Annotated in this window: 51 protein-coding genes, 3 tRNA genes, 1 pseudogene and 1 riboswitch (2 of these 56 running past the window's edge); of the genes and pseudogenes, 4 read left to right on the plus strand and 51 right to left on the minus strand. The window is 46.3% G+C overall.

Going from position 1 to position 57,671, the window contains the following annotated elements; genetic code table 11:
• The 26 genes from tyrS to GT575_RS08710 all read right to left on the minus strand — a co-directional run.
• Positions 1–349 carry the 5' portion of a tyrosine--tRNA ligase gene (gene tyrS / locus GT575_RS08585; protein WP_022216244.1) on the minus strand. 872 nt of this gene lie to the left of the window's left edge, so 349 of the gene's 1,221 nt are visible here — the first part of the coding sequence; its start codon is at positions 347–349; its stop codon lies off the left edge, out of view.
• A gap of 146 nt (positions 350–495) precedes the next feature.
• Positions 496–2,277, minus strand: coding sequence for an O-antigen ligase family protein (locus tag GT575_RS08590; RefSeq protein WP_022216245.1), 1,782 nt, complete (start codon positions 2,275–2,277; stop codon positions 496–498).
• Positions 2,278–2,292: 15 nt separating this feature from the next.
• A complete protein-coding gene (cls, locus tag GT575_RS08595) occupies positions 2,293–3,825 on the minus strand; it encodes a cardiolipin synthase (protein ID WP_022216246.1) in 1,533 nt (510 codons plus the stop codon).
• Positions 3,826–3,838: 13 nt separating this feature from the next.
• The gene (locus tag GT575_RS08600; protein ID WP_055273351.1) at positions 3,839–6,391 is read right to left on the minus strand and encodes a heavy metal translocating P-type ATPase; all 2,553 of its coding nucleotides are present in this window, start codon (positions 6,389–6,391) and stop codon (positions 3,839–3,841) included.
• 65 nt (positions 6,392–6,456) lie between these two features.
• Positions 6,457–6,792, minus strand: a complete 336-nt coding sequence (locus GT575_RS08605) for a metal-sensing transcriptional repressor (protein ID WP_022216248.1) — start codon at positions 6,790–6,792, stop codon at positions 6,457–6,459.
• Between the two features lie 323 nt (positions 6,793–7,115).
• On the minus strand, positions 7,116–8,690 hold the full coding sequence (locus GT575_RS08610) for a hypothetical protein (protein ID WP_161171877.1): 1,575 nt from the start codon (positions 8,688–8,690) through the stop codon (positions 7,116–7,118).
• Positions 8,691–8,766: 76 nt separating this feature from the next.
• Positions 8,767–9,885: an ABC transporter ATP-binding protein gene (locus GT575_RS08615; protein ID WP_308936782.1), complete on the minus strand. Its 1,119-nt coding sequence runs from the start codon at positions 9,883–9,885 to the stop codon at positions 8,767–8,769.
• A complete protein-coding gene (locus GT575_RS08620; protein ID WP_015533878.1) occupies positions 9,875–10,555 on the minus strand; it encodes an ABC transporter ATP-binding protein in 681 nt (226 codons plus the stop codon). The genes GT575_RS08615 and GT575_RS08620 overlap by 11 nt, the downstream gene beginning before the upstream one ends.
• Before the next feature lie 3 nt (positions 10,556–10,558).
• Positions 10,559–13,390, minus strand: a complete 2,832-nt coding sequence (locus tag GT575_RS08625; protein ID WP_161171878.1) for an ABC transporter permease — start codon at positions 13,388–13,390, stop codon at positions 10,559–10,561.
• 15 nt (positions 13,391–13,405) lie between these two features.
• Positions 13,406–15,856 carry a biotin/lipoyl-binding protein gene (locus tag GT575_RS08630; protein WP_161171879.1) on the minus strand — a complete coding sequence of 817 codons (2,451 nt, stop codon included), beginning with the start codon at positions 15,854–15,856 and terminating at the stop codon, positions 13,406–13,408.
• Entirely contained in the window at positions 15,856–16,887 is a 1,032-nt protein-coding gene (locus tag GT575_RS08635; protein WP_022216253.1) for an efflux RND transporter periplasmic adaptor subunit, read from the minus strand. The genes GT575_RS08630 and GT575_RS08635 overlap by 1 nt, the downstream gene beginning before the upstream one ends.
• Before the next feature lie 138 nt (positions 16,888–17,025).
• Positions 17,026–17,109 (minus strand) — tRNA-Leu (locus GT575_RS08640).
• Positions 17,110–17,180: 71 nt separating this feature from the next.
• Positions 17,181–17,264, minus strand: a tRNA-Leu gene (locus tag GT575_RS08645).
• Between the two features lie 71 nt (positions 17,265–17,335).
• Positions 17,336–17,419 (minus strand) — tRNA-Leu (locus tag GT575_RS08650).
• 83 nt (positions 17,420–17,502) lie between these two features.
• Positions 17,503–17,808: a hypothetical protein gene (locus GT575_RS08655; RefSeq protein ID WP_015533881.1), complete on the minus strand. Its 306-nt coding sequence runs from the start codon at positions 17,806–17,808 to the stop codon at positions 17,503–17,505.
• Between the two features lie 172 nt (positions 17,809–17,980).
• The gene (gene rplT / locus GT575_RS08660; RefSeq protein ID WP_004849136.1) at positions 17,981–18,337 is read right to left on the minus strand and encodes a 50S ribosomal protein L20; all 357 of its coding nucleotides are present in this window, start codon (positions 18,335–18,337) and stop codon (positions 17,981–17,983) included.
• Positions 18,338–18,359: 22 nt separating this feature from the next.
• A complete protein-coding gene (gene rpmI / locus GT575_RS08665) occupies positions 18,360–18,557 on the minus strand; it encodes a 50S ribosomal protein L35 (RefSeq protein ID WP_004849138.1) in 198 nt (65 codons plus the stop codon).
• A gap of 39 nt (positions 18,558–18,596) precedes the next feature.
• A complete protein-coding gene (gene infC / locus GT575_RS08670; RefSeq protein ID WP_015533882.1) occupies positions 18,597–19,091 on the minus strand; it encodes a translation initiation factor IF-3 in 495 nt (164 codons plus the stop codon).
• Positions 19,092–19,387: 296 nt separating this feature from the next.
• The gene (locus tag GT575_RS08675) at positions 19,388–21,508 is read right to left on the minus strand and encodes an RNA degradosome polyphosphate kinase (RefSeq protein WP_015533883.1); all 2,121 of its coding nucleotides are present in this window, start codon (positions 21,506–21,508) and stop codon (positions 19,388–19,390) included.
• 3 nt (positions 21,509–21,511) lie between these two features.
• Positions 21,512–23,044, minus strand: a complete 1,533-nt coding sequence (locus GT575_RS08680) for a Ppx/GppA phosphatase family protein (protein WP_055146896.1) — start codon at positions 23,042–23,044, stop codon at positions 21,512–21,514.
• Positions 23,045–23,070: 26 nt separating this feature from the next.
• Complete coding sequence (locus tag GT575_RS08685; protein WP_238051341.1) at positions 23,071–24,129, minus strand: prephenate dehydratase; 1,059 nt, start codon at positions 24,127–24,129, stop codon at positions 23,071–23,073.
• Positions 24,083–24,901: a 2-amino-4-hydroxy-6-hydroxymethyldihydropteridine diphosphokinase gene (gene folK, locus GT575_RS08690; RefSeq protein WP_161171880.1), complete on the minus strand. Its 819-nt coding sequence runs from the start codon at positions 24,899–24,901 to the stop codon at positions 24,083–24,085. The genes GT575_RS08685 and folK overlap by 47 nt, the downstream gene beginning before the upstream one ends.
• 19 nt (positions 24,902–24,920) lie before the next feature.
• On the minus strand, positions 24,921–25,730 hold the full coding sequence (gene folP, locus GT575_RS08695) for a dihydropteroate synthase (RefSeq protein ID WP_015533887.1): 810 nt from the start codon (positions 25,728–25,730) through the stop codon (positions 24,921–24,923).
• 59 nt (positions 25,731–25,789) lie between these two features.
• Positions 25,790–26,281 (minus strand): HD domain-containing protein, encoded by a 492-nt coding sequence (locus tag GT575_RS08700; RefSeq protein ID WP_118758299.1) that lies wholly within the window; start codon positions 26,279–26,281, stop codon positions 25,790–25,792.
• Positions 26,281–27,585, minus strand: coding sequence for a bifunctional folylpolyglutamate synthase/dihydrofolate synthase (locus GT575_RS08705; RefSeq protein ID WP_243147865.1), 1,305 nt, complete (start codon positions 27,583–27,585; stop codon positions 26,281–26,283). The genes GT575_RS08700 and GT575_RS08705 overlap by 1 nt, the downstream gene beginning before the upstream one ends.
• A gap of 19 nt (positions 27,586–27,604) precedes the next feature.
• The gene (locus tag GT575_RS08710; RefSeq protein ID WP_243106225.1) at positions 27,605–28,486 is read right to left on the minus strand and encodes a polysaccharide deacetylase family protein; all 882 of its coding nucleotides are present in this window, start codon (positions 28,484–28,486) and stop codon (positions 27,605–27,607) included.
• A 139-nt stretch (positions 28,487–28,625) separates the two neighbouring features.
• Here GT575_RS08710 and GT575_RS08715 point away from each other — a divergent pair, with 139 nt between their 5' ends.
• Positions 28,626–29,174, plus strand: coding sequence for a hypothetical protein (locus GT575_RS08715; RefSeq protein ID WP_161171882.1), 549 nt, complete (start codon positions 28,626–28,628; stop codon positions 29,172–29,174).
• A 74-nt stretch (positions 29,175–29,248) separates the two neighbouring features.
• Here GT575_RS08715 and GT575_RS08720 read toward each other — a convergent pair whose 3' ends face one another.
• The 9 genes from GT575_RS08720 to clpX all read right to left on the minus strand — a co-directional run bounded on the left by GT575_RS08720 (position 29,249) and on the right by clpX (position 37,697).
• Positions 29,249–29,578, minus strand: coding sequence for a hypothetical protein (locus GT575_RS08720; protein ID WP_055273341.1), 330 nt, complete (start codon positions 29,576–29,578; stop codon positions 29,249–29,251).
• Positions 29,579–29,602: 24 nt separating this feature from the next.
• Positions 29,603–29,956 (minus strand): hypothetical protein, encoded by a 354-nt coding sequence (locus GT575_RS08725; protein ID WP_055273339.1) that lies wholly within the window; start codon positions 29,954–29,956, stop codon positions 29,603–29,605.
• Positions 29,957–29,997: 41 nt separating this feature from the next.
• Complete coding sequence (locus tag GT575_RS08730) at positions 29,998–30,492, minus strand: hypothetical protein (RefSeq protein ID WP_015533893.1); 495 nt, start codon at positions 30,490–30,492, stop codon at positions 29,998–30,000.
• A gap of 14 nt (positions 30,493–30,506) precedes the next feature.
• A complete protein-coding gene (thrH, locus tag GT575_RS08735; protein ID WP_015533894.1) occupies positions 30,507–31,109 on the minus strand; it encodes a bifunctional phosphoserine phosphatase/homoserine phosphotransferase ThrH in 603 nt (200 codons plus the stop codon).
• 101 nt (positions 31,110–31,210) lie between these two features.
• The gene (locus GT575_RS08740; protein WP_015533895.1) at positions 31,211–31,621 is read right to left on the minus strand and encodes a hypothetical protein; all 411 of its coding nucleotides are present in this window, start codon (positions 31,619–31,621) and stop codon (positions 31,211–31,213) included.
• A 9-nt stretch (positions 31,622–31,630) separates the two neighbouring features.
• A complete protein-coding gene (locus GT575_RS08745) occupies positions 31,631–33,292 on the minus strand; it encodes a S8 family peptidase (RefSeq protein ID WP_161171883.1) in 1,662 nt (553 codons plus the stop codon).
• A gap of 138 nt (positions 33,293–33,430) precedes the next feature.
• Positions 33,431–35,269 carry a DUF885 domain-containing protein gene (locus tag GT575_RS08750; protein WP_015533896.1) on the minus strand — a complete coding sequence of 613 codons (1,839 nt, stop codon included), beginning with the start codon at positions 35,267–35,269 and terminating at the stop codon, positions 33,431–33,433.
• 97 nt (positions 35,270–35,366) lie between these two features.
• Entirely contained in the window at positions 35,367–35,933 is a 567-nt protein-coding gene (locus GT575_RS08755) for a manganese efflux pump MntP (RefSeq protein ID WP_015533897.1), read from the minus strand.
• A gap of 276 nt (positions 35,934–36,209) precedes the next feature.
• Positions 36,210–37,697, minus strand: a complete 1,488-nt coding sequence (gene clpX / locus GT575_RS08760; RefSeq protein WP_015533898.1) for an ATP-dependent Clp protease ATP-binding subunit ClpX — start codon at positions 37,695–37,697, stop codon at positions 36,210–36,212.
• Positions 37,698–38,000: 303 nt separating this feature from the next.
• On the opposite strand from clpX, the gene GT575_RS08765 reads away from it, so the two are divergent.
• Positions 38,001–38,339, plus strand: coding sequence for a P-II family nitrogen regulator (locus GT575_RS08765; protein ID WP_015533899.1), 339 nt, complete (start codon positions 38,001–38,003; stop codon positions 38,337–38,339).
• Positions 38,340–38,410: 71 nt separating this feature from the next.
• Here the strand turns inward: GT575_RS08765 and GT575_RS08770 are convergent, their stop codons facing one another.
• Positions 38,411–39,169: a helix-turn-helix transcriptional regulator gene (locus tag GT575_RS08770; RefSeq protein ID WP_055223321.1), complete on the minus strand. Its 759-nt coding sequence runs from the start codon at positions 39,167–39,169 to the stop codon at positions 38,411–38,413.
• 312 nt (positions 39,170–39,481) lie between these two features.
• Between GT575_RS08770 and GT575_RS08775 the strand changes: the two are divergent.
• Positions 39,482–40,738, plus strand: a pseudogene (locus GT575_RS08775) (ammonium transporter); the annotation flags it as partial.
• Positions 40,739–41,050: 312 nt separating this feature from the next.
• Here the strand turns inward: GT575_RS08775 and GT575_RS08780 are convergent.
• From GT575_RS08780 to GT575_RS08845, 14 genes are all read right to left on the minus strand, one after another.
• Positions 41,051–41,503 (minus strand): DUF6465 family protein, encoded by a 453-nt coding sequence (locus tag GT575_RS08780; RefSeq protein WP_022215918.1) that lies wholly within the window; start codon positions 41,501–41,503, stop codon positions 41,051–41,053.
• Between the two features lie 230 nt (positions 41,504–41,733).
• Positions 41,734–43,101 (minus strand): UDP-N-acetylmuramoyl-tripeptide--D-alanyl-D-alanine ligase, encoded by a 1,368-nt coding sequence (locus GT575_RS08785; RefSeq protein ID WP_117875017.1) that lies wholly within the window; start codon positions 43,099–43,101, stop codon positions 41,734–41,736.
• A gap of 105 nt (positions 43,102–43,206) precedes the next feature.
• Complete coding sequence (locus tag GT575_RS08790) at positions 43,207–45,675, minus strand: ATP-dependent DNA helicase (protein ID WP_015533904.1); 2,469 nt, start codon at positions 45,673–45,675, stop codon at positions 43,207–43,209.
• Positions 45,675–46,220, minus strand: coding sequence for a DJ-1 family glyoxalase III (locus GT575_RS08795; RefSeq protein WP_015533905.1), 546 nt, complete (start codon positions 46,218–46,220; stop codon positions 45,675–45,677). Before GT575_RS08795 ends, GT575_RS08790 begins: the two co-directional genes overlap by 1 nt.
• Entirely contained in the window at positions 46,220–46,750 is a 531-nt protein-coding gene (locus tag GT575_RS08800) for a CYTH domain-containing protein (RefSeq protein WP_161171884.1), read from the minus strand. Before GT575_RS08800 ends, GT575_RS08795 begins: the two co-directional genes overlap by 1 nt.
• Before the next feature lie 37 nt (positions 46,751–46,787).
• Positions 46,788–47,609, minus strand: coding sequence for a DUF1189 domain-containing protein (locus GT575_RS08805; protein ID WP_015533907.1), 822 nt, complete (start codon positions 47,607–47,609; stop codon positions 46,788–46,790).
• A 45-nt stretch (positions 47,610–47,654) separates the two neighbouring features.
• Positions 47,655–48,473 (minus strand): HAD family hydrolase, encoded by an 819-nt coding sequence (locus tag GT575_RS08810; protein ID WP_161171885.1) that lies wholly within the window; start codon positions 48,471–48,473, stop codon positions 47,655–47,657.
• Positions 48,474–48,617: 144 nt separating this feature from the next.
• The gene (ribH, locus tag GT575_RS08815; protein WP_015533909.1) at positions 48,618–49,079 is read right to left on the minus strand and encodes a 6,7-dimethyl-8-ribityllumazine synthase; all 462 of its coding nucleotides are present in this window, start codon (positions 49,077–49,079) and stop codon (positions 48,618–48,620) included.
• 56 nt (positions 49,080–49,135) lie between these two features.
• Positions 49,136–50,341: a bifunctional 3,4-dihydroxy-2-butanone-4-phosphate synthase/GTP cyclohydrolase II gene (locus tag GT575_RS08820; protein ID WP_022215912.1), complete on the minus strand. Its 1,206-nt coding sequence runs from the start codon at positions 50,339–50,341 to the stop codon at positions 49,136–49,138.
• A 25-nt stretch (positions 50,342–50,366) separates the two neighbouring features.
• A complete protein-coding gene (locus GT575_RS08825) occupies positions 50,367–51,050 on the minus strand; it encodes a riboflavin synthase (protein ID WP_015533911.1) in 684 nt (227 codons plus the stop codon).
• Between the two features lie 24 nt (positions 51,051–51,074).
• Positions 51,075–52,223 (minus strand): bifunctional diaminohydroxyphosphoribosylaminopyrimidine deaminase/5-amino-6-(5-phosphoribosylamino)uracil reductase RibD, encoded by a 1,149-nt coding sequence (gene ribD, locus GT575_RS08830; protein ID WP_015533912.1) that lies wholly within the window; start codon positions 52,221–52,223, stop codon positions 51,075–51,077.
• A gap of 186 nt (positions 52,224–52,409) precedes the next feature.
• Positions 52,410–52,537: riboswitch (FMN riboswitch) on the minus strand.
• Positions 52,538–52,631: 94 nt separating this feature from the next.
• Positions 52,632–54,281 carry a vWA domain-containing protein gene (locus GT575_RS08835; protein WP_055146937.1) on the minus strand — a complete coding sequence of 550 codons (1,650 nt, stop codon included), beginning with the start codon at positions 54,279–54,281 and terminating at the stop codon, positions 52,632–52,634.
• 12 nt (positions 54,282–54,293) lie between these two features.
• Complete coding sequence (locus GT575_RS08840; RefSeq protein WP_117875027.1) at positions 54,294–54,872, minus strand: hypothetical protein; 579 nt, start codon at positions 54,870–54,872, stop codon at positions 54,294–54,296.
• Between the two features lie 27 nt (positions 54,873–54,899).
• Entirely contained in the window at positions 54,900–56,072 is a 1,173-nt protein-coding gene (locus GT575_RS08845) for a hypothetical protein (RefSeq protein WP_161171886.1), read from the minus strand.
• A 282-nt stretch (positions 56,073–56,354) separates the two neighbouring features.
• Between GT575_RS08845 and GT575_RS08850 the strand changes: the two genes are divergently transcribed.
• Positions 56,355–56,861, plus strand: coding sequence for a YqeG family HAD IIIA-type phosphatase (locus GT575_RS08850; RefSeq protein ID WP_161171887.1), 507 nt, complete (start codon positions 56,355–56,357; stop codon positions 56,859–56,861).
• A 140-nt stretch (positions 56,862–57,001) separates the two neighbouring features.
• Here the strand turns inward: GT575_RS08850 and hisS are convergent, their stop codons facing one another.
• Positions 57,002–57,671: the 3' portion of a histidine--tRNA ligase gene (gene hisS, locus GT575_RS08855; RefSeq protein ID WP_161171888.1), read on the minus strand. It continues 596 nt past the right edge of the window; 670 of the gene's 1,266 nt are visible here — the last part of the coding sequence; the start codon falls outside the window, past its right edge; the stop codon is at positions 57,002–57,004.

Raw genomic sequence — 57,671 nt, forward strand, 5'->3', positions numbered from 1 at the left:
GCGCCTTGTCCTCTGAGAAGTCTATGAACTTGCTCATCTGCTTCTTGAAGCAGTCAACGTTGTGCTGGATAGTCTCCTTTGTCATCATCTGTCTCATATCTGTACGGCCTGATGGATCACCGATCATGGCTGTACCTCCACCTATCAGCGCGATAGGCTTGTTGCCTGCCATCTGAAGTCTCTTCATCAGACAGAGCGCCATGAAGTGGCCTACATGCAGGCTGTCAGCAGTCGGATCAAAGCCAATATAGAATACTGCCTTACCATTATTTACTAAATCTCTAATTTCATCTTCATCTGTTGTCTGCGCTATAAGCCCTCTGGCTACAAGCTCGTCATAAATCTGCATGTCCCTCTAGACCTCCTGTATTTATTTATTCAATGTGCGGTTCACTAGCACCACACAGGCAAATATTATAACATTTTGCTATGCACTGTGGCAAGTATATACACACAATTCCCTGTATTATTTTCTTATAAATCATATTTCACACATCATTTTCTGCCGCCGATTTCTGATCGACACCTGTATCTGCGGCACAGTCCTCCTGCAATGGCTATGAGCAGGAATATGTATGGCGTTGTGAGCGACTGGTTAAGATTGACAAATGCCTGAACGGCATACCCGGTTATCCCGAGCAGAACAGCTATCATACTGCCCTCATCCTCAGCATATCCAAGCAGGCACTCCAAGCCAGTCCCTGTCTTTGAACCTCTTACAGTTCTTGAATCTCTCGATGTCTTCTTCTCCTTCGATCTTTTTCCTGCAGATTGTCCGCTTGCGTTTTCATTCTCATTCATCACAGCTCCTGATACCGCAGTTCTCACAAGCGCACCACCTGTGGTAACCAGCAGTCCTACGTAACTCACTGCACCGAATATTCCTGTGGTTATCAGATACTGCAGATACTCATTGTGAGCATTATCATATATAACACCCACCGTATTCATCATATCGTCATAGTACCTGTCAGTCATGATCGCCTTCACTGATTCATTTCCATAACCGAACAGCCTCTGTGGAACACTGAAATCCCTGTACGCCTCCATGAGCCTTCTCCACACGAACCCCCTGTAATTCCCCCAGGAATCCTCAAATGAAAATATACCCATGTGGTTGTGCACCGCATATATCACTGCAGCCACTATGCCTGCAAGCGATACGCCGACCGATACAGCAAGTGCTGCCTTTCCGCGGAACTTCACAGTCCACTTTGAAGCCAGCCTTATGGCCGCCCATACAACGAGAACGACCACGGACACTATCCACACCATCCGGCTGTCACTCACAAAGTAGCTCAGTCCGTCAAGCTCCGAATATCCACTGTCCGTCTGTCCCAGAATAATACTGATCGCCAGGACTCCGCACGCCATGACCAGGCATACATCCGCAAATTCTTTTATCTTTCCTCGGTATGACGCCCATATCCACGCAGCTATCATGGCACCGCCCACACCTGCGTATGCAAGGTTTGCATTGGATATGATCACCGCACCTGTTCCTGTGAGCACAGCGATGACTGCTGTTATCCGTATCACTATGCTCTCTTTTCCCTCCGAGCTGATATACGCCCCGGCTGCCACCGGAACCAGCACGCACAGGAAGCTTGCAAATATGTCGATATTGCCCAATGTGGATATGTATACATTTCTTATGCTCTGCATCAGCCCTTCCCTGAGTCCAAGGAAATCATATCCCATGAACTGGCATATGCCGACAATTCCCACAAATGAGCCCGCAAGCATGAATATGACCACCACATACCGCCTTATCCTGCAATATCTCGCCATACACACATACAGGAAAAAGGCCAGCAGCACGAACTGAAGTCCGCACCTTCTGCCCTCCTCGCCTGTATATGCTGCTGCCTTATTCCCTGACATAAAGAATGCCAGAACATTTGCCAGAACAAATCCTGCCATGAATATATCCATGGTCATGATATTATGCATATCCATAAAATGTCTCAGGCGTCCAATAAACCTGCTGCCATGTGCCGCCCCTGCTGAAGCATCTACATTCCCGCCTGAGCTCTGCGACCCATGCCCTGTGCTGACATTCCGTCCCAGCACATCCACCAGCACCGCCAGCACCATGAGCACCGCATATATGCACAGCGCAATATAGAACGCCCTGTACTTGGTTACTGTTATATCAAAATATTTGTCATGCATTATCAGGGGATATGCAGCCCCCATATATATAAGAAATAATGTGGTTATTCCGTTCTGAAGTTCCCGCCTGCCGTCTCCTGCAATGTTGTCTTTTCTGCCCATACGGCTATACTCCTTTTATAAAAGCGGTGACAATAATCTGAGTATCGCACCAAGTATATTCACCCTGCTTATGTTATTTCTGCACCACGGAATATCTATCTCCTCCGACTCGGCAAATGTATCCATCATATCCTTCTTCACATCTTCTATGGCCTTGCAGTCATACAGGAGAGTTCCACACTCAAAGTGGTGATAGAAGCTCCTGTTATCCAGATTGATGGATCCCACAGATGCAAGCTTGCCATCCATGAGCAAAGTCTTTGAATGTATAAATCCAGGCGTGTACTGATATATCTTCACACCCGCCAGAAGCAGCTCCTTGTAGCTGAACTGGGTCATCTTGTATATATATTTCTTGTCCGGAATGGCCGGCGTAACAATACGCACATCCACGCCCCTCTTGGCTGCCAGCTTCAGTGCCAGCATGAGCTCGTTACACACGATAAGATATGGGGTAAATATATAAATGTACTCCCGTGCATCATTTATCATCTGCATGTACAGATTCTCACCCACATTCTCTCCGCTCAGAGGACTGGACTTGTACGGCTGAACATATCCGTCACTTACGCCACTATAGTCGATCTCCACCGGTCTATAGTTGTTGTAGCTTCCCTCTGAATATCTGAAGCTGTTCCACATCTGAAGGAACATAACAGTGAAGCTCCAGGCGCCCTCGCCCTCAAGTCTCACTCCACTGTCCTTCCATTTGCCGTACTTCTCTATCTTGTTGATATACTCGTCAGCCATGTTGTAACCGCCGGTGTGAGCTATCTTGCCATCAATAACAGTGATCTTCCTGTGATCCCTGTTATTGAAGATAGTGGCAAAGAATGGAACCACCTGATTGAACGCCATACATTTGATACCGTAGGATTCAAGTTCCTTCCAGTAATACTTCGGCACATTGAACACAGATCCGATGTCATCATACATGAACCTGACATCAAGTCCCTCCGCAGCCTTGCGCTTCAATATCTCAAGTATGGTATCCCACATATAACCCTTGTCCACGATGAAATATTCCATGAATATATACTTCTCCGCACTCTCCAGGTCTCTGATGAGATCATCCATCACATCATCGCCTATGGCATAATACTTTACACTGGTATGCTTGTACAGAGGCGCCTCAGCCACATTCTCCATATAATTACATATCCTGTATGTAGGCTCCGACTTTAAATTCTCCGCTGGGACCCAGTTGTCCCCCTTGACGTTCTCATATACCTCCTGCTGGAGAACCCGCAGAAAATTCTTTCTGAGTTTTTTAGGTATCAGCACATGTCCATAGAGCACATACATGAGACCTCCCAGCACCGGGAATATGAGTATCGGCACCATCCATGCCATCTTTACCATAGGGTTAGTATCCTTTGTTATAAGATACATTACAACTATTACGCTGAGCAGCTTGAGAGCACCCGATATATAGATATATCTGTCCTGAAGAAAAACAACCCCCAGTATCATGATCGCCAACTGGACGACCACAAGAAAGCACGTTATTACCATTCTGCTTAGCAATCTGTTAAGTATCTTCTTCATATATTTCCTGCCTTTACTGAATTGATGTCACCTTATAATCCTGATCCTCTACTGTCTTCTTGAGCACGCTGTCATCAACGTCTGCCTTGAGAGTGACAACCGCTGTTCCTGTCTCATGGCTGACTACAGCCTCCTGCACCTGGTCAAGGGCCTCAAGACTCTTCTTGACTCTGGCTTCACAATGTCCACACATCATACCTTCGATCTTCATTGTCTTTGTCATAACTTTGTCCTCCTTGATTCTATACCTTTTATTTTTATCATAAATGTCTGTCAAATTCAACCTCAGCGCATTTGTAACAACACAAAAACTTGACAGGCTCATGGCAAACGCTCCGAACATAGGATTGAGCGTCCAGCCAAATATCGGGATCCACACGCCGGCGGCAAGTGGTATTCCAATTATATTATATATAAATGCCCAGAAAAGATTCTCTTTTATGTTCTTAACTGTTGCCCTGCTGAGTCTTATGGCCGCCGGAACATCTGTGAGCTCACTCTTCATGAGAACAACATCCGCAGCATCTATGGCTATATCCGTGCCTGCACCTATGGCTATTCCTATATTTGCCCTTGTGAGTGCAGGGGCATCATTTATTCCATCACCAACCATGATCACATGCCCCTTCTGCATGAGATCTCGCACAACGCTCTCCTTGCCGTCCGGACGCACGCCCGCTATTACTCTGTCTACGCCGACCTGCTCTCCTATGGCTTTGGCGGTTCTCTCATTATCACCGGTTAACATAACTACTGAAAGTCCCATCGACTGAAGCTGGCATATGGCCTCAGCGCTGTCCTCCTTCACAGTATCCGCCACGCCTATTATTCCGAGGACTCTGTAATCTCCGTCAGTCTCCTCGGCAAAGAACATAGGTGTCTTTCCCTGCTGTGATACCTTCTCTGCGTTATCCTTCATCGCCTCAGGTACATCCGCATAGCCCTTTATATAATCCATATTTCCTCCGATGATCTTTCTGCCGTTCAGACTTCCCATCAGACCGTTGCCCGCAACAGCCTTGAAATCGGATACCTCATAATTTTTATCCTTCTGTGCATCACCTGTCTGGTAATTCTCACTGTAATATCCAACCACAGCCCTTGCCAGAGGATGCTCTGACAGCTTCTCCAGAGCCGCAGCCTTCTGCATCAGCTCGTCATCACTTACTCCATCTGCCGCCAGTATATCCGTCACTACCGTCTCTCCCTTTGTGATCGTTCCTGTCTTGTCCATGACCACTATGCTGCCCTTTCCTGTCTCCTCAAGGGCGGTCGCCGTCTTGAACAATATTCCATGCTTGGCACCTATTCCATTTCCCACCATGATCGCAACAGGTGTGGCAAGCCCAAGGGCACATGGGCAGCTTATAACAAGCACTGATATTCCTCTCGCCAACACATAACCGGCATCCTTGCCCACTATTATCCACACTATCATCGTGATAAATGCTATCAGTATGACAACAGGTACAAACACTCCCGAAACCTTATCAGCAAGCTTTGCTATTGGAGCTTTGGTAGCCGCCGCATCACTTACCATATCTATTATCTTGGACAGTGCGGTATCCGCACCTACCTGTGTAGCACGGCATTTCAGATAACCCGACTGGTTGATCGTCGCCGCAGACACACGGCTTCCTGCAGTTTTGTCCACAGGTATGCTCTCACCCGAGAGAGCTGACTCGTCCACGGCGGAATCCCCCTCAAGGACTACTCCGTCCACAGGAACGCTCTCACCCGGTCTAACGGCAAATATATCTCCAACCGCAACTTCGTCTATATCCACGGTGACCTCCTCACCATCCCTGATGAGAACGGCTGTCTTCGGGGCAAGATCCATCAGACCTTTGAGTGCGTCCGTGGTTCTTCCCTTTGAATATGCTTCAAGCGTCTTGCCGACTGTTATAAGCGCCAGTATCATGGCCGCAGATTCAAAATAAAAATCATGCATGAGCGTCATGACACGCTCACCGTCACCTGCTGTCTGCGCCGCTGTCATGGCATAGAGCACGTACACGCTGTATATGAATGAGGCACCTGAGCCCATGGCCACCAGCGTATCCATATTAGGTGAACCGTGTATAGCGCCCTTAAATCCACTCACAAAGAATCTCTGATTTATCACCATCACGATTATGGTTAGCAGCATCTGCGTGAGTCCCATCGCCACATGATTGCCGTCAAAGAAGCTTGGCAGCGGCCAGTTCCACATCATATGTCCCATTGATATATACATGAGGGGAATAAGAATTATAACTGATGCCACCAGTCTCTTCTTCATTTTTCCAAATTCTTTGTCCGCCTCACTCTCACCGGAACCGCTGCTCTTCCCACCTGAATGTGAAGTATTTCCGCCAGCGGATCTTCCACCCGCCAGACTCGCACCGTATCCTGCCTTCTCAACTGCAGCCACTATAGTTCCGCTGTCGGCTGTTCCATCCACCATCATGGAGTTGGTCAGGAGATTCACCTGACACGAGGTAACTCCCTCAACATTGGATACGGCCTTCTCGACTCTTGCACTGCATGCACTGCATGTCATTCCTGTCACATTGTACTTGTCCATATATTTCACCTTCCTTTATCAAGCATCAGTCAGTTCGTAACCGCACTTGCCAATAACTGACATACCTATTTCATAAGTCTGGTAACCGTATTTACCAGATCCTCTATAGTATCATCCTTGCCATTTCTTATATCGTCTGCAACACAGGTCCTGATATGTTCGGCAAGGAGCTGTCTGTTGAAGCTGTTGAGTGCCGCATTGATCGCCGACACTTGGAGCACGATGTCTGTGCAATAGGCATCATTTTCCAGCATACTCTTCACGCCTCTTATCTGCCCCTCTATCCTGTTCAGTCTGTTGAGAAGCTTCTTATACTCCTCGTCTGTCCTTGTCCTCACCCTGGCTTCCACATCGCTTATCTCTCCGCCATGATGACAGCAGCATTTCTTCTGTTCTTCCATATATCTTTCCTCCATCCTTATTGAACTCCAGCCATGCAAAATTTGCCTTCGGCAAATGGCTGGAGCTACATGTCAAGTTTTCATAGAAAACTTGACACATCCCTTGTACATCAGCCATTTCTGTTCACATTTCAAATGACGCTGCATATATGCCATCTATTTATTATCTGCACATTACGGCTGTTAAATTCTCTTTTCATCCACGGATTATATACCCCCTAGGGGTATGTGTCAACAATAAAAAATCCTCATAGACCAATATTTATACCACTTTATCAGTCTATGAGGGTTTTTCTCCTTTAACCTATATGTCTGAGTTTTATTTACTCTGTTGTATCCTGATCGCCCATGTCGATATCAGCATCTCCGATATCAATCGCATCTGCGCTTGACTCATCACTGCTGTCTGCATCGTCAGTATCAGTTATATCAGTCTCATCAATGAGGCTGTCGTCACTTATATCAAAATCTGAATCACTGTCAATAACAGAATCAACTACAGATGAATCATATGTCTGCTGGTTCAGGACATCCTTAAGATCTATCATATCTCCTGTGGTAGCATCTAACATGATGAGCTGTATTGGATAATCCTTATCGAGGCTTCCATCCTCCATCTTGTCGCACTGTGCAAATACCCATACAGGGCTGTATGTGTACTTATCTCCATCCTTGAGCTTGTAGTATGTAAGTCTTACATCGTTGAACTCAATGGTGCTGTACTGTGTCTTGTTGTCTGTGTAATACTTATTTACAGCCTCCGGAAGCTTCTTGAGTGCATCATCCCAGCTTATAAGATCAACATTGTCCTTCTTGTCTCCTGTTGCTCTGAAGGAATCAAGGCAATATGCTGAGATAAGTCCATTGTCATCAATACCGAGCTGGAATGTCTCATCCATGGTGTCATAATATACTGAGTCATCCCCTGTCGAAAGGGAATCAAGGCCGTATACATTAGGTGTATATGGAGCCACACCGTCCACAGAACGCTTATATGTTACCATGTAACCATTCTTCTCTGCGGCAACTGTGCTGTTTGATGCATCGCTGTAATCCCACAGCAGATCAAAATTACTTGTTTCTATGACATCTGAGATTCCACATGATGCAAGGAAATCTGTTCCCTTCTGCTCAGCATCTGCCGCACTGATAGAAGCTGTGTTTGTGGAAGCCTCCTCGTCAGAATATTCACTGCTGTAGCAGTATACACTTGTTGCGCCATCCTTAGGTCTGTACTGTATAAGCTGATCCGATGGATAGTAATCCAGTGAGAATCCGCCGCCTGTGGACATGTCATCGCCACTTCCATAGAATGTTACCATGAACTCGTTGTCCCCTACAGATCCGATGAATGTGTCTCCACTGTAATCTCCGGCTCCCTCTCTCGTATCAGACGCTGTCTTGAGTTGATCCTTAAGTGACTTCATGTAATCCTCATAATAGCTCTTATCATCATCCGATGTTGCCTGATCCATCATGGACTGAAGTGAATCTATCTCTCTCTGTATATCCTCCTTGTACGGCTTATCCCAGTTATATACATATACACCTGCGCTCACGTCAAATATATTCTCGCACACACGCTTCTTGTAGTCATTGTCTACATTGTTAAGCTCGTAATACAGCACAGACATCTTATCTGTGTCAGGCACCTCTATCTCTGTCGCATTTATCGATACATCAGTGAGACCGGTATCTGCATTGATACCCTCAAGCTTGCCATTGTATGACTCCGGTACATCGAGTCTTGATGCCAGCTTACCGCCGCCACCGCCGTTCTCGTCGTCTCCCATGTTGTAATCCACCTTCTTCTTGCCACATCCTGTGAGCGCAGTTCCTGCCACAAGTGATGTCACCAAAAGCAGCGCCGCCGCTTTTTTGTAACCCGCTTTTCTCATATAAAATACCAACCTTTCCTTACTTAATTGAAGTAATTATAATATATTTTCCCCGCTGACACAACACCATCTGCTATCACTCTTTTGTGATGATGACCTTGCCGTCAACAACCTGAACCTTGACCTTATTGCTGTCGATTCCGGCAGCCGCCAGCATATCAGGGCTTATCTGTACACGATTTGCCTTATCGAGTATCGAGAACTCCTCATGTGAATCATCAGATGAGAAGCCGTCTGTCGTCAGCTCGTTCATTCTGTCCTTGTAAGATTCCTTCATGATCTTCTCTGTGCTAATCTTGCCGTCCGCAATCATAACCACACGTCCCACCTTATTTGCAAGGCTTATATCATGTGTAACTATGATTATCGTTATCCCGAGCTCTTCGTTCAGCTTTCTGAACAGATCCTGTATCATGTTGGATGTCTTGCTGTCCACGGCTCCCGTTGGCTCATCCGCAAGAAGTATCTTCGGATTATTTGCCAGGGCTATGGCTATGGCAACTCTCTGCTGCTCACCACCTGACATCTGAGATGGATATGAATTTATCTTGTCCTCAAGTCCCACTCTGCAGAGCAGATCATGGGCTCTTGCATACTTGTCTTCCTTGTTACTCTTGTCGAAGTACATAGGTACCTGAACATTCTCTATGGCTGTCATATATGGCAGAAGGTTTCTGGAGTTTTTCTGCCACACAAATCCTACAGTGTGCTTTCTGTACTCCACAAGCTCCTTATCCGTCATCGCAAACAGATCCTTGCCGTCGACATACAGCTTTCCGGCCGTAGGTCTCTCAAGTCCTCCGATCATATTGAGGAGTGTGGACTTTCCTGATCCCGACTTTCCGATGACCGCCATGAGCTCGCCGTATTTGATGTTGAGCTCCAGGCCCTGAAGAGCCATGACCTCCACATCGTCAGTCTTGTATATCTTGACAAGGCTGTCACACTCTATGATATTCTCCTCAGAACCAAGGCGTTCCCCGCCGGCTTCTTTATCTGTGCCAGCCTCAGGATCTGCTTCCACGGCTTTCCCGCTGTCAGTGCCCTCGTCTTCCTGAAGATCCATGCCGTACACGAACTCCTGCGTCTCCTGGCCATCCGTGTTCTCCATGTCCTGTGTCTCCACATCCGGTGCTATAGTTTCAGGCTCCACAGCATCGTTCTTCTTTTTTCTGAATAAATGCTTATCGCTCAACTATCTCACCATCCTCTATCTCATATACTACATCACCGAGCTCCATAAGCTTCGGATCATGTGTCGTCATGACTATCGTTATTCCTTCCTTGTACACCAGCTCCTGGAACAGCTTCATGACTGCAAGTCCCGAAGCCGTATCAAGGGCTCCTGTAGGCTCATCCGCAAATATTACCTTTGGCTTATGAGCCACCGCTCTGGCTATGGCAACTCTCTGCTGCTCACCACCTGACATCTGATTTGGGAAATGCGTCATTCTGGATGACAGTCCCACCAGATCGAGCACCTCTTTTATACGGGCATCCCTGTTGCCCTCATATTCCGCAAGTCTGAGTCCGAAATCGACGTTCTCATACGCACTCATAATCGGGATCAGGGCAACCGACTGGAATACAAATCCTATATTGTATCTTCTCAGCTTCTCCTTTTCCTTCTCGTTCATCTCGCTGTACACGTGGCCGCCGACTATCACTTCGCCCTCAGTAGGCTCATCCAACGCGCTCAGGATATTGAGCAGTGTCGTCTTACCCGATCCTGAACGACCTTTGAGTATAGTGAGCTTTCCAGCCGGGACTGTTATATCTATTCCCTTGAGTGCATAGAAATCTTCTCCGCTTCCAAGTCTGAAACAGCGTTTGATTCCATGTGCCTCTATCATAATTTCATCCATAGATTAATCCTCCCCCAGCTTTAATGCCTGTGTTATATTCATCTTCTTCAATATAGTTCTTATGACTACGAAACATACAACAAACATAAATACAACAACCGCTGTGAGCTTTATGATGTCGTAAGGATCCACAGCTATCGATATCGCTATGTTGTGTGATTCCGGCAGATAAACCACGGAAACCAGCTTGACGAAAAGCGCCGTAGCCGCAGCACCGACTCCGTATCCCGCCAGACTGGCAAGTACCGAGCTGAATATCTGCTCATTTATGAGCATCTTGTTGATCTCACGCATGCTCATACCCATAGCTCTGTAGATACCAAACAGAAGTTCTCTCTGTTTGATGGATGTTATCCAGTATATCAGGAATCCCACCGTACAAAGTATGATCGCTATGATAAATGACAGTGAGAACAGACCATTTGTTATGAGCACCAGAGGTGACTCCTGCATCTCTGACACATCCTTATCCACACTCTCATACTGCACTATATTGACATCCTCATCACTGAGTGCCTGAAGTACATCCTTGTAGTCCACACCATCCTTGAGATGCATCCATACCTGGTATGGTGTCTGACTGAATGCACCAACAACATATGCATAGTTGGCAACTACGAGGTATCTCTCCACCTCCTGCATCTCTCCCTCGGAATCCTTCTCATACACATACTGTTGGAATCCCGGGAATGCATCCACTATGGCACATACCGTTCCGCTAGGAGATGCGATCTCCTCCTTCTCCTTGCTTGCAATAGGACTGTATCTCGCATAGTTTATTGAATCTCCAACCTTTATATTGTACTTCTTTGCAAGGTTTGATGAAATGATGACTCCATTCGACACTGTTGCAAGATCATTCAGGTAATTGTACCAGTGCTCCTTGTTGAGTCCGCTCTGCAGTCTGGCCGTCTCACCGAACTCCTTGGTGTTGATACCCATGAGTACGCTGCCCGCCAACTCCTCGCCGCCCGCTTTTATGACGGCATTGTCGTCGTATATGACTCTTGTCACCTTGTCACACAGGCTGTCCTCGAGCTTTGTAAATCTCTCAAAATCCTGCTCTGTGTAATACCAGTGGGTCTTCTTGTCTTTGTCTATGTATGTTCCTCTAGTCCACTGCTCCTGTACCACAAGATCCGTTCCCAGATTGTAATCTATTCGCTGTGTCTTGTTCTTATTTATGGTTCTTGCCATGTTCGAGTTGAACATACCCATGGCTATTGTCATTACAAGGAACACTGATATGAATCCCTGCTTCTTGACCGTACGTGTGATCTGCAGGAATGATGCGTACACAGCCGGTGACCATCTCTTTCTTCCGATCCTGTATATCAGTCTTATCAGGTATTTGATGAGTCTGAGCACCAGAAGTCCCACTGCAAATATAAAGAGTGAGGAGTTCAGAAAGATGACCGGATCAGGTCTTGAACCCGCAAGTATATCGAGTGCTATCGTCGATTTCTGCTTGTTGTAATTGTACAGGAGGTATATTGAAAGTGTCACAAGGATGACGTCCACAAAGAACTTCTCCCAGAATGGCTTGTAATTTACCTTTCCTGTTCTGCTCTTCTGCTCTACTATGGAGTTCTTGGCGTATTTGAACACCGGAAGTGTCACAAATAATATAGCTATAACAGCGGCAGCCAGACTGTATACTATCATCCACGGATCTACTCCATAGAAATGTGTATCCTTAAATCCAAACTGCAGGAACGAATCCGTGCTTGCTGCAAGCTTACACAGAAGATATCCTATAGGGATTCCTATCACTATGGCTATCGCCGACAGTATTGCCGACTGTCCAAGGTATATTCCGAGAACCTGCTTCGTGCTGGTACCACGGCTCTTGAGCATGGCGATCTCTCCATCCTCCATCTCAAGTATCTGACTTGATACCATGTAAATGAATGCCAGAAGCAGAACCAGTATTGGGAGCTCCAGAACCCATATGATTATACCGATGGTTCTTGCATCGCCTTTATAATCTATGAGCACACTGCTGAAATTCTGCTCAAAATATTTATCTGACTTCTCAAATGACTGGAGATAATACAGCGTGTCCATGGCATTCTTGTGTGTTATCTGTGAGTAGTCAAGCATGACGTGATCCACGTAGTATATTGTGAGGAAGCCGTACTTGCCTATCATGTCGTTGAAGTCATCCTTCTTCACATATACCTCGCTGTCGAGATCTGCAAGCTGGTCATACCAGAAGCTGTCTGAGTAATCCTTCTCCTCAAATACACCTACGATCTGATACTTCATAGGATTGCCCTGTGAGTCAACGGCATCGCTGAGTCCGGTATCTATGCTGAATACCTCTCCAACGACAAGGCCGTATTTGTCAAGGTTTCTCTGTGAGATGATACAAGGATACACACCATCCTCTGTCTTGGCATCCTCGAGTGACGTTCCATATGTTATGTTCACATGATCCTCTATCTGTGGCATATATGTCATGTTGAAGCTGGTCCTGTGATTCAGGTTGCTCTGGGTGTACCCCGCCTGAAGTGACAGGCTGGTCTGCTTCTGCAGAGCATCTATCTCCATGTAGTAGTTCCACATGTCCTCATATTTGCCGATCCTGCCAAGCACTGCATCGGCATCGGCATAATCGTCTACCGCGCATGAGCCTGATCTGCCGATAGTTGCCGGATACTTGTTCTGCTCTACCATCGCCGCGTCAAACTTGGACGACATGAGCATATCCAGCGCTCCGTTTTTGAACATTGGGTTGCACGATGCAACAGCCACCAGCAATATGATTCCAAGCAGGAGACATGCATTTAACCACTTCTTGTTCAATAATTTATGTGATAAAAATTTAAACATTATATCTCCTCTCTGCTACTCTGCTGCCGCCGCATCTCCGCCAGATGAATCCGATCCGCCATCCGACTGGCTGTCTGCGCCTGACTTTGAATTATCGGAACCATCTGATGAACTCGATGAGCCACCGGTGGATGTTGCTCCTGATTCCTTAGCTATGACATCGCCCTCTGAAAGACCTGACAGTATAACCGTCTTGGTCTTGTCTGCCTCGCCGAGAGTGACATACTGCTTTATGATCTCATCATCCTTGATGAGCCATACATAGTCATACTCATTTGAATTGTTCTTGCTCGTCTCATGATAGATCATGTTGTTAGGTATCATGACCACGTTCTCATAGGACTTTGTCGGGTAGCTGACCTGATATGACTTCGGCTTCTTGTAAAAGCTTGCATCATCAACCTTTATATAATACTTCAGTTCATCACTGCCTGAACACTTGGTTACGTGAACCCCGCCCTCTGAATCAGTACTGATATATGACTTGGAGCTGTCTCCGGTGCTTCCGACACACACTCCGCTTATCTTCTTACCGCTGTTGTTCTTATTTGATATTGAAACCTTCTGGTTTACAGCAAGTTTTCCCTCTGATATGGATATCGCCAGGATCACATTGTCGTTGCTTCCGACTGTGAGTACATTTGCACCTTCCTTGACAGCCACATCAGTCTTCGCGCCAACCGAGAGGACTGTTCCCGCCTGGTCAGCGTAGACAGTTATCTTTCCGCTTCCATCATTGTTCTTGTTGAGCTTTTCTCTCTGTGCGTTTAAGCTCTTAATGGTTGCATTGTGTGTATATATCCTAAGATCCTTGTTGTATGTAACAACATTTCTCTGGCACACGAGCTGCTCCGCCATGTAGAGAGTGTTCTCTGCATCCGTCGGCGTTGCCACCTTACCCTTCTGGTATCTCGTGATCTCATTTGTAAGCTCATTTATCTGATCATCAAAATCCTTGAGATCCGAACTGTAAGTCTGGTTCTCCTCGCTGATCTGGTTATCTATATCCTTGACCGCCGCTGTTCCGCCGCCACTGTCAATGACAAACAGCACATCCCCCTTCTTAACCTTCTGGCCCTTCTTGACGTTGAGTGACGTGAAACGTCCATCGCATGGTGCAGTGTAGCTGACACTGTTGAGGTCCTCCACCGAGAACGAATCGCTCTTCACCGTTGCTGTCTTCGTATATGAATCGAGTGCCACCGTGTATTCTGTGTAATCACTAGGCATGACCGCATCTGAAGCGTAGTAGACAAGATCGCCTTCCTTGAGTCCGCTGACTACCTCTGTGTAGTTATTGTCGCTGGCACCGGTCTCTATATCCCTGCGCTCCTTCTCACTGGAATCTGTCTTGACATATACAAATTTCTGGTTGTTCTCCTCGTATATGGAATCATTTCCCACTGTGAGTACGTCCTTTGCATCGGATGTACTGAAATACAGTGACACCGTGTTGCCCACGCTGAGGATCTTATCTGCATCCTTCACACCCTTGAGCTTAAATCTTGTGTATGGAAGACTTGACTTGCTCTGTGCCACAGCTATCTCCTGATTGGTGTAGTTGTATGGCACTATGTCATACTGCTTTCCATTTATCACAGTGTACATGTTCTTATACATGCTGTATGTATTCTTCTTGAAGCTCTCACCGGTTATCTCTATATATGGATCACTGTAATCTGAAACCACGACCACGTTCTCACCGCCGCCGACAGTATTCTCACTGCCGCTTATCTTCTTGGCGTATGTTACCGTGCCCGGACGGTCTGCCTTGAGCGTTCCGCTCTGCTTGACCTTGTCCTCATCCTCGTCCTGCTGTGTGAGCTTTTTCTGCTCATACTCATATAAAAGATTATCGTACCTGTTGTTCTCCTCATTTATGGCTTTTTCTGTTCTGGCCTCTGCAGCGCCCTTTGAATCACCGATCTCTTCGCACGCCTTTATCTTCCAGTCCAGCTCAGCCTGATTCTGCTCATATATCTTCTGCTTGATCTCATGTGAATACTTCTTCACATCCTGGGAATCAGCTCCCGAGCTGTCGTCCCCATCCATCGATGTTGAAGAATCATCCACTATTGAGCCTGAATCTGTACCACTGCCATCGTCTCCCGATGCTGTGGATGCATTGCTGTCGGTCTCTGCAAGAACCGTGTCCTTCTTGACCTCATCGCCCACATTCACATACACCTTTGACAGAGTCACAGATGTGTCATAGTAATAACAATAGTCAGTTGGGACTATCGTTCCGGTCTTGATGACCTTTTTGCCTATATCTCCATATGTGACCGGTCTGTATGCCTCATTTGTACTTACAGGTTCAACGAGCTCAGGAACCTTCTCGCTGTTCTCCTTGCCACAGCCCGCCATTCCTCCTGCCATGACAAATGACATTACCAGGCATGCTATTCTGGCGGTCATATTCTTTTTTGTCCGTGTGCTGCCTTTATGCATAATATTCTGTATCATCAATTTATCACCACCTGCTCTCCGGCCTTCAGTCCTGATTTGATAACTGTATAATCATCCACCGTATCTCCAACAGTAACTTCTACCGCATTCCTGTATCCGTCCTCATTTACAGTGTACACATACTTCTTCTCACCCGAGCCGTCAAACACAGCCTTTTTATTCACATATACAACGTTCTTTACAACCGGCTTATCTATGACCATCTTGAGGGTATCCGCTTCGGTCACTCCGGTCATATCACTGACAGGCTGAAATGTAAGTTTCTGCATCTCCTCTCCGGTGGCAGAGCTTGTATACTTCTCACACTTCGTGAGCTTCAGTGTAAATGTTGCCTCCTGAAAATCAGCATCGTAGGTCTGCCCCTCCTTGAATTCGTATGAATCCGCAGTCTCTGATACATAATCAGACGAACCCGAATCCACCGTTATGAGCGTATCACCCGCTGTGACATATCCATACTGCAGATCTGAGTTGACATAAGTCACTGTTCCGTTCTTGTCTGCAATGACCTGATACTCCTTCATTCTCTCGTTCTGCTCTTTGATGTATGTATCCGCCAGATCCATATCCTCCTTCGCCGCGGATATGTCACTGGAGTAATCCTGGCTGCTGTCTATGCTCGCCAGCCTGTTGTAATGGTCTATAAGAAGCTGATCCCGCTCCTTCTGATCCGTATACTGATCTATGGTCTTCTGGATATCCTTGGCCTCAAACTGGATCATCACATCGCCTTTGGCCACCTTATCGCCCTCTTTTACCTTGACCTCCTGAACCTTGTAGTCAGACTGCTGTATCGAGTAATCATTGCTGCTGTAACCATCAGGCTTGAGCTCCAATGTTAATGAGGACTGGATATCTCCGCTCTTAACCTGATCCGTATTGAATTCCACCTTGCTATACGGCTCTATATTTATTCTGGAACTTCCTGTCTGTCCACCGGTACTGCCTCCGCAGCCAACCAGCGACACGGACATCAGACCGGCAATCGCTGCCGCCAGAACCTTCTTATTGAATATCGCTTTTGACACGCTCTATTCCTCCTGTTTTTATGAATATATTTGATTCTACCCCCTGTCAGCCCATATATCAAGGAAATCTCCCGGGAGTTAATATTAGTTAAAAAAAAGAGAAAGCTTATGTTTTAAGCTTTCTCTAGAAATAAAAAATGCGGGAGATGGGACTTGAACCCACACGCCGTTTCCAGCACTAGATCCTTAGTCTAGCCTGTCTGCCAATTCCAGCACTCCCGCATATTCTATATGTAATTGATAACCGCCCATTCTCTCACATCCGAAATTCCATAGGACTTTCAAAATAAAAATGCGGGAGATGGGACTTGAACCCACACGCCGTTTCCAGCACTAGATCCTTAGTCTAGCCTGTCTGCCAATTCCAGCACTCCCGCATATTCTATATGTAATTGATAACCGCCCATTCTCTCACATCCGAAATTCCATAGGACTTTCAAAAAAAAAATGCGGGAGATGGGACTTGAACCCACACGCCGTTTCCAGCACTAGATCCTTAGTCTAGCCTGTCTGCCAATTCCAGCACTCCCGCATATTTATGTGATGTCGACTTCTGTGCTCGTCACCAACGAATAAGATAATACCATCTATCGAATACAAAGTCAACAACTTTTTTCAGATTTTTATCATATTAGTGAGCTTTCTGTCCACATCCTTCATAAGGTACTCCTTGAACGCTGTGTAATACTCATGTGTGAACTGTGTATACAGGAACTTATTCCAAAGATTACTGCAGTATGTACTGTCAAAATCATAATATGAATCAGTATATACCAGACCATTGCTGAACCTGGTCACATCCAGATACGGTTCCTTTCCTGCATAGTTAAGTCTCATAACGAGGTTCTTCTGCTCACTACAGCAAGCAAAAGTCTCAAGAAACATCTTCATCTGATCCTTTGTTATTCTCTCTACGAACATATGTGCCTCCTACTCTGTGTCTTTACTCTCATTGGTCATCCCCCTAACCTCTATAATTATAGCATACGCCTCCGAATTATAAAACCTTTTCGCGCAACAAAAGAACCGGATGTGTAAGTTTATACCACATCCGGTTCTTTTTACTTATATATAGAAGATTCTATATTCTATATTATGATAACTGTGCCTTTGCAACCTCAACAAGCTTTGCAAATCCCTCAGCATCGCTGATAGCCATCTCTGAGAGCATCTTTCTGTTGATGTCAACACCTGCCAGCTTAAGACCATGCATAAGCTTGCTGTATGAGATGTCGTTCATTCTTGCTGCTGCGTTGATACGAGCGATCCAGAGCTGTCTGAACTGTCTCTTTCTCTGCTTTCTGCCAGCGTATGAAGATGTAAGTGCTCTCATAACTGACTGCTTTGCTACTCTATACTGCTTGCTTCTTGCTCCTCTGTAGCCCTTTGCAAGCTTTAATACCTTATTGTGCTTCTGCTTTGCGTTCATTCCGCCTTTAACTCTTGCCATTGGTTTTCTTCCTCCTGATCTATTAGATATAAGGTAATATCTTCTTCATTACCTTCTCGTTTGTTGCGTCTGTCATTGTAGCCTTTCTAAGATTTCTCTTTCTCTTAGTGGTCTTCTTTGTTAAGATATGACTCTTATAAGCTTTAGATCTCTTTAAACCGCCGTTAGCTGTTTTCTTGAAACGCTTAGCTGCTGCTCTTTTTGTCTTTAATTTAGCCATTTTACTTACTTCCTCCTTGAATTATATGTCTATAATAATTTAACGCTTTTGTGTTAAAAACATTATCATGCTTCTTCCTTCAAACTTAGCAGGCTTATCGATAACTGCTATCTCTGCAAGCTTCTCAGCAAAGTTGTCAAGAATAACCTTTGACTGCTCTACATGCGCAAGCTCTCTTCCCCTGAATCGCAGTGTAACCTTAACCTTATCGCCATGCTCAAGGAACTTTCTTGCCTGATTGATCTTGGTATTAAGGTCATTCGCATCGATGTTCGGTGAAAGTCTGACTTCCTTGACTTCCATGGTCTTCTGCTTCTTCTTGGCCTCTTTCTCTTTTCTGGCCTGCTCATAACGATACTTACCATAGTCAACTATCTTGCACACCGGTGGCTGTGCCTTAGGTGCTATCTTCACAAGATCAAGTCCTGCATCCTGAGCCATCTTGTATGCATCCCTGGATGACATTATTCCAACAAGCTGACCATCTTCTCCGATGAGTCGTACCTCTCTGTCTCTAATCTGTTCGTTGATCATTAAATCGCTAATGACTCTCTACCTCCACACTTTTAAAATTCAATTCTCTGACATAAGAAAAGTGGATAGAACCATCTATCCACTTTCTTAATACAAAGCATATTCAAACTCAGGGAAACCCTGTAAATCTTCTAAGCTAAATATTAACCCGAGTCATGTCAGACCATGCTGAGGTGAGAGTGGATACTCTGCTTCTATGTTCACTGTTTCACACAGCAATGGTAGAATACCACATCGCCAGCCGTGTGTCAACTGTTATTTTTCTTTTGTCGATATGCCTCTGTGCTGCCTTTATATCACTCATTATCGCCGTGGGATTCAACCGGGATGAACACCCTGTCATTGTCCTCTTCCTTCACCGGCTTCTGACTCTCCTGCGCAAGCTTCACAAAATACATCTGTGAATCAAGCTTTGCCTTGCCCCTGAGATCCTGCTTCGCATATGAGCCGTCAGGCTGCATGATGTGAGCCTTGAGTGTATCCTCAAGCTGTATCTTAAGGATATTCTTTATCTTCTTCTTAAGCTCCGGATCCTCTACAGGGAACGTTATCTCAACTCGCTTGTCCAGATTTCTAGGCATCCAGTCCGCACTTCCCATGTATATATCCTCAAATCCATCATTGTAGAAATAGAATATTCTCGAGTGCTCAAGATAATTTCCAACTATGGATCTTACTGATATATTATCTGAAAGTCCCGGAACTCCTGCCTTGATACAACATATTCCCCTGACGATGAGTTCGATCTTTACGCCTGCCTTTGAGGCATCGTAGAGCGCATTCATGATCACCGGATCACAGAGACTGTTCATCTTGGCAACTATCCTTGCCTTTTTGCCCTGTCTCGCATTCTCTGCCTCACGGCCTATCAGCATGAGGAATTTGTCCTTCAGCCAGATCGGGGCAACTGCAAGCTTGTTCCACTTCTTCGGCTCTGAATATCCTGACAGCATGTTGAACACCGCCGTCGCGTCCTCTCCTATGGCATCGCTGCAGGTGAGAAGTCCCATGTCAGTGTAAAGCTTTGCGGTCTGATCATTGTAATTTCCTGTTCCCAGATGCACATATCTTCTGATTCCGTCCTCCTCGCGTCTGACAACCAGTGCGATCTTGGAATGTGTCTTAAGACCCACAAGGCCATAGATAACATGACAGCCCGCCTGCTCCAGCTTCTTGGCCCACGCTATATTGTTCTCCTCGTCAAATCTTGCCTTGAGCTCGACGAGAACAGTTACCTGCTTGCCATTTTCGGCAGCCTGTGCAAGTGCCGCGATGATAGGTGAATTGCCGCTGACACGGTAAAGTGTCTGCTTGATCGCCAGGACATCAGGATCATTTGCCGCCTGTTTTATGAACTCTATGACCGGAGTGAACTCATAATATGGATGGAACAGAAGGATGTCTCCCTTCTTTATCCTGTCAAATATATGGCTGTAATCGCCCATTCCAGGTACAGGCTGCGGTTTGTACTTAGGATACTTCAGATGGTCAAAACCATCTATGCCGTTCACCTTCATGAGAAATGTGAGATCCAGAGGTCCGTTGATCTTGTATACGACCTCGTCATCGACTCCGAGATGCTTCTTGAGCTCCTTAAGGAGCTTCTTGTCCATTGCCTCGTCCACCTCAAGTCTTATGACCTCTCCCCACTGTCTCTGCTTGAGCTGCTTCTCGATCTCCTTCAGCAGATCTGCGGTCTCCTCCTCATCTATGGAGAAGTCTGCATTTCTCATGATACGGTATGGATATGCACACACTATGTCGTAGTTCAGGAACAGCTTGTCAAGGTTCTTCTCAATAACCTCCTCCAGAAGAATTATCTCGGTAACGCCCTTCTCCTCAGAAGGAAGTCTCACGATCCTTGGAAGTACAGATGGAACCTGGACGGTCGCTATATCCGTCACGTCCTTTTTCTTATCGTATATGAGTGCACCTATATTCAGTGATTTATTGCGCACCAGCGGGAATGGTCTGGACGAGTCCACCGCCATAGGTGTGAGTACCGGGTATACATCCTTCTCAAAGTATTTGTCCACGTACTTTGCCTGCTTTGGAGTGAGATCCTCATGGTGTCTCACAAGCTTCAATCCGTTCTGGGCAAGCTGAGGGATGAGGGATCTGTTCAGTGTCTGATACTGGTTCTTCATGAACTCTTTGGTGCTGGCATGGAGTGCGTCAAGCTGCTCCCGCGCCGTCATTCCGGCTATATCCTTCTTGGTGTATCCGGCATGCACCATATCCGTGAGTGATGCTATTCTTACCATGAAGAACTCATCCAGATTGGATGCCGTTATACTCAGGAACTTTATTCTCTCAAACAGAGGAATGGTCCTGTCCTTCGCCTCGGACAGACATCTCTTGTCAAATTCAAGCCAACTGAGCTCTCTGTTATAAAATATCGGATTCTTATCTGCCATCCTTTACAACCCCCTTTTCTGTTTTAACACAGGCTTCACTCCAAAGACCTTTCTGAACAGTTCAGTCTTTGTCTTGAACACCCCTGCCTCAAGCGTAATATCATTCAGTGTATCTACCGTCATCGTGAGCACGTAGTCCTTGAAGCTGAACTTCATATCACTTATCTTCTGCCTGTGGCTCTTGTCAAGGACATCCGCAAGTCTCAGTATGGATGCCAGCTTGGCGACCTTCATGTAATCCGCAGTCATCAGCGATACCTGTGCCTTTGTCTGTGAAGGGAGATAATACTCGTTGAACTTCACAATATTTGCAATCTCCTCCCTCTCCTTGTGGGACAGTCCAAGTATCTCCGTGGACATGATTATGTGATAGGACATCATGGTGCCCACGTTCATATTTACAAATTTGCCACAACTGTGGAGCATGGCTGCGATCTGGAGCTGCAGTCTCTCTCTCCTTCCGAGTCCGTGGACGCTCTTGAAGGAATCAAATATATCCAGTGCGTTCTGCGTCACATTCTGTGTGTGCTTCCTGTTGACCTTATATTTCTTGGCTATGCTGTTTGCCGATGCAATGATATCCTCGTCGAAATTCTTATTCAGCAGAAGCGTTCCGTTCTTATCCATATAATCGGCAACTATTCCGTCACAGAACGTAACATCCGGCGTGATGATATCCTCCGCCCTTGAGTTGTCGAGGAATGACTGGTAAATGATCGCCATCGGAAGCATCAGTGTCGCCCTCTCGTATGGCACACCATATTTTTCTGAAAGGACCTCCGGGGTGGTCTCAACTACCTTGTGATAAAGCACGCGGAACTGATCTCTTGTGATCTTGTCTGTGATATTCAGCTCCGGTCCGACCTTCTTCAGATTTGCGATTCCGTCTCCTATGGCTATTATGCTCTTGATGTCCTTATCGTTTATAAAGAGGTTCCTGAACTCCTCTATGAAGTTCGATACGAACTCCTCCATGATATTCTCCAGAGCCACCGTGTCTGCGCCGTATTTTGCCAGATAATCCCTTATTCTCACGGCTCCTATAGGAAGGTTCTGTGTCTGGATCAGATTCTGCTTGTCAAATATAGATATCTGGAGACTTCCCGCTCCTATGTCCAGAAGCGCCCTGTTCTTCGTGTCGGCATCCTCAAACTTCGACTTTGCCGCATACGCCTTGTAGTTCATGAATCTCTGCTCCGAGTTGCTGAGCACTGAGACGTCGATGCCTGTGTGCTGCTTTATCCTCTCAAGGACCATGACTGAATTCTCCGCCTCACGCACAGCGGACGATGCATACGCCTTGTATTCACGCACATCGTATTCCCTCATCTTCCTGCGGAATTTGTTGAGGATCTCACATACCTTCATTATGGAATCCTCGGTTATCCTGCCACTGTTGTAGGTATCACTTCCGAGCTCAACTGTGCTGTTGACGTAATCGATCTCCCTCGCCCCTTTTTTGGGAGTTATCTCATACACCTTCATTGACAGCTCGTTAGAACCTACATCGATGGCTGCAAATACCTTACTTGCCATATCTACCCCACCTTTCATGTTACTTATCAGTATGTTCCAATTATCTTGAAATCCATAGAATCCTTATTTATATGGTCCAGCGCATCTATCGTCGCCGGATCCATGAGACTTCCCTCAAGAGTTATGAAGAATGAATATTCCCATTTTCTTCCCCTGAGAGGCCTCGACTCAATGCTTGTCATATTGAGCCCGTTATGTTTTATATGTCCAAGTATACTGTAAAGGGTTCCACTCTCATGTGGCAGTGCAAAGCATACGGATATATTTCCCGCACTCTTCACATACTCCTTTTTCTTTGACAGTATGATAAATCTCGTTGTGTTGTTCTCATTGTTGACTATATCGTCCTTGAGTATCTCAAGTCCGTATATATCTGCGGCAAGAGCGCTCGCTATGGCAGCCTGGGTAATATCACCTTCATCCCTGACCTTCACCGCACCCACTGCAGTGTTCGCAACCGGGCACTGTGCGTATCCGGCTCTGTTTAGGAATTCACTGCACTGCAGAAGCCCCTGCGGATGGGAATATACAGTCTGTATATCAGAAAGCTTTGAGCCCGGAACTCCCATGAGCATATGTGCCACCTTGACCTCGTCTCCGCCCACGATGGTCAGGCCGCTGCTGCCAACCATATCATATATACCACTCACAAATCCGGCAGAGGAATTCTCTATAGGCAGGACTCCGTAATCAGCCTTGCCGCTCTTCACCGTCTCTATGACATCCTCAAATTTTGCAACATTTACATTTTTTATATCCTTGCCAAAATAGTCATGCATAGCCTGATGACTGTAAGCCCCCGGAACACCCTGGTATACAACCACCGTGTCTTTATCGACCTTCAGATGATCCACGGGCACAAACCCGCTCACCACATCAGAGCTTATATGTGCCAGCGCAATATCTCTGCCCTCAACACACGCTCTGTCGATAAGCTCATTCTTTCTGGTGATAAGCTGCTGTATCTGCTCCTCCAGACTGTTTATCTCTTCCAATGTATTCATTCTATCTATCCTTCCACTTGAAGTGTCAAATTTATCACTGTTTGTCCAGCCCGGCACGAAGCTCGGATATTGTCTTGCCAAGCAGCGGGTGCCTCTTGTATCCCGCTATCGCGGACAACGGTTCAAGTACAAACTCTCTCTTGTGCATCTCCACGTGTGGTATGTGAAGATCCTCACTGTCATACACGACATCATCATAAAGCAGGATATCGATATCCAGAGTTCTCGGTCCCCAGTGGATCAGCCTCTCTCTTCCCGCCGCTTTCTCTATTCCATTCACCAGTCTCAGCAGTTCCTCAGGAGTCCTGAGCGTCTCTATCTCCAGACAGCCGTTCAGGAAATCGTCCTGCTCAACGCCGCCATACGGCTCGGTCTCTATAAAATCTGATACTCTTGTCACCTTGGTGTATTTATCCTTGTTCAGCTCATCTATGGCCATGTCCAGATATGATTCCCTGTCGCCGATATTTGACCCAAGTCCAAGATATGCTGTGTGCTTTTTTCTGCTTATGGACACGGACACTGTATCTACATGTACCATGACCGGAGCCCACGGCTTCTTTACCGTCACATTTACCCCTCTCACATCATCGTAAGTGAGAAGTATCATGTCTGCTATCTCCTCAGCCACAGTCTCTATCAATTTATAATTTCTGTTCTTCATGACCTTCTGTATGCCCTCGCACACGCTGCCATAGTTCACAGATTTTCTTATATCATCACTTCTGCCGGCCTCCTGGGTCGACACCTGCATGGATACGTCCACCACGAACTTCTGTCCAAGGACATTCTCCTCCCTGTACACTCCGTGATGTGCAAATACCTCAAGTCCTTTTATATTGATACTGTCCATACCGCACCTCCGCTATATTTTATCTGGCACTCAGCATCGCATGCGTCATCTTGAGTGCTCTGTAGTTGCTCTTCACATCGTGTACTCTGAAGAAATCGCAGCCCTTCACAAGCCCAAGCACTGATGTGGCAACTGTTCCCTCCTCGCGCTCGGTCACCGGAAGATCAAGTGTAAGTCCTATCATCGACTTTCTCGACGTTCCGAGGAGTATCGGGAGATCCCATTTGTGGAGCAGCTCCAGATTGTTCATGAGGAGCAGATTCTGATGCAGATCCTTTGCAAATCCTATTCCCGGATCCACCATGATCTTGTCCCTGTCTATGCCTGCTGCCAGAGCCATGTTAACCGACTCATCCAGATCTGATACAACATCAGCCAGATAGTCTGTGTAATCTGTGTTCTCCCTGTTGTGCATAAGACAGCACGCCTTGTCGTACTTCGCTATGACAGCCGCCATCTTCTCATCGTACTTCAGTCCCCATATATCGTTTATGAGATCTGCACCTGCATGTATACCAGCCTCAGCCACCGCAGACTTGTATGTGTCGAGTGATACTGCCACGTCGAAATCTCTCTTTATCGCCTCTATGATCGGTGCGGTCCTCTCTATCTCCTCCTCATCCGATATCTTTGTATATCCAGGTCTTGTGGACTCACCGCCAACATCTATTATCACAGCACCCTCAGCTATCATCTTCTCTGTGGTAAACAGAGCTGTGTCCATGGTGTTATGCTGTCCTCCATCCGAAAATGAATCCGGGGTCACATTCAGTATCCCCATCACATAAGGTTCTTTTCCACTCTCAAATGTCTTGTTTCCTATTATCATCCTTTTATCCTCCAGATATTAAATATCCGCACATGACGTGCGACCCCTTGGTATTTCCCTTAATATTTTATCCCTGTATTGCGTGCACTCTCCAGCCAGTAACACTGGTCTGATGCCTCGCAGTCAAAACAGTTTCGAGACAGCTTATCCGCATTATACAACACATATGCCAGTCCTTCCCGCTCAGCACCGTCTGTATTGTGTGAGCCTATGGCATCACATATCTGCTCATTCTCCTGCGTGGAAAATCCGCACTGCTCCAGTATTCTGCCCGCATACTCAACACTCAGCTCATGATGCTTCCTGCCGGTGTCATCAGGATCTGCCCGTCCCACATCGTGAAGAAGTGCCGTGGCATATATGATCTCCCTGTCTATCGCATATCCCTGTTCGATATTCATTATATACGCTATCCTGGCAACATCCAGGCAGTGCTCAAGTCCATGCCGGCAGAATATCCTGTCGGTCTCCTTGTTCCGCACAGTCTCCATGAGACGTCTGTATTCATCGTTGTATATGATTCTGTCCACTCTGTCCATCTCTGTCTGCATCAGCTTTCTATATATCCTCCATGTTCCGCACGGTCTATGATCGGCCCAATAAATGACAGCGAGCCAAATACCATCACCACCGAATCCCGCCTGCCATCAGCCAGCGTCATCGCCTGCCTCACGGCATCGTCCACATCTTCCTGCTCATAGACTTCATCTATATATGTCCCTGCCAGCTTTTTCAGCTCATGCCTTGAAAGTGCTCTCGGGTTATCCGGCTCAACTGCTATGAACGCAGAAGCCCCCGGCATCATGATCCTGAGCATCTGCTCATAGTCTTTGTCCTTGAACACACCACATATATATATGAGGTCTCTTCCGGCAAAATACTCATCTATGTTCTGTCTAAGTGCTCTCCAGCCTCCCGGATTGTGCGCGCCGTCCACATACATTAGAGGTTTGTCCATAAGCTTCTGGAATCTTCCCTTCCAGAACGTCGCTTTAAGCCCTCTCCTTATGTCATCCTCAGTCAGCTCGTATCCAAGCCTCATGAGAACATGTGCGGTCGCAGCCGCTGTGGTACTGTTATATATCTGATATATGCCCGGAACCTGAAGTTCGTATCTCTGTCCGTCATATATATATTCACTTCCACCTACTGACTCTCCGCATATCTCTATATCCTTCTCCCTGATAAGTACCGCCGAGTCCGATATATTATTCTGCTCACATGCCATATCCCACATATCCTCAAGCTCTGAGGCAAGCGGGTACGCCACACATGGGCAGTTCTTTTTCAATATTCCAAGCTTCTGTCTGTATATATCCCTCAGGGTATTCCCGAGGAAATGCATGTGATCCATGCTTATACTTGCTATTATCGTACAGACCGGGTGGCTACACACATTTGTGGCATCCTCCAGGCCTCCCATTCCGGTCTCAAGCAACAGGAAATCGACCTTTTTGTCGCAGAAATAACAGAACGCCACCGCTGTCTCCGTCTCAAACGATGTGGGCCTTCCCCAGCCGTCCGACACCATGTCATCCGCTGCATCTTTCACCGTCTCTAGATATACGGCAAAATCCTCCTCAGACATATATTCCTTATCTATCTGAAATCTCTCAAGATATGTAAATATCGTCGGAGATATATATCTTCCCACACTGTATCCTGCACTCTCAAGTATCTCGTCCAGAAATGCGCATATCGAACCTTTGCCATTTGTTCCTGCTATATGTATAACCGGGACTGCGTCCTGCGGATCGCCCAGCCTTCTCAGCAGCTCCTTTATACTGTCAAGCCCCAGAACGCTTCCCATGGTGTCCGTATATTCTATATAACTTCTTGCCTCTTCATAAGTCATGGCATATGTCCGTCCCTTCTCATCTGTGCCTGATAAGTGGTGCATTCTCATCTATAGGCAGCAGCTCATACCCATCATCCCGGAGTCTTTCAATGAGCATCGGCAGTGATTCCACCGTGGTGTGCCTTGACTCAAGATCATGCATCAATATGACCACATCGTCGTGCTGCAATGCATCATTCATGATATTGTCGACAAGCTGCTCCGGCGTGTAGCTGCCACACACGGCATCATTGTTCAGCGCATTCCAATCATAATATATAAGCCCCTCGGCATTCACATAGTCTATCAGGGTGTTCATATCCACTCTGGATACCGTATTTGAACTGCCGCCCGGGAATCTGTAATATACACAATTTACACCTGTTACATCATACAATAAATTTCGCAATTCCTCAATATCTTCGGAGAAATCAGCAAGGCTTCCATATATTTTATCGTAATCATGGGTGTACGAATGAAGCCCCAGTGTATGTCCCCTATCCACTATATCCCGGTAGGCATCATAATAGCTCTTGTCGCGCCCCACGACAAAAAATGTTGCCTTCACATCGTATTTATCAAGGATATCCAGTATCTCCACTGTGTTCCCGGATGGCCCATCGTCAAATGTGAGATACGCCCTCTTCGTTATCTCCGGCTCCGCATCAGACTCCGTTTCGTCCTTCTCCGGCTGCATCTCCCCGGTATCATTTGCCCCATCCACCTCCGATGGTGTGCTCTCATCCGCCCCCAGGACATTTGCCTGCTGCCTGACCGGCCCTCCGGCAGTATAAAAGCCCCACCTCGACTGGCTGATTATGTAATAACAACAGAAAATTATGGCAAGAAATATGGCAACCGCCAGCATAATATACTGCCATCTGTCAGTCACCTCCTGCACATTGTCAATTTTTTTCAAATGATCCTCGCCGCCTATAGCATTTTTTCTATTATATTATTTTTTATTTTTAATTATGTGTCTATTTTTTATGCCATGAATATTTCTCAGATATACGGAGAATATAAATAGCAAATATTAAAAAAGGAGAACATGTACAATGAAAAAATACTTTTTACTTGTGACGTGTATGACACTCACCATGATCATCTTCTGTGGTTGTGGCAATTCAAACGGTGCTTCAAGCACTGGCTCATCTTCAGCAGCCAGCACCCAGACAACATCTGAGTCTCAGAATGGTAACAGCTCTGAGGGAAACAGCACCGACTCATCTGACAAAGGCGTTGTAGGCGGAGCAGCCGACGCTGTAAAGGATGTCGCTGACGGCGTGGCCGACGGTGTAAAGGATGTCGCTGACGGCGTGGGAAACACCGTGTCAGGCATCTTCGGTTCATTCGATGATGCCCAGGACTGGTTCATGGATCAGCTTCCCGCAGGTGACGGAAGATTCGAGGTTGCCAACAGTGACAAGGATCTCACAGAATTTTCCGGTGGAAAAACAGGCTACCACATCGAGCTCCACGACAACAATAAAGAGGGCGACACCAAGGTCGGTGATTTCTATATCGACTCCAGCGATGGCAAGGTGTACAGATCCGATGAGCACGGGAAGACATTTGCAGAGTATGATTTCTCTGATTATAAATAGATGAAATATCCCGCATGAAAAAACAAGCGGCACGGAGGTATCTAAAAACCTCCATGCCGCTTTATTCTATGTTCTTATTCTGCCACATCCGCTGCATCATCAGCTTCAGTAACAGTCACTTGTTCGTCTTCACCCTTCTTGTCTGAGCTCAGCATCTCTCCTGTGAGCGGATTGATCTTGACTCCCATCTCCGACGCAATGAGATTGTACATGTCAAACTCTCTGTCTCTGGCAGCCTTCTTTCTGGCCTTTACGCCCCTGGATCTGACCAGCTCCACTATTCCGAATCCGATCATCAGTATGCCGAAGAATATGAAGCCCGCCATATTTTTTGAAAAAAATGCATGAGCCACACTTATTGCGCCTATTCCGATCATCACGATACCCATAACGAAATTGAACATATATGCTTTACCGCCTTTCACCAATCATCTGTTTACAAACGCATCTATGCCCGCCTTCTCGAGCATTCTGTCGTATTGCTCATACATATACTGGACACTGTTCTCAAGAAGATGATAGTGCATTATGTATGGAACAAGCAGCACCATGAATGCAAGTGCAAGTATCAGCAGCGATATATTGGCCGTCACGACAAATGTTATACATGTTGCAACCGTCAATACGGCAAACAATACCAGCACTATGAGGTGGATAAGTCTCTCATGCATGAAAAATCCTACCTGCGTGAGATGTCTCTCTGCCTCCCGTGCAAAGTCCACATCATTCCTCTTTAAAAGCTCATCAATATATGCTATATACCGGCGTATCCTCTTTGCCATCTGCCGCATCTTCCTTTCCTGATCCCTGCCGAACCGTCAGGCTAGTTCATCACCTTGTTCATAAAGTGCTCCCACTGTGCGATCACCTTATCATAGTAAAAACTCAGAACATAGGATTCCTCATCCACATCTATTATCATCTGATAGCATTTTCTATCAGCATTCTCCGAAGACTTGAGCATCTCCTTTGGCTGGCCCGAATAAAATACAACCTTGCCCTCAAAGCTCTTCAGCACATCCTCATAGTCCGCCCTGTCCACAGGCTTATCCGGTACTGACTCCTGGAGAACATCGTTCGCATCGTAATACTTATGACCCTCGAGCAGAAGTGCCTCGATCTCAGGCTCAGTGAATCTGACCTGCATATCACTGGCATATCTGTCAGTATAGAGCTCATTTGCAGAGTTGTCCTCTCTGACTACCGCGCCGTCAAATTCAAATTCCAGGATTCCCTGCTTCTCCGAATATATACATCTGATCAGAGTCGCATCCCTGAAAGAGAGCGTCTCGATCTCATCTACACTCTTGTACTTCATATCTGTATCTCCAACTAGTCCATTGCCTTCTTGATGGCCGCAAGAAGCTCATCGTATGTCTCAAATGCCTCAAGATCAGGATTATCCGCCTTGATCTGATCTGTGCTCTTGAACAGGAAGCCTGCCTTGCTCGCATAGATCATTCCCAGATCGTTGTGGCTGTCACCGCTTGCTATAGTGTCGTAGCCGATTGACTGCAGAGCCTTGACTGTTGTGAGCTTCGACTGTGGGCATCTCATCTTGAAGCCTGTGATCTCACCGTCATCTGCAACGATCAGCTCATTACAGAATATTGTAGGGTAACCGAGCTTCTTCATGAGAGGTCCTGCAAACTGTGAAAATGTATCGCTTATGATTATCACCTGTCCTATGGATCTCAGCTCATCCAGAAACTCCTTTGCTCCAGGGATAGGATCTATCTTTGCTATAGTCTCCTGTATCTCCTTGAGTCCAAGTCCGTGCTCCTTAAGTATACCAAGTCTCCAGTTCATGAGCTTATCGTAGTCAGGCTCATCCCTTGTTGTTCTCTTAAGCTCAGGTATTCCACTTGCCTCCGCAAATGCGATCCAAATCTCAGGCACCAGTACTCCCTCTAAATCAAGACATGTTATATACATATTATATTATCCTCCGTTCTTATAAATAGTGTGAATTAATGCATGTCATACTCCTCCCGTTTCTGACCACACAGATGCATTATAGCACAGTATCACGCAGACTAACAATCACTACTTTCAGGCATTTGCCCGGACTTCTTCCATCTGTCCAGAGCGTATCCATAATCCCGGATTATCATGTCGAGCTGCACCCTTTCCGTCACTCTCATGTGGCTTCCCTTCAGGTATACTCCGTCCATGAAACCGGTCCGTATCGTCATTCCGCACTCACCTCTCATCGCAGCCGGTCTCTTCACCACACTTGCACCCGCCGCCTTCTGAAGCTCTTCGTACCTTTCATAATTCTTCTGCCATGCCCTCATATAGGTCTCAACTTTCCTTCCCGGAATATTGACCCTCACTCCACCATAGCGTCCATCCGGCCCCGGGAAGAAATACTCTATCCTGAAGTCATTCTCACTTATTATTAGCGTACCGCCGCTCGCCAGCTCTTCTCTGCATGTTCTTCCCATAACTTATCCTCACACATTCCTGAGACTTTCAAATGTATTGTAAATGTTCAGCAGGCCATATCCCCACTCGGGATTCGGATACTGCCTGATCTCCAAAAGCCCGCCCGAACTTCCCGGTCTCACCGCTCCCCTTATCAGGTAGCCCCTTATCTGGTTGCCGTTTATATTCCTTATCATCTTTCTCCCATACGACCACTCAAGCATGATGGCACTGCAGCCCGCAGTGTATGAAGCCGCCACTGAGGTGCCGCTTCTTATAACCGTCTCCCCGCTGGCTCCTTCTCTCCTTATATTCACTCCGGGAGCGAGAAGATCCGGTTTCACCCTACCGTCCGCCGTATAGCCTCTGCTGTTGTCTATATACAGATTACCATTTGAGTGATCATATGCGCAAGTGCATATCGCAGTCTCCGCCACCGCCGGGCTGGTTATGGTCACCCCCGGATCACTTGACACAAATCTCGTCCCCGGGGATACAAAGCTGCTTATGGGCAGCCACGCGTTAAAGCTGAGCTCCGTGGTTCCAACACCGTACACCCTTATCCGCCATATACCATTTGCCGGGGTTATAAATCTGAGCATGATGAGCTCCTGCCCAGCAGAATCCTCTATGAGAAAATAGTCGACATATATCATCCCACCTCCAAATATCGGACGGATGATCGAGCTCCTGTCATACCTCGGCGATATCCTCTCTATAAATTCCCCGCCGGGAATCTCTATGGCCACCGAGTAGGTATTGGTGGACTTACCCCATATCTCAAGTGTAAAGCTGTTGCGATCTGCCACATCGATCTCAACGACATCGTATGCCCCTGTGACGATCCCGGAATAATGATGTCCTGCTCTCCCCTCGTTGCCACCGGCAGCAGATACCGCAAGCCCCTGAAGCTCTCCTATGTTGTTTATATATTTGTCAAGTGCTTCCGCCCCCGTATGGCTTCCACTGTTGGTCCCAAGCGTCACGAGTATGCTCATAGGCATGCGCAGCTTTTTCTGCTGCTCAAGCAGATATGCTATCGCTGTCATTATGTCAACCTCACTGTACGCATTTGCATCCGATGGAATACCATAAAAACTGCGTAGATTCTGCTTTGCCTGCTTTAACTTCACCACCACCAGGTCTGCCGACGGAGCCACACTCACAGCCGTTCCCGCGCAGAAGCTTCCATGCCCGGTGGTATCCGTCAATATCCTTTGTCTCTCATCCACAGCAGCCTGTATCTCCTCCGTGCTATACTCCCTGCCGTAGCCGTATGATGCGTTGTCAGCCTCCTCCACAGTCTGATCCCACGCCGCAAGTATCTTTGTCTTACCCCCATCCCGCACAAATGAACTGCCAAATATATCGATCCCCGTATCGACGATGCCAAGCAGTATCCCCTTTCCGGTGAGTCCGAGTATATTTTCCTGCTGGATATTGATAACCCCTATAGCCTCAAGAGCCCCCACATCGTCCATCAGACCGTACACTTTTGGGAAAAGATTGTACTCAAGCCTTGAAAAACTCTCCATATACCCGGCCGGAAACGGCTGATATGCCACCGCATATCTGTCGTCTATTATGTTGAGCCCGTATGGCTGATACAGATCCATCAGAACTTCCCTGTCTCCGTTGTATTCTATTATATATTCCACATAATCCTCTGAGTAAACAGCATCTGATATCACCGCACATCCCTCCAGGGGCAATCTATATAGTATATGCAGCAAATTCCGAATCTTTACACAAAAATACCGCAGCACGGAAATTTCTCCGGCTGCGGTATGTCTCCATCTGTACATTATATGTACCGGCTATATTCTATTTTATTGTTTTGTATCAATATACTTCTGAACCTGCTGCTTCAGGATATTGAACTGGCATGGACCTGTCTCGAGAACGACTGTATTGAACTCCTTCAGGTCAAACTTTGATCCAAGCTGTTCCTCAGCATAATCCCTGATCTCCTGCATCTCATAGAAGCCTGTTGAATAACTCTGGTATACGGCAGGATCACCTATCATGGTAGTATACAGATCGTCGGCAGCATCGCCGTTGAATCCCTTTTCATTCAGGTAATCTTTTGCTTCCTGCAGTGACCAGCCCTCATAGTTGATTCCTATATCGATCCTTCCACTTATGAGATAATTGATCTCATCGTTTAACCTGTACAGTTTTGCAACGGTGTCCGAATCAGATGCCCCATCAAATGTGTAATAGTTTATGGCATCATAGCACGCATACATTGCCCAGCCCTCCTTGTATCCAAGGAAGCTTAATATGGTACGTACCGGTTCAGGATCTGTTGACATGTAGTATGCATTCTGCAGCATGTGTCCCGGATATCCCTCATGGGCAAGTGTGGTCCACATACCATCCGTATGTTTGCCATTTACCCTGATAAGGTTGTTGTCCTGGTCATCGATCGCAGGTGACATATAGTATGCCAGCGTATTCTCCTGAATATCCTCAAGGCTCTTATCAAGCTTCTTCGCCTGATACTTTATCTCTCCAAAGTCTGGGTAGTTCTTGGTGGCTGTATTCATGAGTATATCTATTATTTCTGAAGGCTCCTTTGAGTCACTGTCTCCAAAGAGGTCATCGTAGTGCTCCACAAAATATTCATATGAATCGTACTGTGTCATGGCTATGGAATACAGATCTGTCATGAGATCTGACAGGTTGTCATCCAGCATCTGTGCCACTTCCTCAGGTGTCTTATCAGTTCCCGCAGCGTCCTTCAAAAGGTAAGCGTAATACTCTTTACCACCTTCATAGCCACACACACCGCCCTGGTTCTTACCGGTTCCCTTGAGCGATGACAGCACATCTATAACATCCTCATATGCAGGTATAAGACTTTCCGCAACAGCCTTCTTGTTCTGTTCCTCAAAGTCCGCTATCTCGTCCGCAGTCAGGAAGTCCAGCGCCTCAATGTTATCGTTGAACACCTGTATCATGAAGTGATTGTCCTTGTCCTTGATGAAGTCTTCGCACTGCTCGATGACCTTATCGCACACGGCATCACTCATAAAATATCCCTTCTCGGACTTTGTCTTCTCAAACTCTAGATTGTCATCAAAATAATCCCTTACCATTCCAAGCACCTGGAGATATCTCTCCACATCACCCTTGTCGTCAAAACGGTAGTCTGTGAAATATGTGGATATATTCGACTGCAGTCCCTTCATAGGTGAGAACGGCTCGCTGAGGTATATGTTCAGATAACCCTCTGACTCCGTCTCCAGATACTGATTAAGTATATCGTATGTGAGCTGCTGGCTCTCCGTGAGATCGTCCCTGTCAAATGACTTGAGCTTGTCAAAGGACTCATCAAACTCAGCCTTACGTTTTTTGATTCCCTCATCGCTCATATCCGAATCGCCCAGAGATACCTCCGGCTCAGGAATACCAAGGGCATCCCCATCCTTTATCTCATAGTTGTACGAGAGTGTGTCCGATGTCACACTGTCCACATACTCATCGTGCAGATATTCCTCGAACTCCTTCTGCACCTTTGTGTAGTCGTCCGCATTATCCTTTATTGTTCCTGTGATAGTCTTCTCATCAAACATATGAGAAGTACATGCAGTCATCGACATGGCCATGGCTCCGACAACAGCAGCCACGACAAATCTTCTCATATTCTTTTTGAATCTGGTCATACATCTACTCCTTACTTAATATATTGTCCCTTCACATAACCTATCTACACATTGTATGCCATAAACCATACTATTGTCCATTTATTTTATGTTAAGGTTACAATATACCTAGTCCGTCCAGAACAACCTTTACTCCTATGAGTATAAGTATGATACCTCCGGCAAGCTCAGCCTTTGACTTGTACTTTGTTCCGAATATACTTCCGATCTTCACTCCGACCGCTGAACATATGAATGTGATACATCCGATGAACAGCACTGCAAGTATGATATACAGAGTGGACAGCTTGAGGAATGCAAATGACACTCCAACCGCCAGTGCGTCTATGCTGGTTGCAACCGCCAGAAGGAACATGACCTTAAAGCTCATATCTGCATCTACTTCCTCTTCCTCGCCAAACGACTCCTTGATCATACTTCCGCCGATGAACAGGAGGAGCACAAATGCGATCCAGTGTGACCATTTGCTTACCAGATCTGCAAAAAAGCTTCCGAGGACATATCCTACCGTCGGCATAAGTGCCTGAAATCCTCCAAACCACGCACCTGCGATAAGCATGTGCTTCACCTTGATGTTGCGCAGGGACAACCCCTTACAGATAGACACGGCAAATGCATCCATTGAAAGACCAACTGCCAACAGGAATAACTCTGCAATACTCATAATTTTTCTCCTTGATATAGATTTGACGGATGCAGTCACAGACACATATAAAAAGAGACCTCCCGGGCAGCTAAAAGCTGTCCAGAAAGTCTCATCATCTACAGTAATACCAGATTCACGCCATCATCGACCGATGGCTGCCAATCATTATGTTGATATCACAACGCAAGCTCTGCGCTGACTACTCCCTTAATGAACGGTGATATTCTAGCATATTGATAAAATATTATCAAGTAGCATTTCCCTGTTATCGCATTATTGTCATTACAGATCTGTTCAGTCCTGCTTATCGATCTGAGTTGCGCTTGCCTCCTCAAGTGCCGGTGTTCCGCGCAGTTCTATGATAGGGCTTCCCTTGCCCTTTATATAATCACCTGTGATTGTCACCCTTCCTATGGTGTCATCCCTTGGGATCTGGTACATGATATCCAGCATGAATTTCTCTATGATGGCACGTAGAGCTCTGGCTCCCGTCTTCCTCTTGATCGCCTCCTCGGCTATCGCCTCGTATGCCGAATCGTCAAATCTAAGATCCACCTCATCCAGTGCAAGGAGCTTCTTATACTGCTTTAATATCGCATTCTTAGGCTCCTTGAGTATGCTCACGTACATATTCTTATCCAACGCATCAAGTGTGAAGAGTACCGGAAGTCTTCCAAGGAACTCAGGTATCATGCCAAACTCACGGAGATCCTCGGTTGTAACCTGTCTCAGCAGATTCGGATCATCATCATATTTGTCCTTGAGTTCAGCCTTGAAGCCCATGGACGCCTGCCTGCTTATTCTCTGCTTTATAATCTCCTCTATATCAGGGAATGCTCCACCACATATAAACAGTATGTTTCTTGTATTGATGGTCGTCATGGGAACCATAGCATTCTTGCTGCCCGATCCCACAGGTACCTCAACATCCGCGCCCTCGAGGAGCTTCAGCAGTCCCTGCTGTACGGATTCACCGCTCACATCCCTGCTGTTGCTGTTCTGCTTCTTGGCGATCTTGTCTATCTCATCTATGAACACGATTCCTCTCTCTGCCTTCTCCACATCATTGTCGGCGGCGGCGAGAAGCTTTGACAGAACGCTCTCTACATCATCGCCTATATAACCGGCCTCAGTGAGAGTTGTCGCATCAGTTATTGCGAGAGGCACCTTGAGAAGTCTTGCTATGGTCTTGACTATATATGTCTTACCACAGCCTGTAGGTCCCACCATCAGCATGTTGGATTTCTCTATCTCTATATCATCCATGGAATCTGTGAGAACCCTCTTATAATGATTGTATACAGCCACGGATATAACCTTCTTGGCATATTCCTGTCCCACAACATACTCGTCCAGCATAGCCTTGATCTTATGAGGAGCCGGAATTGTCTTAAGCGTGAGTTCTTCCTCCTGCTTCTTTTCCTTTGGCGCCTTCTTCTTGACTTTCTGTGACTTTGGCACGTCATTCTGTGCCTTGAACTTGGACATATCTATATTGCCAAATGGCATATTTGTCAGATCTATGAACTGCATATTGCCAAGCCCCGGCATGTTGCCAAACCCGGAATTGTTGAAGCTGTCAAATGATCTCTGCATGCAGTCTGCACATATATTTATATCTCCAGGCATATGTATCAGCTTGCCGGCCACGCTCTCCGGTCTCCTGCACAGGTAGCAGTATTTCTCGTAATCGTCATCGTTGTCCTTATCATCCGATGCATGTCCATCGGTATCCACCGTATCCGGTGTCTTCTTATCTATATCATCATAATTCTCTGCCATATCTCATTTTCCTTTCCTGATTATACATATAGTCTCAGTCAGAAATATAATAACACACATATACCACATTTACCAACACCTGCAAATATGAAATTACTGTAAATTAACCGCTGGCACGCAGCGCCGCCCCGCTTCTGTCCTTAATATTATTAAGTCATTTGTCTGTTTTTTGTATTATTTTACCGCTGGCATCTTTCGAATCGTTTTAAAATTTCGGCATTTGCGAAGTGCTATGGAATTGGATTTTTCGCTATGCTATAATCATAAAAAATAAATCCAACGGGTAAAAGGAGGACTGTAATTATGAAGAAACTTGAAATCGTAGTTCGTTCAGAAAAGCTTGATGATGTAAAGTCAATACTTGATGAGTGTGAATCAACAGGTGCCATGGTATCAAACATCATGGGTTACGGTAATCAGAAGGGATATAAGACAACTTACAGAGGAAGCGAATATGTTGTAAACCTTATTCCAAAGGTAAAGATCGAGACCATCGCAGCAGACGATGTTGCGGACAAGATCATTTTCAAGGTTTGCGAGAGAATATCCACAGGTAAGATCGGTGATGGTAAGATCTTCGTATATGATGTGGCAGATGTCGTTCGTATCCGTACAGGCGAGCGTGGAGAGACAGCGCTCTAATAAGCACAGGTATCCAGTATCATTCCTTTTTCTAAATTGGCAGGCAGTGACATTTGTCCACTGCCTGTTTTTTATCGTTCAGCTCTGTCTCCCAGTATCTTCAGCAGACTCCCTGGGGTCATCCCTGTATACCACTTAAACTCTCTCTGGAAATGCGCCTGGTCAGAATATCCCATGTCATCCATATAATCCGTGACATGTCCGCCCGGATGCTCCAGCATTTTTCTCACAGTCTCCCTGATCCTCACGATGCGGGCAAACCTCTTGGGGCTGACCCCCAGCTCCTCCACAAATCTCCTATGCACATGTCTAACGGTGCATCCCATCTGCTCAGCAAGCTCTGATATGCTTATCTTCCCTTTTGCCGCATATATGACATCCGCCTGTTTCACGATGTCCGAATCAGCCATGCCATTCCTCTGCCACAACGATCCGCATTTCTCTATATGCTCCGTGATCTCCTCTGTCGCACTCTCTATCGGATCTTCTGCACCATTTCCTGTAAATGCATGATCAGCCGTCAGCAGTTTTTCAAGCAGACGCATATCTTGGGTATCCAGAGTCTCCCTGCCAAATCCAAGATCCTGCTCCACAGATATGAAGCTGCAGCTCTCCTCAATGCAAACAGCCGCCTCCAGTTCACCCGGATACACCCTTTTGATGTGTCCATCCATACATATCACACATATCCCAGCATTCTCCTGTGGCACTATTCTCAGCCCACCCAAGCTGTAACCAGCTCTCACATACACAGACTTCTCATTCTTTTCTATTAAATTAGTATGTACTTCACTGCAAAAATTAACATTCAATAAAATCTGACTATCCATACGCCATCTCCGCATAACTTTATTTATCTTTACCGTATCTTTGCTTTATTATATTAAGTCCGCGCAAAATATAATAAGGTTTATCGTTCCACGTCCGATTTTTTCAATATTTTACCATATCTCAATACTATACTCAACCCAAGTTAGTAATTGAGGTGTGGCACTGAGATACTTATTATCAGTCATATCTCAGTGACGTACGATCAGATATAATGTGCACAAAGATGTGTTTTGTCAGGAGCATACCTGGCGGGACGCATCTTTTTTTTATTATCTGATCACTTCCACAACTACAATGTATTAAAAGGAGGAATGATTATGGAAGACGTAAGCACAATTGTATTTGGAGTATGGTTCCTTGTCGGAGCCGCACTGGTATTCTGGATGCAGGCCGGATTTGCAATGGTTGAGGCCGGTTTCACAAGAGCCAAGAATGCCGGAAACATTATAATGAAGAATCTCATGGATTTCTGTCTCGGTACAGTTTCATTCATGATCCTCGGTTCATCACTTCTGCTCGGCAGCAGTGACTGGGCACTCGGAGGTTTCATCGGAAAACCATCATGGGATTTGTTCCTTCACTTTGAAAACTATGACTGGTCAAGCTTCGTATTCAACCTTGTGTTCTGTGCAACAGCAGCAACCATCGTGTCAGGAGCTATGGCAGAGAGAACAAAGTTCTCTGCATATTGTGTATACTCAGCTATCATCTCACTGCTGATATATCCTATTGAGGCTCACTGGATCTGGAATCCAGGTGGCTGGCTTGTAAAACTTGGCTTCCATGATTTTGCCGGTTCATGTGCCATCCATATGGTAGGTGGAATCTCAGCACTGATTGGTGCCGCATTACTTGGACCTCGTATCGGAAAGTTCAATAAGGATGAGAATGGCAAAGTAGTAAAGGTTCACACCTTCCCTGGTCATAACCTTCCACTCGGCGCACTCGGTGTATTCATCCTGTGGTTCGGCTGGTACGGATTCAACGGTGCAGCCGCAACATCTGTTGAGCAGTTAGGTTCTATCTTCCTCACTACTACTATCGCACCTGCACTTGCAACAGTTTCATGTATGATATTTACATGGCTCAAATATGGCAAGCCTGATGTGTCAATGTGTCTCAACGCTTCACTCGCTGGTCTCGTTGCCATCACAGCTCCTTGTGATACAGTCGATGCTTTCGGCGCAGCTATCATCGGTATCGTTGCCGGACTTCTCGTAGTATTCGGAGTATGGCTCTGTGACCACGCATTACATGTTGACGATCCTGTCGGTGCCGTAGCCGTACATGGTGTAAATGGTATCTGGGGAACAATCGCTGTAGGTCTCTTCTCCACAACAACTGTTCCTGGAAATGATACATTAAACGGTCTGTTCTACGGCGGTGGCATTCATCCACTCCTCATCCAGTTACTTGGATTTGCAGCAGTTGCAGCATGGACAGCAGTTACGATCACCATCGTATTCCTGATCATCAAGAAGACTATGGGACTTAGAGTATCTGAGGAGGAAGAGATCAAGGGACTTGATCCTACAGAGCATGGTCTTCCTACAGCATACGCAGATTTCCTGACAACAAAGTAATTCATAATATATAGTATTATCTGCAATCAAAAAGCCTGTGGTATGAATCAAAGTTCATATCACAGGCTTTTTAATATATTCACATCCACATGCCATGTATAAGCAGCATATGCGGATTCTTCCTGTCTCCATACTCGTGTATTGTCATCTCTTACCCCCTGTAAAAGCATTAGTTAGACTATCCTAACCTATGGCATATTATCACAGAAAGGCACTTATATACAACACAATATTGCACAAAGAAAAAAGATCCCAGTCATTACGACCGGGATCCGTCTTAAAACAAACATCTATAGATTAAAGACTGTAAGAACCTGATTCTCCATCAGCTGTATAATATACCATGCCTGTTTCTGGCTGGTAGTATACGTTCAATTCCTTAACTGTCTTATTGCCAATAACTTCCTTCACCTTAGCAACGATTGCTGCCATCTTGATCTGACCGCCAGCGAACTCAACAAATACATTCTCTGTTGTCTTAGCTGGAGCTGCCTTCTTTGCTGTAGCCTTCTTTGCAGGTGCTGCTGCCTTTGTCTCTTCCTTCTTAGCTGGTGCTGTTTTCTTTGCAGGTGCTGCCTTTGGCTCTTCCTTAACTGGAGCTGCCTTCTTTGCAGGTGCTGCCTTTGTCTCTGTAGCTGCTGTCTTCTTTGCAGCTTCCTCTTTCTTAACTGCCTCAACCTTAGCAAGTGCTGCTGCAGGTGTTGCCTTTGTTACCTTCTTTGTCTCATCTGCCTTCTTTGCTGTAGCCATGATTCTTTCCTCCCAAATAAAAAGTATCTATGTAATCTTATGTATTTATTTTCAAGCTAGGTTGATATTACTCCATTTTTTATATTTTTTCAATATAACCAAATTCTTTTCTCCCTTTTGTATCGTTTTGGGAATTGATTTACAATAAATGGCAACACTTTACACAAAAAGGCGGTCACAGATCGTTGTAAATCCGTGACCGCTTTTGTCATTTTGTACAAATACACACACTAATTCGTGAGAATATTAACCACTTCACTCAATTTCATTCCGTTTGATCCCTTCAAAAGCACTATATCCTCAGGCTTCATGAGCGCCATAAGGTATATCGCGATCTCCTCCGTGTCAGTGAATGACACAGTCTTGGCATACTTCGTATCACAGGCATCCAGAGCTTCCTTGATCTTCTGGGCATGCTCTCCGATGACTATGACCTCATCTATCTTCTTATCTCTGAGATACTCTCCGACTTCATAGTGGTACTCATCGCTCTTCTCTCCGAGCTCAAGCATATCGCCGAGCACGATATACTTCTTGCCCTCGCACTTCATGTCACAGAGGACATCGGTGCTGGCCTTCATGGAATCAGGGCTTGCATTGTATGTATCGTCTATGATCGTGTATTTGCCAGGAAGCTTGATGACCTTCTGTCTGAGGCCTCTGAAATTCTCAAATGCCTTCGACGACTTCTCATATGGAACTCCAAGCTGATGCGACACAGCCATGGCCACCAATGAATTGCGCACGTTGTGCAGTCCCATCACTCCTACCTTGACAGTTACAACGTCATCCCCATGTACCATATCGTATACAGAATATCCATCCTCCATGCGGATGTTAGTCGCTCTGAAGTCCATGCCCTCGCCGCAGCCATATGTGTATACCTTACATGGTATCTCATCCTTGACCGCATACAGCATAGGATCATCACCGTTGATATACAGTGTTCCATTCTCGCCCATGCCATTGATGATGCTGAGCTTCTCCTTGCGGGTGTTCTCCAGTGAACCCATATATTCTATATGTGCAACGCCTATGGTCGTTATAACGCATATATCCGGCTGAGCTATATCAGTGAGGATGTCCATCTCACCCGGCTCGCCGATTCCAAGCTCAAGAACAGCCGCATCGTACTCGTCTGTCATCCTTGACACCGTGATAGGCTCGCCGTACACCGAATTATAATTGCCCTCTGTGTGGAAGCACTTCATTCCAGCACTGACAGCCGCTGTGATCATCTCTCTTGTCGTGGTCTTGCCCACGCTTCCTGTAACCGCCACAACAGGCATATCGTATCTGTTCCTTATATACTTTCCAATGGCCTGCAATGCCTTAACAGTATCATCCACCCTGATATACGCCTTGTCCGACACCACAACATTGTCATGCTCCGATGTGAGTGTGGCTGCTGCAGTCTGAAGTGCTGATTCTATAAATCTGTGTCCGTCGGTTCTTGTTCCTATGATCGGCACGAACAGATCGCCCTCCTTGGCCTCCTTAGAGTTTATACAGATGTCAGTGAGAACAGTGTTCTCATCTCCGCAGAGGAGTACGCCTCCTGTAGCTTCCAGAATATTTTTTACTGTTATATCTACCATCACTATCCCCTTTTTTCATATTGATAAAATATATACAACCGGGCTTTACCGCCGCTCCGGCTTCATCAGGTGTCCATTATAGCACTGTATTATGCTTTTGTATATTTAAATCTCTTTACTTTTATAATCCCAGAACTGTTCAAGGATCCCGTCCACATTTTGCATGTTGCATATCACGCTGTCATTCCATTCCACAGGAAACAGCTCCGTGTAACGCCTGGTGGCAAATCTCTCGTCTATCAGAAGTATTATCCCCTGATCCGTCTCCGTCCTTATGACTCTTCCGGCAGCCTGAAATACCTTGTTTATTCCCGGGTACTGGTACGCATATCTGAATCCATTCCTGTCGGATGCAGCCTCTTTTTCGTCCGCCGCGGTTCTGCTGTCGAAGTAATCCATCATCAGCTTTCTCTCCGTGCACACCTGGGGAAGACCGGGTCCGACTATTATCGCTCCTATCAGCCTGTCACCAGTCAGATCGATTCCCTCGGAGAATATTCCGCCCATGATACACAGTGCCAGCACATTGTCCTTCTCCTCAAATGCCCTCAGAAAGCTCTCTCTGTCGCTCTCCGTCATGTATTGTTCCTGGGCTATAACTTCCACCCCAAGAGACTCTGGAAGCTCTTCAGTGAGCACATGCACCTTCTCCAGCATGGCATACGATGGAAAGAACACCATATAGTTGCCCGGTCTCGCACTTATCACGCGCTCTATATAGCTGTAAATGTTCCTGTACATCGCCTCATTACGGTTCGTGTATCTGGTCGTGACATCATTTGCTATCATTATCTTCCTGTTCTCCGCAGAAAATGGAGACGGGATGTATATTGCCCTGTCCTCCGGGCAGTCCGACAGCATCTCCATATAATATCTGACAGGAAGTATCGTAGCCGAGAAAAACACCGTGGCAAGCCCTTTGTCCAAGCAGTTTCTTATGTTAACTGCAGGCTTGACGCAGTACAGTCTCACCACAAATCTTCCGTCATCCCTTATCTCGTCATACACGACATAATTCTCATCCATCATCTCCGCAATGTTCAGAAATGAAGTGAGATTAAAATAAAAGTTCAGGACTTCCTTTCTCTCCGGGATCTGCCTGTGCTCCTCCAGAAAGAGCTGTATTGCTTCATGGAGGCTGAGCAATTTCAGGTGAAGAGGTGCTATGCTCGAGAGCACCCTGTATCCCTCCTCAGGAACCTCCTTCTTCATCGTAAGCAGCTCTCTGTTGCAGCTTCCTATATGTCTTGCCATACGGCCGCCATACTGGGCTGTGAGCTTCTTGAGCTCCAGAAAGTCCTCCTTCACAATCTCCGCACTGTACATGGACGAAGCCCTGTCCACAAGGTTGTGCGCCTCATCCACAAGGAATACATAATCTCCCGGCTTACCGCCCTCCGCCGCAAAGAACCTCTTGAGGCTCGCCCTCGGATCAAAGACATAGTTATAGTCACATATCACCATGTCAGCAAACAGACTCACATCAAGGCTCAACTCAAACGGACACACCCTGTGAGCCTGTGCGTACCGTATTACCACATCTCTGTCAACCACCGTCTCATGTAATACCACGTCGTACAGCGCATCATTTACCCTGTCAAAATGCCCCTCGGCATACGGACATACCGCAGGATTGCAATCCACCTGTTCCTGACAGCATATCTTCTCTTTTGCCGTGAGTATTACAGTCTTAAGCCTGAGACCTCTGTCCTCCAGCAGCTCCACCGCATTTCTCGACACAGTGTGGGCTATGGTCTTGGCTGTCAGATAGAATATTTTCGACACATGTCCCTGAACCATGGATTTTATGGACGGGTACACCGCCGCCATGGTCTTTCCGATTCCAGTTGGTGCCTGGACATACAGATGTTTTTCCTGCTCAATAGCCCTGTACACATACAGAGCCATCTCCTTCTGGCCCTTCCTGTACTCAAATGGGAACTCCATGTCCGAGATGGACTGATTTCTCATGAGCTGATGCTTTTCCACCAGATCAATCCATTTGCAAAGCTCCGCCATCATTGAGCTGAACCATTTCTCCAGATAGCCAAATGAATATCTCCGCCTGAAGAACTTCTCCTTCTCGCTGTCAAGGTTTACATAACTTATCCTTACATCTATCCAGCTATAATTATTCTCTTTTGAATATATATACGCATAGCACATCGCCTGGGCCACGTGGACGCGCTGCGGGCTCTCCATGTCATCGAGGTTCCTGTATATGCCCTTTATCTCATCTATAAGCACATCGCTGTCATGGAAGTCCACAGCATACCCCTCTGCCATGTCAAAGCCGTCGTCAATATCCCCGGACTCTTCCTGTTCGCCACCGCATCTGTCTATGATTCCATCAGCCCGGCCCTCCACAGTTATCAGATGTCCGCCAAGCTCCTCTGTATACCGGAGCGGCACCTCTGAATTATAATGAGACCCTGCCCTTTTCTGAAGCTTCCTGTGAATCCTGCTACCCGCATTCATCGCTTCTCTGGACAGAGTCCCACTACTGCTATCACTTATATCGCCACTGCGGAAGATGAATTCCACCAGGCTCCTAACTGATATTTTTATATTCATTATCTCTTATATACTATCTTCTCTGCGAGATCGTCCGCAGTCTGTCTGTCTATGAGTATCTCAACCAGCTTAAGTGCAAATTCTATGGCTGTTCCCACTCCTCTGCTGGTGATCACATTTCCGTCCACCACTACCGGCTCCGTGCTGTGGCGCTTCGCCATGAGCTGATCCTCACATCCCGGATAACATGTTGCATTCTTGTCCGCAAGCACGCCAAATGCGCCAAGTGCTGTAGGTCCCGCACAGATAGCAGCCACATAACCGCCTCTGTCATTCTGTGCCTTGACCATGGCCTGAACCTTTGAATTTGTCTTGAGGTTCGGAACCCCCGGAATACCTCCAGGAAGAACTACAAGATCGCACTGGTCATCGATCTCTGATAACTTCTCATCCATCGTGACCTCCATGCCGCGCGCTCCTGTCACTGTATCCTGATCGTCAGCCGACACCATCAGGCACTCAACTCCGGCTCTCCTCAAGAGATCCACCACCGTGAGAGCCTCTACCTCTTCATAACCTGTTGCAAATAAAACTCTTGCCTTCATCACTTTTCCTCCTTATTCGCACTCTTTACAAAACTGTCTATATCACGTCTGTCCATGCCGCTCAGGGTGCTGTTCTGATAGATACCGTCCTCAGTCACATCCCTGCCAAACCACGTTGGCGGCACAAATGTATTTGCAAATTTCTCCTCCGGGAATTCAACCTCAGCATAGGTGAGTCCGCCAAATATCCCGTCGAACACGTCCAGCTCGATCTTCAGTTCCCTGTCCACTTCACTGTCACCACAGGTTCCGTCTGTATCGGAAAGCGGTATTATATACCGGTCCTTCTCTATTATATTGCCGTCTGCCTTACATCTGAGATTCCTGTATTCATCCTCGTCCAGATCCATCTCGAATTCCTGCCTGCTGAGCAGTCCCTTGGATTTGACCGTGAGCACACGTCTGTCGTCCGTTCTCCTGATCCTTATGACCGGCTTCACGGACACATACATCTGTTCCATGTGCTTCACCTGATATTTTGTCAGATCGACAGGTATCTCATGTACAAGGTATTTTCTCTCTATCTCCATATATGCCTCCACCTATTCAAACCAAATGACCGCCTTATCAGAACACATCTCCCGGCGGTATATCTCCACTCACATAGCTTCCTATAGCTTTGTTCATAAATACCATGGACACGACAAGTGCGATGATCCATACAACAAACGAGGATAACAGATATCCAAGAGCAGTGTTGACCGACATTATGAACACCGCCAGAGTCTGTGCATAGACACATATCGTAAATACCTTGCCGTAGGACAGTCCCGTGTTGAGAATTCTTGCAAGTCTATTGCCCGCTATACTGAATATCAGCGCAAGGAGAAGCTGTCTGCCCGCCGATGCCACCATCACCGCAATGAACATGATCACCATGTACATATAAAATACCGGTGTCAGTACCGCCAGCTTGCTATTGTTGAAGCCATCCGGCAGGAACATGTATTTGAGCGGTGTCTCCATGTAATCATAGCCCTTGCCATCTGAGACCATTCCCATGACTATATTCTCACTTCCTATGGCGATGTACACTCCATCCGTTTCCATGGAGTCAAGGTTCACTGACGCATTCTCCGTGTTGATGTACAGAGTAGCATTTCCTATCTCAAGCTGCATATCATGTTCCATGTCGAGCTTATTGTCATGATATGTGAATGCCGGGATCTTATTTGTTATGAGATTCCTCAGACCTCCGACCTTGCCAACCCAGAATATGGCGTCTATTCCAAACTCTATAAATGCCAGTAAAAAGGATATGATCACCACAAACCACACAAGGCGTCCCGTCTTCAGCTTAACCAGTTGTTTGTAATTCTTCGGACTGCTGACCGCTATCGACAACTGATCGAGCAGCGTCACCTTCTTGTTCTCTTCCTGTTCTTCCATATAAATCTCCAACTCTAATAATTATTGACCGGCAAAATGAACCAGCTATTCCATCGGCTCTATGATCCCAAGCTTCACCATAGCCTTATATATTCCATCATTCTCCGCATCGTCTGTGACCATCATAACCTGTCTTTTGAGCCCCTCCGGCCCCTTCTCCATAATTATGCTGTTCGGACAATATAATAACATAGGTGCGTCATTGTTGCCATCACCAAATGCATATGCATTTTCAAGCGGAATATCAAAATAATCCAGAAGATACTGTATACCTGTCGCCTTACTGAATCCCTTGGGAACTATCTCGCAGAAATTTGAACCTCTGTCGATATAGTCAAAATGCTGTGATACATACTCGCGGAACTCAGGAACATTTTTATTGTCATCCGCGAACCAGCAGCAGAACTTGTCGAATTCAAAGTCATCCGAGTCCACATCCTCCCCAACAAATATTCCATTTGCCCGGAAGTATCTGACCATCTCTGCAAGGAGTTCATTTCCCATGTTCTGACCGTCCACGTACACCTTGTCTCTGTGCTCATACATTCCAAACATGTCATATCTGCGGCATGCATAAGCTATATCCCTGCACACATCCCTGCTGACATCATTGTGGAACAGCTCTTTGCCGTCATAGTAAATGGATGTTCCGCAGCCACACACAAAGCCATCAAAACCCGCAGCCTTGATCTCATCAGTGACATTACAGTAAACCCTGCCAGTGTTGATGAACACCAGATGTCCGTTGGCTCTCGCCTGCGCCAGCGCATGCCTTGCGCTGTCCGGGAAGTATCTCCTTCCGTCCTCGGTTATAAGCGTTCCGTCTATATCAAAGAACAATATCTTCCTGTCTGTGCTTTTCATATATTATATCCATCCTGTCATATATTTACAGGCACATGTATTATAACTACACGTGCCTGTATCTTCTGTACGCATTATATTTTCACTTGATAACCTGCGCATGCATCAGCATGCTTCATTATATCGCATTTTCTGCAGTCTGCATTACAACTGCTTCATGAGGTCGATCATCTCAAGAGCTCCCATAGCGCAGTCATAACCCTTGTTGCCGGCCTTTGTTCCTGCACGCTCGATGGCCTGCTCGATATTCTCTGTTGTAACAACTCCGAACATTACAGGTACACCTGTCTCAAGTGATACTGAGGCAACGCCCTTTGAAACCTCGTTGCACACATAATCATAGTGGCTTGTCGCACCACGGATAACAGCACCAAGACAGATAACAGCGTCATACTTGCCGCTTGCAGCCATCTTCTTTGCGATTACAGGGATCTCAAATGCACCCGGAACCCATGCAACTGTGATGTCGTCTGCATTCACATCATGACGGAGAAGCGCATCCTCTGCACCACTGACCAGCTTTGAAACTATGAACTCATTGAATCTCGCTGCTACTATACCTATCTTTGCTCCATTTGCTACTAACTTTCCTTCTACCTTATTCATCTGATTTATCCTCCTTATTCTATATCGGAGCTTACCCAGCCCCTCCTTATGAAATATTAGACTTCGTGTAACATATGACCCATTTTCTCTTTTTTTGTCTTGAGATAAAATGCGTCAAACTTGGTTGGCTCTATCTCTATAGGAACTCTCTCCACGATCTCAAGATTGTAGCCTGCAAGGCCGTATACCTTGAGTGGATTGTTGGTGAGGAGTCTGATCTGTCTGATTCCGAGATCCACAAGTATCTGTGTTCCTATGGTGTAATCCCTTGCATCATCAGGGAAACCAAGCTTGAGGTTTGCCTCAACGGTGTCAAGCCCCTGATCCTGAAGCGCATATGCCTTGATCTTGTTGATAAGGCCGATTCCTCTGCCCTCCTGTCTCATGTACAGGAGCACGCCTCTGCCTTCCTTGGCAATGGCCTTCATGGCCGCATCGAGCTGCTGTCCGCAGTCACACTTCTGTGAGCCGAAGCAATCGCCTGTGAGGCACTCGCTGTGCACACGGCAGAGAACAGGCTTGCCGTCAGCTATATCACCCATTGTGAGTGCCACGTGATGTTCACCGTTCAGCTTGTTGATATATCCACAGATCGTAAACTCACCATACTTTGTTGGAAGCTTTGCCTTGGCTACGCACTCAACGAATACTTCATGCTCTTTTCTGTACTGCACAAGCTTCTCTATGGTCGATATCTTAAGGCCATGAACCTTTGCAAATTCCACAAGGTCATCCTTTCTCGCCATGGTTCCGTCATCCTTCATGATCTCACAGCACAGTCCGCAAGGCTTAAGTCCTGCAACCTTCATAAGATCAACTGTAGCCTCTGTGTGGCCGTTTCTCTCTATGACTCCGCCTGCAACTGCCTGAAGTGGGAACATATGTCCCGGCCTTCTGAAGTCATCCGGCTTTGCATTCTCATCCACAAATTTTCTGGCTGTGTAGCCTCTCTCCTCGGCTGAGATTCCGGTGGTTGTATCCACATGATCCACTGATACTGAAAATGCTGTGCAGTGGTTATCTGTATTGGTTATACACATCTGTGGGAGATTCAGCTTATCCGCATATGACGCATCCATAGGCATGCATATGAGACCTCTCGCCCACTTTGCCATGAAGTTGACATTCTCCGTTGTAGCAAATTCTGCTGCACAGATTACATCTCCCTCATTCTCTCTGTCCTCGTTGTCGAGCATGACAACCGGCTTTCCCGCCGCAAGATCTGCAGCGATCTCCTCTATCGAGTTGAATTCAAAACTCATCACTCTACCTCCTTAAAATATCTGTCTACATAAATCCATTTTCTGCCAGAAACTTCATATCAAGTCCTGATCTATCTGAAGCATTTCCATTTGAAAGCTTTTCATCTGTATCGTCACCTTTGTATGGCATAAGCAGTTTCTCAACATACTTTCCAACCACGTCATTTTCAAGGTTGACCACCTTGCCCGGCTTGCCATCCAGCAGCGTCGTCTCTCCCGCCGTGTGCGGAATGATCGACACCTTAAAGCATGTATCATCGACATACGCAACCGTAAGGCTTATACCGTCTATGGCTATTGAGCCCTTCTCAATGATGTATCTGAGTATCTTCGGAGAACAATCTATTGTCACCCACACTGCATTGTCCTCCCTTTTGAGCTCTCTGATCGTTCCGGTTCCATCTATATGTCCTGACACTATATGTCCGCCAAATCTTCCTCCGGCCGCCATGGCACGCTCAAGGTTCACCCTGCTGCCACCGGTAAGCTGTCCAAGTCCGCTTCGTCTCAAAGTCTCAGGCATTACATCCGCAGTAAAGATATTCCCCGATATGCCGGTTGCAGTAAGACACACACCGTTTACCGCTATACTGTCTCCAACCTGGCTTCCATGGAGAACCTTGTCTGCCTGCACCGTGATGCTGCAGGAGCTTACACCTTTATCTATCTTTCTTATAGTTCCTATCTCTTCTACTATTCCTGTGAACATGTATGACCTCTTTTCTATAAGTTCTTAAACCTTTTTGTATCTGAGCATCACATCTTCATCAAATCTTCTGACCTCGTCAAGTCCAAACATATGTGCATCCGCAGGCACATCAACACCCGTTCCGGATACCGGACTGTACTTGCCCTCGCCGCCAAATATCTTCGGGGCAATGAATACACATGCCTCATCCACAAGACCTTCAGACACCATGCTGTAGTTGAGCTCGCCGCCGCCCTCAAGCAGTATTCCGTCTATGCCTTTCCCGCCGAGGATCGTCATGAGCTGCCTTAGATCCACCTGTCCATCCACATCTTCGGTCTCTATGATGCTTACACCTTTATCCTTGAGTCTCTCACACTTTGCTGAGTCTGAAGCTCCCGCTGCCGTCGTGGCAACTATGGTCTCTATCTCCCCGGCTGTCTGTACGATCTGTGAATCCTCCGGAATCCTGAGCTTGCTGTCACAAACTATCCTGATCGGATTTCTGACATTATCAGTATCCCTGTCCGTGCTTTTCTCTATTCTGCATGTCAGCATCGGATCATCCGCAAGCACTGTTCCTATGCCCGCCATAATACCCTTATGTCTGTTTCTGAGTTCCATGACATACGCCCTTGATGCCTCACCGGTTATCCACTTGCTGGCCCCTGTGTGGGTAGCGATCCTGCCGTCCATGGTCATGGCATATTTCATGGTCACATACGGCTGTTTATTTACTATATACTTAAAGAAAATGCCGTTTATGGCATCGCACTCGGCTTTGAGGCAGTGTGTGTACACCTCTATCCCGGCATCACGCAGTCTCTTAAAACCTTTTCCTGCCACCATAGCATTCGGATCATCGGAACCACAGTAGACCTTTCTGATCTTGTGCTCTATGATCGCGTCCACACATGGAGGCTGCTTGCCAAAATGGCAGCACGGCTCAAGCGTCACATACATGACTGCGCCCTCGGCATCCGCCTGATCCTTAAGACTGGCAAATGCTGCGCGCTCAGCGTGGAGCTCTCCATATCTCACATGATATCCCTCTCCTATGATCCTGCCATCCTTCACTATGACAGCACCTACAAGCGGATTTGGATTCACTGCTCCAGTGCCGCGCCTTGCAAGCTCTATGGCACGTCTCATATATGACGGATCAAATTCATCATCTATATCATATTTTTCCATATGACCACCATCCTACTTAATACCTTTACAGACAGACTATCGGATATTGCTCATTCAAGCCTCCGAAGTATCTGTTCAAAACACAAGAGAAAACCCCGAAGATAACTTCGGGGTTTTCTCTTGTTCAGGTATCCATCACCGAAATCCATCACAACGGACTTCCATCAGATACCCTGTTCTGAATATATAATACTTCTCTCATCCAGACTATACTGTCGGTCCCGGAATCACACCGGATCATGCCTCATGGCTCACGGACTTAAGGTTTCCCTAACACCGTCGGTGGAGAATTGCACTCACCCCCGAAGATCTATCATCATATGCAGTTGTCTCTTAAAAACGACTATATTGTATTCCATATGCCAACGGAATGCAACTGTTTTTTATGATGTATTTTACCGATAATTTTTAAAGCTGTGAATTGAACAGGCTCTTTATCTTGTAGATAATATCATCACTGTCCGCATTTATAGATGCCGCCTCATTTATTCCTGAGAGCTTTGTAAGCTCATCCGTGTCAGCATCTCCGCCGTAACCTATTGTGTATACAGGTATGTTCGACTGTCTGAGCGCACTTGTTATCTCATCCATGGAATATCCCACATTGGCATATCCATCGCTGAGAAGGAACAGCATACACTTTGCATCCGGGTGCTCTGCCTTTGCATCGGTTATCATCTTCATCGCAACCACAACGGCATCATACGAAGCCGTTCCGCCTGAAGCCATCAGATTGTTGACCGATCCCTGGAAATATGATCTCTGGTTCAGGTCAAACTGGGCGATCGGGACCTCCACTGTAACTGAGCTTGAGTAGCTGACAAGCCCAACATAATTGTTGTCATTGATATACTGCGCACCGTTTGTCAGACTGTTCTTGAGCTGGTTCATAGGATCTCCGTCCATGGAACCGCTGCAGTCCGCAACAAACACCGCGATGATGTCCTTGCCGTTATCCTTTGTCTTCTTGTATGTCTTGAGTCCCTGTGTGACCTGTGCACCGGAGAATTCTTCCGTCGCAGTATAATCATCGTTGGCATTGAAGCCCTTCTTTGTCGCGATCGTCTGCATATCATCACTCTTGCAGTAATCCACAACGAGCTGTATGGCCTCAAGCTCTGATGCAGACTTTCCCGACTTGTTACATATGTATACAGGATTGTCATGTCTCACGCCAAATGCAATGAAATCATACATTGACACGAGATTGCTGTCATTGATATATGCCTGATACTCTGACAGCATAGCATCGAGTGTTCCGTTTGATGCACTATCTCTCATCTGCTGTGTTGTATATGCAACGTATGGTATGTTTGAGTTAAACTTTGTAAAGTTATCTTCTCCGTCCTGAAGCAGCGTGAGCAGGAGGTTAAGTCCTGTGGCACTTGTCTGTGGGTTCGTGTATCCCATGGTGATCTTGTTGTCCTGAACGGCCTTTATGGCATCGGCAGCAGTAGTGTAACCGCTGTCCTTCTTCACAAGGATTCCCGCTGTATTTCCAACCAGTCTGTCCGCGTAAAGCTCAAGGCTGCCGCTGTTCGACATCGCATACTCTCCGAACAGGGTGTTGCTCGGGGTGTACAGATCCGGGAGATATTTGCCGGAAATGATATAGTCAGCGGCTGTACCGGATGGCACTGATCTCACGCTCATCGATACCGACTTGCCGTCCGCTGTCTTCACACCAGAACCGTTGAAGGAATTTGCAACATCTATAAGCCATGAGTCGTTGTCCTTTCCCGCCTTCTCACCTGATGTAAATATCTCTATATCTATGTCTCCATTACCCTCAACTGCCAGTGGATATTTGTCTATCTCAGGCAGCTCCGCATACAGATCCGGAGTGTCCAGAGTGACCGTACCCTTTACAGGGGTCGCTTCGCTTACATCGAGATCTGCATATAACTCATCAAGAGTCATATCCGATCTTGATGATCCTCCATTTCCACCGCCTGCTATGTTGATAACCTTCCTGCCGACTATTCCGATAATGACCGCGATCATCGCAATTATCACCAGCACTCCGACTACCACTAATCCTTTTGTCCTCTTATCCATTTCTTCCTCCTTTTACATTCCCTGACTGTGGACATCCTGCCTCATGCCATTCATGCACTCTATGACATCATCCACATATTTCATATCCAGCGAGCTCAGGTTGGTGTCAATATCAACCATCTTCTCCACCAGAATATTGAACTTTCTCACCAGCTCGTCGCCCTGTCTGCACAGATTGTCGAGGTATACCGGCTGGGGTCTAGTGTAATAATCGTATGTCTGTATAAAGCCTATGGCACTGTCCATGTTGCTCTGTGCCTGCTGCTTTATATCCTCGTACAGATTGCGGATACCACTGCCCTCCTCCACATTCTCCTGGAAGTATTCCTCCCTGGACATTATGCTCTCATACTGTCTGTTGAGTCTCTCTATCTGTGCATCAAACAAATGTCCCCTGGCACTGTCCTTGAGCTTCTCCGTCGAGCGTCTTCCCTTGAGTATATGTACATTTGCTGTTATGGTGAATGTCAGCCACACTACACTGATCGCAACACCTATAGCTATTCCCACCATACTGTCAGCCAGCACAAACATTACTATTGCCAGTATGAACATTATCAAGCCTATGATATTGACCGCTATCAATCCCATCGTTTTTCCTCCTAAAGTCAATATATATCACACCGCATCTGCATGTTCATTGTCTCTCTGCAATACGCTGAGCCTTCGCTTTGCAGCATCGGTGACCGTAAGTCCCGAAAAGTCAGCAAATTCCTTCTTCTCATTTCTTATGAGCATGACCGCAAACTCCCTGTCCGTCTCCTCCGCGCAGGACAGCAGTTCATGGTAATCCACCGGCCTATCCTCATATATTCGAAGCGCAACAGCCTCCGGCACAACAATAAACGTCATGGACGTGTGCGTCTTATCCGCTATGTATATCTCCGCCTTGTCCGCAAATTTTGCAAATTCCTCCGCCTGAGTCTGAAAGCCTCCACTCTGAAGCTCCGCCAATATCCTGTCTCTGTCCTCCATGAGACTGTCGAGATACAGATAGCCCTTCAGCAACAGGAGTCCCATAAGTCCATCTGACATATTGAAGTCAAGTATACAGCCATGTCCCTCGTCACTGTCCGTCAGTACATGACACACGCACTCCGCTATATCCTCATCGCTGAGTCCGCTGTATTTATACGCCTGCTCAATCCCATCATTTGTTATGATCACGGTCTCTACATTTCCCCTTACAGACTTTTTCTTCCTGATGCTCTCAACAGGACGTGCAGCTATCTTGAACGCCTTCAGCTCATTTACAGCATCATCTATACTCTTCTTCCCTGATATAGAGGTCTCAAACCGTCCCTGATCCGTAGCTGCCGCCTGCACATTCCTGTATATCCTTTGTACAGAGATCTTATTTCTCCTCATTATCGCACTTAAAATGTCAATATCTGACTTCTGACCGGCCAGATATCTCTGAAGCTCCGCTCTGAGCTTTCTCCTGAAATCAAGCTCGTACTCAGTGTTGGTTATATCCGTTCCTGAATACCACCGTTTCTCCAGATATTTGTAATTATCCGGATCCCTCAGTCTGTCCAGCGCACTGTTCTTCAGACTGTTCACACCTTCCTCATCGGTCTCCAGCTCACAGGCAAGTTCCGGCACACTGCATCTGTCATGTCTGTAGCCATAGAGCTTATCTATCACTATCTTCTCCCTGTAATTCAGTTTGTCTATGAGTTCATCGAACATCCGCCTGCACATACCATCCTGTGAATAGGACAGCGTATCCGCCTGCACCCCAAATACAGAACTGTACAGTGCTTCATACGGACTGATAACATCCAGCATATATTTATTATTTTCTTTTCTTAGAACATACGCCCTGTGCAATATCCCACACCTCATTCTATATAAGTTCTTAATCCAATATGCAAACCGGCATACATATCTGATATGCCCATCATCATTTTTACTTATATCTGAACTTAATCATTTTCATTATACATGTTTTGCCACAAATTAAAAACATAAAAGTGACGGGATATGGTATTTTATTATTTTATTAAGTGTTTATACAACTGTCTGTCCACCTGTGGTATAATGAATCGACAACAAACTGGGAGGATATCTATGATCAGATTTTTGCCGGATGAATACTATTCATCCACATACAAGATAGATTTCAAAAAGTATTACGACATGGGATACAGAGGTATACTGTTCGACATAGACAACACTCTTGTGAGACATAATGAGCCGGCCACATCCAGAGCGATCCAGCTCATGGAACAGCTCAAGGCCATGGGCTTCAAGGTATGTCTGGTATCCAACAACAAGGAGCCAAGGGTTGCCGCTTTCAACAAAAAGATGAAGGTGAATTACATATTCAAAGCCGGCAAACCATCGAAAAATGGCTACATCCGTGCCATGAACGAGATAGGCTGCAACATAGACAACACGATCGCCGTGGGCGACCAGATCTACACTGACATCATCGGAAGTGCCAGCCTTGGCATACACACTATCCTTGTCAAGCCTATAGACACAAGCCACGAGGAGATACAGATCACCCTCAAGAGGATCATTGAAAAGCCGTTTATTTTCTACTTCAGGAAAAAGCATGGCATGGTAAGATAATTTCTGTTATTCATAACGCAACACAAAAGGCTGTATTCACATATCTGCCTGATATGTGAATACAGCCTTTTATTAAATATCTCAGTAACATATACGTTCTGTCATGATGTTACACATCTGTGTGATCCACAGAACGTATGTTAGTCGTTGTACACCTTCTTGAACTCTGTGTATCCCTCTGACTCCAGCATGTTTATCTGCTGCTTCATGTTCTTTCTCATCATCTGGATAGTCACTGTCTTACCTGCCTGGCGAAGTTCCTTTGCCTCCTTGAAGATCTCAAGCTTCTTGTCCAGTGTCACATCCTTGTGAATGAGGATAGCCACGTTGTCAGAATCTATCTTGTATCCATTCTCAAGCTTGTCCTTGAGTATGGTGATTATTCTCTCAAAACCTATTGAAAATCCTGTTGCAGGGACATCCTGTCCACAGAAGTTTCCAACCATCTTGTCATATCTTCCGCCGCCGGCGATGGAGAAGTTGTAGTCATCTATTGTAACCTCAAAAATAGGTCCTGTGTAATATCCCATACCTCTCACAAGAGTAGGGTCAAATACGATCTTTACGCCATCTGCAACCATGGTCTTTGCACTTGATATGATCTCGTCCATATTGGTTATAACCTTTGGATCAAGGCACTCAGCGTCTATGTCACTACAGAACTCAGCGCAGCTCATATCTCCAAGGTTCTGGTATATCTCAAGATACTTGTCCACCATCTCTGCGTCGTATCCGTTCTCTGTGAGCTCTGCTCTTATGCCATCCAGACCTATCTTGTCATACTTGTCAAGGCTGATGAGTATTGAAGCA

This window comes from Coprococcus sp. BIOML-A2 (genome assembly GCF_009875795.1).
GTDB lineage: Bacteria > Bacillota > Clostridia > Lachnospirales > Lachnospiraceae > Coprococcus > Coprococcus aceti.

What these genes read in the sequence shown, in the direction of transcription:
- GT575_RS08590 (WP_022216245.1), bottom strand. Translation starts at nt 2,277, where the DNA reads ATGGGCAGAAAAGACAACATTGCAGGAGACGGCAGGCGGGAACTTCAG.
- cls (WP_022216246.1), bottom strand. Translation starts at nt 3,825, where the DNA reads ATGAAGAAGATACTTAACAGATTGCTAAGCAGAATGGTAATAACGTGC.
- GT575_RS08600 (WP_055273351.1), bottom strand. Translation starts at nt 6,391, where the DNA reads ATGGACAAGTACAATGTGACAGGAATGACATGCAGTGCATGCAGTGCA.
- GT575_RS08605 (WP_022216248.1), bottom strand. Translation starts at nt 6,792, where the DNA reads ATGGAAGAACAGAAGAAATGCTGCTGTCATCATGGCGGAGAGATAAGC.
- GT575_RS08610 (WP_161171877.1), bottom strand. Translation starts at nt 8,690, where the DNA reads ATGAGAAAAGCGGGTTACAAAAAAGCGGCGGCGCTGCTTTTGGTGACA.
- GT575_RS08620 (WP_015533878.1), bottom strand. Translation starts at nt 10,555, where the DNA reads ATGGATGAAATTATGATAGAGGCACATGGAATCAAACGCTGTTTCAGA.
- GT575_RS08625 (WP_161171878.1), bottom strand. Translation starts at nt 13,390, where the DNA reads ATGTTTAAATTTTTATCACATAAATTATTGAACAAGAAGTGGTTAAAT.
- GT575_RS08630 (WP_161171879.1), bottom strand. Translation starts at nt 15,856, where the DNA reads ATGATACAGAATATTATGCATAAAGGCAGCACACGGACAAAAAAGAAT.
- GT575_RS08655 (WP_015533881.1), bottom strand. Translation starts at nt 17,808, where the DNA reads ATGTTCGTAGAGAGAATAACAAAGGATCAGATGAAGATGTTTCTTGAG.
- rplT (WP_004849136.1), bottom strand. Translation starts at nt 18,337, where the DNA reads ATGGCAAGAGTTAAAGGCGGAATGAACGCAAAGCAGAAGCACAATAAG.
- rpmI (WP_004849138.1), bottom strand. Translation starts at nt 18,557, where the DNA reads ATGGCTAAATTAAAGACAAAAAGAGCAGCAGCTAAGCGTTTCAAGAAA.
- infC (WP_015533882.1), bottom strand. Translation starts at nt 19,091, where the DNA reads ATGATCAACGAACAGATTAGAGACAGAGAGGTACGACTCATCGGAGAA.
- GT575_RS08675 (WP_015533883.1), bottom strand. Translation starts at nt 21,508, where the DNA reads ATGGCAGATAAGAATCCGATATTTTATAACAGAGAGCTCAGTTGGCTT.
- GT575_RS08680 (WP_055146896.1), bottom strand. Translation starts at nt 23,044, where the DNA reads ATGGCAAGTAAGGTATTTGCAGCCATCGATGTAGGTTCTAACGAGCTG.
- folK (WP_161171880.1), bottom strand. Translation starts at nt 24,901, where the DNA reads ATGGACAGTATCAATATAAAAGGACTTGAGGTATTTGCACATCACGGA.
- folP (WP_015533887.1), bottom strand. Translation starts at nt 25,730, where the DNA reads ATGATAATAGGAAACAAGACATTTGAGAGTGGAAAAGAACCTTATGTG.
- GT575_RS08700 (WP_118758299.1), bottom strand. Translation starts at nt 26,281, where the DNA reads ATGCAGACAGAGATGGACAGAGTGGACAGAATCATATACAACGATGAA.
- GT575_RS08705 (WP_243147865.1), bottom strand. Translation starts at nt 27,585, where the DNA reads ATGACTTATGAAGAGGCAAGAAGTTATATAGAATATACGGACACCATG.
- GT575_RS08715 (WP_161171882.1), top strand. Translation starts at nt 28,626, where the DNA reads ATGAAAAAATACTTTTTACTTGTGACGTGTATGACACTCACCATGATC.
- GT575_RS08720 (WP_055273341.1), bottom strand. Translation starts at nt 29,578, where the DNA reads ATGTTCAATTTCGTTATGGGTATCGTGATGATCGGAATAGGCGCAATA.
- GT575_RS08725 (WP_055273339.1), bottom strand. Translation starts at nt 29,956, where the DNA reads ATGGCAAAGAGGATACGCCGGTATATAGCATATATTGATGAGCTTTTA.
- GT575_RS08730 (WP_015533893.1), bottom strand. Translation starts at nt 30,492, where the DNA reads ATGAAGTACAAGAGTGTAGATGAGATCGAGACGCTCTCTTTCAGGGAT.
- thrH (WP_015533894.1), bottom strand. Translation starts at nt 31,109, where the DNA reads ATGTATATAACATGTCTTGATTTAGAGGGAGTACTGGTGCCTGAGATT.
- GT575_RS08740 (WP_015533895.1), bottom strand. Translation starts at nt 31,621, where the DNA reads ATGGGAAGAACATGCAGAGAAGAGCTGGCGAGCGGCGGTACGCTAATA.
- GT575_RS08750 (WP_015533896.1), bottom strand. Translation starts at nt 35,269, where the DNA reads ATGACCAGATTCAAAAAGAATATGAGAAGATTTGTCGTGGCTGCTGTT.
- GT575_RS08755 (WP_015533897.1), bottom strand. Translation starts at nt 35,933, where the DNA reads ATGAGTATTGCAGAGTTATTCCTGTTGGCAGTTGGTCTTTCAATGGAT.
- clpX (WP_015533898.1), bottom strand. Translation starts at nt 37,697, where the DNA reads ATGGCAGAGAATTATGATGATATAGATAAGAAGACACCGGATACGGTG.
- GT575_RS08765 (WP_015533899.1), top strand. Translation starts at nt 38,001, where the DNA reads ATGAAGAAACTTGAAATCGTAGTTCGTTCAGAAAAGCTTGATGATGTA.
- GT575_RS08770 (WP_055223321.1), bottom strand. Translation starts at nt 39,169, where the DNA reads ATGGATAGTCAGATTTTATTGAATGTTAATTTTTGCAGTGAAGTACAT.
- GT575_RS08780 (WP_022215918.1), bottom strand. Translation starts at nt 41,503, where the DNA reads ATGGCTACAGCAAAGAAGGCAGATGAGACAAAGAAGGTAACAAAGGCA.
- GT575_RS08785 (WP_117875017.1), bottom strand. Translation starts at nt 43,101, where the DNA reads ATGGTAGATATAACAGTAAAAAATATTCTGGAAGCTACAGGAGGCGTA.
- GT575_RS08790 (WP_015533904.1), bottom strand. Translation starts at nt 45,675, where the DNA reads ATGAATATAAAAATATCAGTTAGGAGCCTGGTGGAATTCATCTTCCGC.
- GT575_RS08795 (WP_015533905.1), bottom strand. Translation starts at nt 46,220, where the DNA reads ATGAAGGCAAGAGTTTTATTTGCAACAGGTTATGAAGAGGTAGAGGCT.
- GT575_RS08800 (WP_161171884.1), bottom strand. Translation starts at nt 46,750, where the DNA reads ATGGAGATAGAGAGAAAATACCTTGTACATGAGATACCTGTCGATCTG.
- GT575_RS08805 (WP_015533907.1), bottom strand. Translation starts at nt 47,609, where the DNA reads ATGGAAGAACAGGAAGAGAACAAGAAGGTGACGCTGCTCGATCAGTTG.
- GT575_RS08810 (WP_161171885.1), bottom strand. Translation starts at nt 48,473, where the DNA reads ATGAAAAGCACAGACAGGAAGATATTGTTCTTTGATATAGACGGAACG.
- ribH (WP_015533909.1), bottom strand. Translation starts at nt 49,079, where the DNA reads ATGAATAAGGTAGAAGGAAAGTTAGTAGCAAATGGAGCAAAGATAGGT.
- GT575_RS08820 (WP_022215912.1), bottom strand. Translation starts at nt 50,341, where the DNA reads ATGAGTTTTGAATTCAACTCGATAGAGGAGATCGCTGCAGATCTTGCG.
- GT575_RS08825 (WP_015533911.1), bottom strand. Translation starts at nt 51,050, where the DNA reads ATGTTCACAGGAATAGTAGAAGAGATAGGAACTATAAGAAAGATAGAT.
- ribD (WP_015533912.1), bottom strand. Translation starts at nt 52,223, where the DNA reads ATGGAAAAATATGATATAGATGATGAATTTGATCCGTCATATATGAGA.
- GT575_RS08835 (WP_055146937.1), bottom strand. Translation starts at nt 54,281, where the DNA reads ATGGATAAGAGGACAAAAGGATTAGTGGTAGTCGGAGTGCTGGTGATA.
- GT575_RS08840 (WP_117875027.1), bottom strand. Translation starts at nt 54,872, where the DNA reads ATGGGATTGATAGCGGTCAATATCATAGGCTTGATAATGTTCATACTG.
- GT575_RS08845 (WP_161171886.1), bottom strand. Translation starts at nt 56,072, where the DNA reads ATGCTGGATGTTATCAGTCCGTATGAAGCACTGTACAGTTCTGTATTT.
- GT575_RS08850 (WP_161171887.1), top strand. Translation starts at nt 56,355, where the DNA reads ATGATCAGATTTTTGCCGGATGAATACTATTCATCCACATACAAGATA.